This is a genomic window from Imhoffiella purpurea, from assembly GCF_000585215.1.
In the GTDB taxonomy this organism is placed as follows: domain Bacteria; phylum Pseudomonadota; class Gammaproteobacteria; order Chromatiales; family Chromatiaceae; genus Imhoffiella; species Imhoffiella purpurea.
Map to the genome: position 1 here is coordinate 1 of NZ_AONC01000056.1, position 44,528 is coordinate 44,528.

The window sequence follows — 44,528 nt, forward strand, 5'->3', positions numbered from 1 at the left end:
AACGAATTGTTAAAGAGCTTTTCGAATCAGGCAGTTTGCGCTGCCAAGACCGACAATTCTACGCTTCCGTTCCGGTTTGTCAACCCCCTTTTTTCGGGGCCGCCCCGCTTTCGCAGAGCCCTCACTAAATTCCTAATCAGTGAGCCGCTTATCTTAGCACATCTCCAAGCCAGCACGTCAACCCCAGCTCAGAGCTCCTTGCCTCAGCCAACCGTGGCCATCAAACAGCACCCTCCAGGTGCCTAGCCCCAACCCTGGAGCCAGTCAACGCCTCTTCCTTAAAGCTTAGCAGAAAGAACATCAAAAACAGCGCTTTAGCACCGCTTTTCCGTCCCGTCCACCACGCCAATCCCTCAGCAGAGCCGCGCATTCTAGCGACTTTAACAAGACTGTCAACAAAAAATTTTGCGCCGCCCAATCATTCCAAGCGTACGCGCGCGAATCGACGTTTACCGACCTGGAATACATGCTCGGATCCAGCCGAACAAGAGAGGTGAGCATCCTCGACACGCTCGCCATCGACCCGCACGGCACCCTGGCCAACCATGCGGATCGCTTCTGACGTGCTTTTCACGAGCCCAGCGTCCTTGAGTAGATTGGCGATCGGCAGATGACCGGCCTCGGCGCACTGGAGCACCACCTCGGGGATGTCGTCCGGCAGAGCTCCCTTCTGGAAACGCGCGATGAAGGCATCGCGAGCCTGTTTGGCCGCGTCCGCGCTGTGGAACCGGGATACCAGCTCCATACCCAGTTCGAACTTGATGTCGCGCGGATTCGCCCCTTCGGCGACCGCCGCGCGCCAGGCATCGATCTCGGACATGCTTCTGAAGCTCAGAAGCTCGAAATAGCGCCACATCAGATCGTCGGAAACCGACATGACCTTCCCGAACATCTCATCGGGCGCATCCGTGATGCCGATATAGTTGCCGAGCGATTTCGACATCTTCTGGACGCCATCCAGCCCCTCGAGGATCGGCAGCGTGATGACGACCTGAGGATCCTGGCCATAGGCCTCCTGCAACTGACGGCCGACCAGCAGATTGAACTTCTGATCCGTGCCGCCGAGCTCGACGTCGGCCTTCAGCGCCACCGAGTCGTAGCCCTGGATGAGCGGATAGAGAAACTCGTGGACCGCGATGGGCTGCCCGGATTTGTAGCGCTTGGAGAAATCGTCGCGTTCCAGCATGCGTGCCACCGTATGCTGCGCGGCCAGCTGTATCAGCCCGGCCGCCCCCAGATCCTCGAGCCACGACGAGTTGAAGACGACCCGGGTCTTCTCGGGATCCAGGATCCGGAACACCTGATCCTGATAGGTGACGGCATTCTGCTGAACCTGCTCAGGGGTCAGAGGCTTGCGGGTCGCGCTCTTGCCGGTGGGATCACCGATCATGCCGGTGAAATCGCCGATCAGAAACAGGACCTCGTGCCCGAGATCCTGGAACTGCCTCAGCTTGTTGATCAGAACCGTATGCCCCAGATGCAGATCCGGAGCCGTGGGGTCGAACCCCGCCTTGACGCGCAAAGGACGCCCTTGCGCAAGCTTCTTGCGCAATGCATCTTCGACCAGAATTTCTTGGGTTCCGCGCTTGATGAGCGCGAGCGCCTGCTCGAGTGGCTCCACGTTCGGGTGACTCCATCTTGATTCGACCGCATCCGGATCGATCGCCCAGATCGATCGGGCCATGCCGGAACGACAAAAGCCGCCGAGCCTACGACGCCACCCGAGAAGACACAAGCGATTCGGACACCGAAGACGTACACCCTACGCTCCTTGTTACGACGCAGGGTTTGCGACTACACTAGCCTGAATCAGAAAAATCTCGTTTTTTCCTGAGATTGCGATTCTTCGATGATGCGAGACTATAAATTCAAACAGACTGAATGGCCGATTCGCAGGAAATCGGGTGGCCTTCAGAGGAAACTAGCCCGAGTATTGCTGCTGCTCGCTATCGTTGCGGCCGGCTATACCCTCTATCAGTGGATTCCATCGTCCGGGATGCTTCCCGCGCCAGAAGAGGTCGCAACCGACCCCAACGTCATCCCCTTGAAGCTTCCACCAAAACCATCCGAGACCACTGCGAGCCTTCCCGGCGAGGCGCAGTCGAATCCTTGATCCCACCCCACCAGCCGCCGATCCATACCCCCGGAGAATCGAGAGCAAGACGCTCGATCAGGCAGAAAAGGACGAACCACAACCGCAGGTCGTCGTGGCGTTCGGGTTCCTGATCACGAATTGAGCACCGTGAAGACCTTCGGTATAGTCGATTTCGGCGCCCGTCAGATATTGCATGCTCATGGGATCGACCAGCAGAGTCACCCCATCGGTCACGACTTCGGTATCACCGTCCTGGACATCTTCGTCGAAGGTGAAACCGTATTGAAAACCGGAGCATCCGCCTCCCTGAATGTAGACCCGGAGCATCAGGCCCGGATTTCCCTCCTGCTCGATCAGCTCCGCGACCTTCGTGGCCGCGGAAGAGGTGAACAGGATCGGGGCATCAACAACAGCGTCGGCTTGCATGATTCACTCATCCTCATCGATTGGGTTGTATAGGTTCGAGATGCGTCTGATGGTTCGCTCGTTCAAGCCGCAAGCGGCCGATCGCAAACCTCAGCGCGGTCCAACCACCCAGGGGAAGGTCGCCGAGGAGGGGACCAGCTGACCGCCGGCGGGCTCGACATCGATCACGACGGTTTTGGGCTCGAACCCCTCGGGCAGCTCGAATTCGCCAGCAAGATTCTGCAGATGCTCGAAATCCATATCCAGCTTCCGAGGGTCGGCAGCCGGTAGCTCATCGAGCGAGAACGCCGCCGCCTCGCCATTCTCGAGCCCTTCCAGACGCAGCCGAATGCGCCCTTGCGCCTTGGCCAAGCCCGAAACGACCTGCGCGGCCGTGAACGAATACCGAAAGACCCTTTCGACCGAACCGGCCGACACGCGGAAACCGGTCACCTGCACGGCGCCCTTGCCGCCTTCTCGGATCAGCCGTTTGAGATAGGACATCTCTCTGGCGAGAGAGACGCGATCATCCAGTGCCTGCCTCAGCTGCTCCTTGAGGATACGGGTCGATTCGAGATCGATCTGCTGGGAGCGCTCCAGCAAGCGGCGCTGACGCTCGGAGTCTTGCAAGCGGGCCTCGACCTCGTCCAGCTCGCGCTGGAGGTCGAGACGCTGCAGATTCAGATTGAAGATCTGCATACCTGCGGTGGACAGGGTACCGCCACGCCCCAGGTCGTAACCGAGCCAGAACAGAAGCGCGAGCAGCAGTGTCACCATCCCGAACAGCAACAGCCGCCGGGTGAAGCATCGGGAGGAGTCCGGCATGGAGAAGGATCAGGGCAGCAGGGCCACCGACTCCAATCCCATGGATTCCTGCAGGCCGAACATGAGATTCATGTTCTGGACGGCCTGACCGGCCGCGCCCTTGACGAGATTGTCGATCACCGACTGCACCACCACGATATCGCCGGAGCCGGGACGGGCGACGGCGATCCGGCACTGGTTGGCGCCACGCACCGAGCGCGTATCCGGATGCCCACCCGGCATCAGATCGATGAAATGCTCGTCCGCGTATCGATCGGCATAAAGACGATCGAGATCGACGCCCGGATCGGTCAGCCGGGCATAGAGCGTGGCCTCGATCCCTCGAATCATGGGCAGCAGATGGGGGACGAAGGTCAGATTCGCCCGAACCCCGGCGAACTGAGCGAGATTTTGGGTGATTTCGGGCTCATGCCGATGACCCGTCACCGAGTAGGCCTTGAAGCTCTCGCCCACCTCGGCCATCAGCAGACCGGTGGTCGCCTTGCGCCCGGCACCGCTGACACCGGATTTGGCGTCCGCGATCAGCCAGGATGGATCCACGACACCGCCGGCGAGCAATGGCAGAAAACCGAGCGTGACCGCGGTCGGATAGCAGCCGGGATTGGCGATCAGGCGGGCGCCCCGAATCGACTCGCGATTGAGTTCGGGCAGACCATAGACGGCCTCTTCCAAGAGATCCGGACACTGGTGGGGAATGCCGTACCACCGCTCCCAGAGAGCCGGATCCTTGAGCCGGAAATCGGCGGCCAGATCGATCACCCGGACGCCGCGGTCCAGCAGATCTGGAACGGACTGCATCGCGGTACCGTTCGGCGTAGCGAAGAAGACCAGATCGCAATCGCCCAGCACCGCGTTGTCCGGCTCGCTGAAGCACAGATCGACCTGGCCCCGCAGATGCGGAAAGAGATCCGCCACAGGCTGGCCGGCCTCTCCCCGCGAGGTGATGACATTCAGCGACACCCCCGGATGCCGGAGCAGGATGCGCAGGAGTTCCGCACCCGTATATCCCGTACCACCAACGATCCCGACCCTCAGCATTTCGCACCCTCAACCAAGATCACACGCTCGCGGAGCGCATCACGACACCAGCCTTCGAGCCTCGCGGCTCAGATCGGCCTCGCCAAACAATCAGCCTTCGAAAAAGCGAAAAGCGGCCTAAGCCGCTTCACCGTGACCAACCAAATTCAAGCCCGTGCAGCGGACAAGGACCGATCGAGCTACTCCGAGATCGATCGCTGCCAGGCCGGAAACCGGGATCAGGAGCAACCACCACCCGAGGAGGAGGAACCGCAACTGCTGCAGCCCCCACCGATCTGAGGAAGGTTGTTGAACACGAAGGTGGCATTGCCATCCTCGTTGTCGACGAAATCGATCTCGACGCCGCGCAGATATTCCAGCGTCGCATCGTCGACGATCACCTTGAATCCCTCGAAGGACAGAACGCCGTCGTTGTCGTTGATGACATCGGCAAAGGTCATACCGAAGCTGATACCGCTGCATCCACCTGCCGTCGCGAACACGCGAACACCCTGAACGCTGTCATCGACTTGCGTGAACAAGTCCTGCATTTTCGCCTGAGCCGGCGAGGTCAGCGTCAGATCCATCTCATTCAGCACTGCGGACATGTGGAAAACCTCTAAAACAGGGGACTTGCCTTCAAGCCCAACAGGTTAGCAGAAACCCACGAAGCCATTCCAGCGCAAAATGCATGGTTGGAGACCGAGGCGTGCTTATGCGCCCAGGGATGCGAGATGACGCTCCGCGTCGATGAGATGGCGCCCCCAATGACGATCGTAGCCGGCCGACCAGGCTGCGATGGCATGCTCGGGATCCCGATCGAAGAGACCGAGCCCCTGCTTCAGCTCGCAATAGATATCGGTCAGATCGTCGGCAAGGCTGCCGGTCATGGCCTCCGCACCTTCCTGGACGCAATCGAACTCGAGCCAGTAGCTGTCGCGATCCGCCAGAAGACGGCGCAGCCGGGCGAAGAGATCGAACCGGGCATCCAGGTCGACCGGATCGGGCCGCTCCCAATAGACGTCGCCGACACAGCAAGAGGCGATTGCGGCATGCAGACGCGGCAGGAGATCCGCGACCTCCCTCAGCCATGCATCGAGATCGTCGGAAGAGGTATCGATCAGATCGCAATAGCGACGCGCCAGCGCCGCGACGTCACGATGCTCGCGGTGAGCGCTGAAATCGAGTACCTGAGCGGATTGGGTCATTGCGTCCATGCTGAGGAGTGTAGCCGAGAAAGCGCGAATTGGGTGAATGCAGAGCGCCGACTCGGTCACACGCCCGCCTAAACCTCCACCATCTCGAACTCGTCCTTACCGACGCCGCATTCCGGACACTTCCAATCGGCCGGGACATCCTCCCAGCGCGTCCCCGGAGCGATACCGTCCTCCGGCCATCCCTTGGCCTCGTCGTAGATCAAACCGCAAACGATGCATTGATAGGTCTTCATGTCGGCACTGCTCCTTACCGAGGAACGGACATGCGCCACGACGCCGACACCAGCATCGACAAGCGCACGGGCCACGGGTTTAAATTGGACCCAAGGATCGGGGATCGACCGCGACATTTCAACTCAGCGGCCAGGGCCGAGCCCCCCTTTCGGACCGTAGCGTCCGATCTCGACGGGGCACGCCATCGCCATCGCCCGCAGCGGCCATGAAGCCGCCGATCAAGCACCATCCCGGCACGGGTTCGGTTCGAGGCAATCCTTGAGTCCAAGAGGTTTCAGTCGTCAATGAAAGAGAGTCTCGAGCGCCCCGTGGTGCTCTGCATCGGCGGACACGATCCCAGCGGAGGGGCGGGGATCCTCGCGGACGCCGAGGCGATCCAAGCTGCCAAGGCATTCGCGGTGACCGTCGTGACCGCGCTGACGGATCAGGATACCTGCGGACTGCGTCGCATCTGGCCCCAGGCGCCTGAGCGAATCGTAGAACAATGCCGGTATCTGGCGGCCGACAGCGCCCCGCGCGCACTGAAGATCGGGCTGCTCGGCAGTTCGGGCATCGTGCGGGCACTGGTTGCACTGCTCGACGAACTGCCGCATCGGTTCCCGGTCGTTCTCGATCCGGTCTTGGCCAGCGGCACCGGTCAGGCATTGGTGGACGCCGCGCTGCTCAACCAACTCCGTCACCACATGATTCGCCGCTGCAGCCTCATTACCCCCAATTTGCCCGAGGCCCGCACCCTGACCGATGCCCAGGACCCCGACGAATGCGCGACGCGTCTCAAGGCCGACGGCGCGCGGTGGATCCTGATCACGGGCACCCACGACGAAACCGACGAGGTCACCAACCGTCTCTATGGCCCCGACGGTTTCCGGCGCGACTGGACATGGCCCCGTCTTCCCGCCAGCTATCACGGTTCGGGATGCACCCTGGCGAGCGCGATCGCCGCGCGCCTCGCCTGGGGCATGGAGATGGAGGAGGCGGTCGCGGCAGGACAGTTCTACACCTGGAAAAGCCTGCAGCACGCCTTCCGCTCCGGCCGCTGCCAGCTGACCCCAAACCGTTTCCATGAACTCCACCCCTCGGAAAGGGTCCGATGACCGCAATGCTCTACGGCCTCTACGCCATCACCCTGGACTCGCCTCTCGCCCCCCCGATTCTGACCGAACAGGTCGCGCAGGCGATCGCGGGCGGGGCCGGAGTCGTCCAATACCGAGACAAGCATTCCGATCGCGCCGAGCGGTATGCCCGCGCGAGCGCCCTCCTGAAGCTGTGCCGCGACGCCGGCGTTCCCCTCGTCATCAACGACGACCTGCAGCTCGCCCGCGACCTGGGCGCGGACGGCGTCCATCTCGGCCGCGACGACCCGGATCCGCGCGAGGCGCGCTCAGGTCTCGGAGAGCGGGCGATCGTCGGCGTCTCCTGCTACGACGATTTCAGCCGAGCCGAGGCGGCGGCCGAGGCCGGTGCCAGCTATGTCGCCTTCGGCAGCTTCTTTCCGTCCACGACCAAGCCGAACGCCGTTGCGGCCGACCCGCGACTCCTCGCCCTGGCCCGCGAGCGCCTGTCGATACCAGCAGTTGCGATCGGCGGAATCACGCCACAAAATGGCGGGCTATTGATCGCGGCGGGCGCCCGAATGCTCGCGGTCGTCAGCGGCGTCTTCGCGCAGCCCGACATCGCCTCCGCCGCTCGTGACTACAGCCGACTGTTTCCGAAGGAGACCCCCCTGATGAGCCGATCCCACGACCTCTTCGAAGCCGCCCAGCGTCATATCCCCGGCGGCGTCAATTCGCCAGTGCGCGCATTTCGCGGGGTCGGGGGCGACCCGGTCTTCTTCGAGAGCGCATCCGGCCCCTATGCCTTCGATGCCGACGGCAAGCGCTATATCGACTACGTCGGCTCCTGGGGCCCGATGATCCTGGGCCACGCCCACCCCGAGGTCCTGGCCGCGGTACGCGAGCGCATGGACAAGGGGCTCTCGTTCGGTGCCCCGACCGAGATCGAGACCACCATCGCCGACAAGGTCTGCGAGCTGCTGCCGAGCGTGGACATGGTGCGCATGGTCAGCTCCGGCACCGAGGCGACCATGAGCGCACTGCGTCTGGCGCGCGGCTACACCGGGCGCGACAAGATCGTGAAGTTCGAGGGCTGCTACCACGGCCATGCCGACTCCCTGCTGGTCAAGGCCGGCTCGGGTGCGCTCACCTTCGGCGAGCCCAACTCCCCCGGCGTCCCCGCGGCACTGGCCGAGCTCACCATCACGCTGCGCTACAACGACATCGAGCAGGTGCGCGAGACCTTCGCCAAGATCGGCTCCGAGATCGCCTGCATCATCGTCGAGCCGGTCGCCGGCAACATGAACTGCATCCCGCCGGTTCCGGGCTTCCTCGAGGGACTGCGCGAGGTCTGCGACCAGTACGGCTCGGTCCTCATCTTCGACGAGGTCATGACCGGCTTCCGCGTCGGCCTGGGCTGCGCCCAGGGCACGTTCGGCATCACGCCCGACCTGACCGCACTGGGCAAGGTCATCGGCGGCGGCATGCCGGTCGGCGCCTTCGGCGGCAAGAAGGAGATCATGTCTCACCTGTCGCCGATCGGCCCCGTCTATCAGGCCGGCACCCTCTCCGGCAATCCGATCGCCATGGCCGCCGGCCTCAAGACCCTGGAACTGATCTCCGAGCCCGGTTTCTACGAGCGTCTCTCGGCCAAGGTCGAGACCCTGCTGGCAGGTCTCCAGGAGCGCGCGGACGCCGCCGGGATCCCCTTCAGCACCAACCAGGCCGGAGGCATGTTCGGGCTCTTCTTCACCGCCGACAAGGTGACCAACTACGAGCAGGCCACCCAGTGCAATCAGGATCACTTCAAGGCATTCTTCCACGGCATGCTGGAGCGCGGCGTCTACCTGGCCCCGTCGGCGTTCGAGGCCGGATTCGTCTCCATCATGCACGCAGACCAGGACATCCAGGCGACCCTGGACGCGGCCGCCGACACCTTCAAGGCCATTGCCGGCTGACGCGAACCATTCAACCGGTTTGTACGACACAGCCCAATGAACCCTGAGGCCCAGTGCCGGGTCGCCCTTGTGTCGAACCACGGCCCGACTCGCCACGGGAAGGGCCGGGCATGCCGACACGGCATCGCTCGGCCGCTTCCGCCCTGGCCTTGCCGCTCGGGCTGACAGCATGAAGCGGCCGCTCCCCGCTCTGGACCTGATTTCGTAGAGAAACGGGCCGATCGCCACTGCATCGAGGGATCATTCCCGCAGCGGCGACCGGCCCGTTTTTCGTTGTACCACTCGCACGATCACAAGGCCGCCCGACCACCGGGTGATGCCACAAAAACCTTCGGACAGACCGAAGGGCAGAGTCCAATCGCTGGAGGAAATTGCATGGGCTACCAAACCGTCTACGATCGTTCGATGAGCGATCCAGCCGCCTTCTGGGCAGACGCGGCACGACTGATCGACTGGGATACCCCCTGGGACCAGGTGCTCGACAGCAGCAATCCGCCTTTTTATCGCTGGTTCAGCGGGGCCACGCTCAACACCTGCTACAACGCCGTGGACCGGCACGTGATCGCCGGCCGCGGAGACCAGGCGGCCATCATCCACGACAGCCCGGTCACCGACACCAAGACGGTCATCACCTACGCCCAGCTCCAGGATCAGGTCGCGCGCTGCGCGGGGATACTGAAATCCCTCGGCGTCACCAAGGGCGACCGGGTCATCATCTACATGCCCATGGTGCCCGAGGCCCTCGTCGCCATGCTGGGCTGCGCCCGCATCGGCGCCATCCACTCGGTCGTCTTCGGCGGATTCTCCTCGCGCGAGCTCGCGACCCGCATCGACGACGCCAAGCCCAAGGTCATGATCGCCGGATCCTGCGGCATCGAGCCCAATCGGGTCGTCCACTACAAGCCGCTGCTGGACGCGGCGATCGACCTCGCCGCACACAAGCCAGCCAACTGCGTCATCCTGCAGCGCCCGCAGGAACCGGGCACCCTGACCCCGGGACGCGATCTGAGCTGGGCCGAGGCGATGGAGACGGCGGAGCCGGCCGACTGCGTTCCCGTCGCCGCGACCGATCCGCTCTACATCCTCTATACCTCGGGCACCACCGGACAACCCAAGGGCGTGGTCCGGGACAACGGCGGACATGCCGTCGCCATGGCCTGGAGCATGAAGCACGTCTACGACGTCGCCCCGGGCGAGGTCTTCTGGGCCGCGTCGGACGTCGGCTGGGTGGTCGGACACTCCTATATCGTCTATGCCCCGCTGCTGCTCGGCTGCACCAGCATCGTCTACGAGGGCAAGCCGGTCGGCACGCCGGACGCCGGCGCCTTCTGGCGCGTCATCCAGGAGCACCGGGTCTCGGTTCTCTTCACCGCACCGACCGCCTTCCGCGCCATCAAGCGCGACGACCCCAGTGCCGAGCACCTCGCGCGCTACGACCTGACCGGATTACGCGCGCTCTTCCTGGCCGGCGAGCGCTGCGATCCGGACACCCTGAACTGGGCCCAGAAGATCCTCGGCGTCCCGGTCATCGACCACTGGTGGCAGACCGAGACCGGCTGGGCGATCGCCGCCAACTGCCTGGGCATCGAACAGCTCCCGATCAAACCGGGGTCGCCCACCCGCGCCGTCCCCGGTTACGACGTCCAGGTGCTGGACGACGAGGGCGAACCGGTCAAGCAGGGAGACATCGGCCGCATCATGATCAAGCTGCCGATGCCGCCCGGCTGTCTCGCGACCCTGTGGGGCAACGACGAGCGCTTCGTCCAGTCCTACATGTCGATCCAGCCCGGCTACTACCTCACGGGCGACGCCGGCTATATGGACGAGGACGGCTACATCTATGTCATGAGCCGGATCGACGACATCATCAATGTCGCGGGACACCGCCTCTCCACTGGGGGCATGGAGGCGGTGCTGGCCTCGCACCCGGACGTCGCCGAATGCGCGGTGATCGGCGCGGCCGACCAGCTCAAGGGCGAGCTCCCGGTCGGACTCGTGGTGTTCAAGTCCGGCGTGAACCGCGACAAGACCCTCATCCTCAAGGAACTCGTCGACCTGGTGCGCGACCAGATCGGGCCGGTCGCCGCCTTCAAGACGGTGGTCGTCGTCGATCGTCTGCCCAAGACGCGCTCGGGCAAGATCTTGCGCGGAACCATGAAGGCGATCGCCGACGGTAAGGACTACCGGCTTCCCGCCACGATCGACGATCCTGCCATCCTGGACGAGATCACGGCCGCGCTGAGCGCGATCGGCTACGCCAAGCACGACTGATCGTGGCAAATAGCGGCGATCTGGCTCACGCTACGAGCACGGCCTGTCGCCGCCCGCCACTGAAACGCACCTAAAACGCGACACTCCAACCGAAATAGCCACATAAATGTGACACTTGACCAACCCGATCCCGATACATATGGATCCCGCTTCAGCTACCTCGACATCGAGCAACACGGAACGCCCCTCTTCATACCACGCATCTCGCCCAAGCGATCAGAGCTGGCCTTATATTTGCATATTTCACTTTGAAATATCAGATCGTTCCCGACGCCGAATCCCGGCCAGGAAACATTCCATTTCAAGACTCAGATTCTGGATCCTAATTAGGGGGGGACAAGAATGACATCCACGAGCCCAACCAAGCTCCGCTCAGGAATACACAGGCTCGCTCAACTTGCATTGTGTGGCGTGTTTTTAAGCGCGTTTTCCAGCTTCGCCGAGGCGGCGACGGTGGACATCAGCATAGGCGATTTCACCAATATCGGCACAGGCACATGGGAGCTGAACACTACCGAGACTGGAGTTATCGGTTTAGACATGTCAGGGGCAACCAGCGGCCAGCACTACGGACCTAACGAAAGTGGTGGTGATTTTAAGTATGCTCCTAATAGCTATATAGAAATCGGCAAAAATGATTCCATTATATTCACGGTTGATAGTAGCAAGGTAGCATCGATAACATTTACGGTGTGGGACTTAGATAAGAACTCCGATGCTACTGAAACTATAATCTTCGACGGCGCAACGACTCAAACGCTTACGGGAGTAGCACACAAAATCGACAATGATGATGCTCATAACCTAGGTATCTTGAGCGCCGCCATCGCACCCAACTCCAGCAATCAGATCGTGATAACTGCAGGGAGTCAAAATGGCGGCAGAGCCATCGGTGGGATGACCGTGATGACAACAGTTCCCCTGCCCTCCGCGTTCTGGCTGTTCGGCTCGGCTCTGGTCGGCTTGATCGGTATCATGAGAGCGGGAAGCACACCTACTAGATCGTTCAATCCGGCTCGATCCTGAGTATGGCCTGGACGCTGATTGGGCAACGCGGTGTGTGACAGTCGGCGAAATACTCGCTCTCGCGGATTTCGCCGCACTTCTCCGAGGAAAGCAGACATGCCCTCCCTGAAGCCGTCCGCGACGGCTTCTTGGGCAAAGTCCGATCGGATCCCAATACCCGCCATGAACACCTGAAGCGTACGATAGGTTACAGTAGACCCTATTTATCCCCTGATTGGATCGGGCATTTCAGCCACCCCCCCGAAATCGTCCTTATCCATCCTTCTCTTTAGTGTTCCTGACGAATCTGCGCAAGAACAGCATCGAACAAGATGCTGAACGGCTTCTTCACCAGCGCCAAGAGCCGTCGCACAGACTCCAGCGGTCCTCCGTCGGCCTCGTCAACGCCTCTCGGCAGCCGTCTTCCCGACCCTGAACCGAACCGCCAAGCCATCGCAGCCTTCCGGGCCGACTGCCCCCCCTTGCGGCAAGGCTTTCGACGCCTCTGTCCGCGGACGAATGTTCGCCCGTCATTCCCCTGATGATTTCAGGTCCGCGGCACCGGAAGATCTGCCTCCACGGTCTAAAACCTGAGCATCCCTGCCTGCACGAGACCGGCGAGAACCAGATAGATCCCGACGACATAATTGAGAATCGCCGGCTTGATGAGGATGAGCGCCCCCGCAGCTACCGAAATCACCGCCATAGGACGAATCGGCTGACCGTGGAAATAGTGCATGAGGCCGAGCGCGCCGATGAGTAGCAGGTAAGCGGCGACCGTATAGTTGAGGACACGCGGTACCAGCAGGATCACGACCCCGGCGACGATCGCGACCACCGCCTCCATCGGCCATTGTTGCAGCATGACTGGAATATCCATCCTGAAGTCTCTCTGAAGAGGTTGATCCGAATCCTCGGAGGGCGCAGCACGGACACCTCTCCCGGACCGGCGAAGTATAGGCCCCAAACACCTGCGCCATTGAGCGCCTCGCACGAGAGACTCCCCCCGAACATTCCGCCTCCAGTCATCGATCAAGACAACATTGTCGACAATATATTCTTGACATGCGCACAATAAGCGCTAATTTATGCAGATCAGGATAGCAATTGTCGACAGATTGAATGTCTATTCCAGCCGAAGACTTCACGGACGCCAACGGAACCATCGCCGACCGGATCTTCGATCGGCTGCGGCACGCCATCGTGGTCGGCGAGATCGCGCCGGGCAGCAAGATCAGCGAACCTGTCCTCGCCGCACGCTACGGCATCAGTCGAGGCCCGCTGCGGGAAGCGATCCGCCGGCTGGAATCCAGCAGCCTGGTCGACCGCAAGCCGAACGTCGGCGCCCGCGTCATCACGCTGACTAGCGAACAGCTGCTGGAGATCTATGCCATCCGCGAGGCGCTCGAAGGAATGGCGGCCCGTCTGGCGGCCGAGAAGATGCCGGATGCCGGCATCGCCGACCTCAGGCGCCTGCTCGACCAGCATCGCAACGAGGTCGCCCAAGAGGCCTGGCAGGCCTACTTCCAGGAGGAAGGCGACCTGGACTTCCACTTCCGCATCGTTCAAGGCAGTGGAAACCGTCGGCTCGCCAACATCCTCTGCAACGATCTCTACCACCTGGCGCGCATGTACCGCTGCCAGTTCGGGATGCGGAGCGACCGCGCACGGGACGCCCTCAAGGAGCACGAACTCATCGTGGATGCCATCTCGGACCGCGACGGCGAACTCGCCGAATGGCTGATGCGCCGCCACATCCGCATCTCGCGCCGCGCGACCGAGCGACGATTGGCGGAGATGCAGAGGAATTCTTGAACCGCAAAGGCGCGAAGGATGCCAAGGGATTGGATACATCGTCCTGGCCAGCCTCTGCAGTTCCGATCACGCAACATCGAACCACTCAGCCGGAGAGACACACCATGTCTGAGACCATGACCCCGGGCGCCAAGCTGCGTCTCGCCGTCCAGGAAGAACGCCCCCTGCAGATGGTCGGCGCCATCAACGCCTATCACGCCCGCATGGCCGAACGCACCGGATACCGCGCGCTCTATCTCTCTGGCGGCGGCGTCGCAGCCGGCTCCTACGGCATCCCGGATCTGGGCATGACCAGCCTGGACAACGTGCTGGAAGACGTCAGCCGCATCACCTACGCCTCGGACCTGCCGCTGCTGGTCGATGCCGACACCGGCTGGGGCAGCGCCTTCAACATCTCACGCACCGTCAGGCAGCTCATCCGCAACGGCGCGGCCGGCTGCCACATCGAGGACCAGGTCGCCGCCAAGCGCTGCGGACACCGTCCGGGCAAGGCCATCGTCTCCAAGTCCGAGATGGTCGACCGCATCAAGGCCGCCGTGGACGCACGCACCGACGATTTCGTCATCATGGCCCGGACCGACGCACTCGCCGTCGAGGGCATGGAGTCCGCCATCGAGCGCGCCATCGCCTGCGTCGAGGCCGGGGCCGACATGATCTTCCCCGAGGCCATGACCGAGCTGGCCCAGTACCAGCAGTTCACCGCCGCGGTGAAGGTCCCCGTGCTCGCCAACATCACCGAGTTCGGGGCCACGCCGCTGTTCAAGACCGACGAACTGGCCGACGTCGGGGTCTCGCTGGTGCTCTATCCGCTGTCGGCCTTCCGCGCCATGAACCAAGCCGCGCTCAACGTCTATCAGGCCATCCGTCGCGACGGCACCCAGGCCAATGTCGTCGACAGCATGCAGACCCGCATGGAGCTCTACGACTATCTGGACTACCACAGCTTCGAGCAGAAGCTCGACGCGCTCTTCGCCCAAGAAAAGTCGGAAGACTGAGGGTCGCGCTCCGCGATCGGGTCCAACCCGGCCGTCCAGTGCCGGACACCAGCATCCAAAACGAGGAGAAACGAGTCATGGCCGAAAACCAAGAGAGCCATCTGCCCAAGCCGAAGAAATCGGTCGCCCTATCCGGAACCGCCGCGGGCAACACCGCCATCTGCACCGTCGGACGCACCGGCAACGATCTGCACTACCGCGGCTACGACATTCTGGACTTCGCCGACCATGCCGAATTCGAGGAGATCGCGCACCTGCTCATCCACGAGCGGCTGCCGACCCACAGCGAACTGGTCGCCTACAAGCGCAAGCTGAAAGCGCTGCGCGGCCTGCCATCGGCAGTCAAGACCGCGCTCGAACAGCTGCCCGCCTCGGCCCACCCCATGGACGTGATGCGCACCGGCTGCTCCATGCTCGGCACCCTGGAACCCGAAAAAGACAGCAAGCCGATCGCCGCCGCGCGGGCCATCGGCGACCGCCTGATCGCCAGCTTCGGTTCCATGCTCCTCTACTGGTACCACTACGCCCACAACGGCCGCCGCATCGAGGTCGAAACCGACGACGACACCATCGGCGGACACTTCCTGCATCTGCTGCACGGTGAAAAGCCGCGCGCCGAGTGGGTGCGTGCGATGCACACCTCGCTCATTCTCTATGCCGAGCACGAGTTCAACGCCTCCACCTTCACCGCGCGCGTGATCGCGGGCACCAACTCCGACATGTACTCGGCAGTCACCGGCGCCATCGGCGCGCTGCGCGGCCCCAAGCACGGTGGCGCCAACGAGGTCGCCTGCGAGATCCAAGAGCGCTACGCCAACGCCGAGGAGGCGGAGGCCGACATCACCGAACGCGTCGGACGCAAGGAGATCATCATCGGCTTCGGCCACCCGGTCTACACCGTCTCCGATCCGCGCAACGAGGTGATCAAGTCGGTGGCTCGACGCCTGTCCGAGGCCAACGAGAACTCCACCATGTTCGAGGTCGCCGAGCGGCTCGAAAGCGTCATGTGGAACCTCAAGAAGATGTTCCCGAACCTCGACTGGTTCTCGGCCGTGTCCTACGCCCAGATGGGCGTGCCCACCGCCCTCTTCACGCCCATCTTCGTCATCTCGCGCACCACCGGCTGGGTCGCCCACGTCATCGAGCAGCGCAAGGACGGCAAGATCATCCGCCCGAGCGCCAACTACGTCGGCGAGGAAAACCGCAAGTGGGTGCCGATCGATCGGCGCTGATTCAGCCGCCAACGACCAGCGGCCAGCCTCCGGCTCTTTGGCGAAGTGCTTTTCGCTGGAGGCGGGAGGCTTTCTTAATCCACCAAACGAGATTCAATCCATGAGCGCACACATCGCCGACGCCAACCTGCGTCCCGATCCGGACCAGGAACTGGTCGCCATCGCGGACTATGTCTGCGACCACGAGATCGCCTCCGAGGAGGCCATCACCACCGCCCGTCACTGCCTGATGGACTCGCTGGGCTGCGCTATGCTGGCCCTGCAGTACCCGGAATGCGCGAAGCACCTCGGCCCCATCGTTCCAGGCACCCTGGTCCCGAACGGCACCCGCGTGCCCGGCACCCAGCACAGCCTCGATCCGGTCAAGGCCGCCTGGGACATCGGCGCCATGGTGCGCTGGCTCGACTTCAACGACACCTGGCTGGCCGCCGAATGGGGCCATCCCTCGGACAACCTGGGCGCCATCCTGGGTCTGGGCGACTATCTCTCGCGCAAGGCCGTGGCCGACGGCGCCGCGCCCCTGACCGTGGGCGACGTGCTCCACTACATGGTCAAGGCGCATGAGATCCAGGGCGTGCTGGCGCTGGAGAACAGCTTCAACCGGGTCGGTCTCGACCACGTGCTGCTGGTCAAGGTCGCCTCGGCCGGCGTCTCCGCCCTCATGCTTGGCGCCGACAAGGATCAGGTCATCGACACCCTGTCCCAGGCTTGGGTCGACGGGCAGTCCCTGCGCACCTACCGCCACGCCCCCAACACGGGCTCGCGCAAGTCCTGGGCGGCGGGCGACGCCAGTTCGCGCGCCGTGCGTCTGGCGATGATGGTCCAGAAGGGCGAGATGGGCCTGCCCTCGGTGCTGAGCGCGCCGCGCTGGGGCTTCTACGACGTGCTCTTCAAGGGCGAGAAGTTCGCCTTCCAGCGCGACTACGGCAGCTACGTGATGGAGAACATTCTGTTCAAAATCAGCTTCCCGGCCGAGTTCCACGCCCAGACCGCCGCCGAGTGCGCCATGACCCTGCACGCCCAGGTCAAGGACCGCATCGACGAGATCGACCGCATCGAGCTGACCACCCAGGAATCGGCCGTGCGCATCATCAGCAAGGACGGCCCGCTCCACAACCCGGCCGACCGCGATCACTGTCTGCAGTACATGGTCGCCGTGCCGCTCATCTTCGGCCGTCTCACCGCCGACGACTACGAGGACAAGGTCGCCCGGGATCCGCGCATCGACGCCCTGCGCGAGAAGATGACCGTCACCGAGGATCCGCGCTACACCCGGGAATATCTGGATCCGGACAAGCGCTCCATCGCCAACGCGGTGCAGGTGTTCTTCAAGGACGGTTCCAAGACCGAGAAGGTCGAGGTCGAGTATCCGATCGGCCATCGCCGCCGCCGCGCCGAGGGCATCCCGATGCTCGAGGCCAAATTCCTCGATGCGCTCAAGACCCGCTTCCCCAAGGGCCAGGCACAGCGCATCTACGACCTCTGTCAGGACGAGCAGAAACTGATGGCGACCCCGGTCAATCAATTCATGGATCTCTTCACGATCTGATCCTGCCCTCAGCCGCGCGAACAGGGTCACAGCCCACACCCAAGACCCTGATCGCGCGGGCCAATTTCTGTCGGCGCACACGCGAATCGACGGCGGCGGAACCGCATTGTTGTATGCTGTCCTCAGTCGTCACGACCGGCAGCAGATCTCAGGATCCTGCCAACCCGATCAGAGAGCGCCACCCGATGGACCACCCATCAGATTCCTACGCCAGACTCGTCGCGACCAATGCGGCTCTGCAGAAGCGGATCAACGAGCTGGAAGATTTCGTCGCACACCGCATTCCCCTGATCGACCCCGTCCAGGGACAGTCTCGACGTACCGGAATCCTGCTCGACAACCTCCCCGGAATGGTCTATCGCTGCCGCAACGACCCGCACTGGACCATGGAATACGTCAGCACGGGCGTAGAAAAGCTCACCGGCTATACGGCAGAAGAGATTCGGCGCAATGGGATGAACTATTCGGAGGTCATCCTCGCCGAGGATCGCGAGCGCGTCTGGGAGGCGGTCCAGTCGGCACTGGACCAGGATCGCCATTTCGAGCTCGTCTACCGCATCCGTACCCGGGAAGGAGACCTCAAATGGGTCTGGGAACGCGGTTGGGGAATCTGGTCGGAATCCGACGAACTGCTGATGCTCGAAGGATTCATCACCGACATCTCGGCACTCAAGACCACCGAGCAGGCTCTGCGCGAGAGCGAGCAGAGATACAAGCACATCGTCGAAAGCAGTCACGAGGGCATCTGGATGATCGATGCCGGCTGCCACACGACCTTCGTCAACTCGCGCATGGCCGCGATGCTGGGTTACGAGGTCGAGGACATGCTCGGCCGATGTCTGTACGACTTCATGCCGGAGGAATGCCGCGAGTCCATCCAGCGCAAGCTGGAGAAGAATGCGAGCAAGGTCGCGGAGCAGCACGACATTCGTTTCCTGCGCAAGGATGGCGCCGGAATCTGGGCTCTGCTCTCCATCAAGCCCATGACCGACGGCAATGGCGACCCTGGCGGATTGCTGGCAATGGCCGTCGACATCACCGATCGCAAGCGCATGGAGGCGACGCTGCACCGTCTGGCGACATCGGATCCGCTCACCGGGCTCTTCAACCGACGCCACTTCTATCATCTGGCGCAACAGGAGCTGGAGCGATTCAGGCGTTATCGGTATCCGCTCACCGCCATCATGGCCGACCTGGATCACTTCAAGCGGACCAACGACACCTTCGGCCACCTTGCCGGCGACCTGGTGCTGCAGAAAGCGGCCGAACTCATGCGGGAGCAGTTGCGGACATCGGACATCCTCTGTCGCTATGGCGGTGAAGAGTTCGCCATGCTGCTACCCGAAACCGACCTGAAGACGGCCGTGATCACGGCCGAGCGCCTGAGGGCCACGATCGCCGCGAAGCCCGTGGAAACCGATCAGGGATCGATCGCCATGACTGTCAGCCTGGGTGTCGCCGAACTCCCCCCCGGCAGCATGCGCACGGTGGAGACGCTGCTCGACTATGCCGACCGCATGCTCTATATCGCCAAGGAACGTGGACGTAATCAGGTCGCGGTCCGGGACGAAGCCACACCGTCCGCGTCCTCCGCCGCCGCACCGGACGGACACGACGACGAAGGACGAACGGCACCGAAATCCGGTCAATGATCGGACTTGCCGGCCGAGGAGCTCACGAAGTTGACGAAGCGCGACTGAATTGCCTTGGCCCAAACGGGCTGCGGCCAGTTCCAACCGATGATGACTCCGACGATGATTCCAAGCAGCAATGCGAGCATGCTCGTTCCTCCAGTTGGAGTGAATGACACAGGTGGCCGGCGACCTTCCTCGCGAGAAGGACACCGAGGCCATTATCCTAGAAACGGGAGCCCAAGGGCATTGGATCGGCCGCTCACTCGGGATGTTCCTCGATATGGAACCCGAACAGCTCCAGCAGAATCCCCGTCACCACACCGCCGAGCAGACCGCCGAGCAGACCGGGGGGTATATAATTCACCACATGGTGGATGGTGTCTCGCGCATTCGCGTCCGTCAGGGCGGACGTGGTTCCTCCGAGGATCCAGATGCTCGCGCCCACGACGGAGGCGATGAGCCCAGCCACCACAGGCGCCGAGAGTGCGCCGGGAAGCCATCCCGCACTCACCGTCACCAGCCAGCGCTCGGAGATCTGGAAGAAGGTCCCGACCAGCGCCACCACGCCCGCGGCCAAGGCGAACATGCCGATCTGGCTTCCGGTCAGCGAGAAGGCCAGGGCGAGCGACCCGCCGGCCAGCAGACCGGCGATCAGGCCGGTCAGGGTCTCGGCCAGCGGCCGGCCTCCGCCCTTGACGACCCAGGCATAGAAACCGCCCGCGATGATCCCGACCGCACCCGCAACCGTCACGATGGCGGTCAGCTCGACTTCTTGACCCGTGGCAATCAAATAGCCGATCGACGCCAGCACCCCGGCCATGGCGCCTACCAGGGCAACCGGCATCGCGCTATAAAACGCCGAGGTCGTCATGGCCGCAGCCGCCGCGGCAATGACCAATGGGTGCCATCCGGACAACCCGAGCAAGCCGAGCACCTGATAGAGGGCGGCGAACAGGGCGCCGAACAGCGCCCCGGCGAATCCCCATACGAAGATGGTCATCACGATCGTAGCGAACTGGTCCTTGGTGAGCATGCTCTAATGTCCGAAGGCTCGGTGATCAGTGGCTATAGTCTAGCCCTTGCGGGATTTCTGCAGGCCGATCGCCGTCGGATTCGATGAACCCTGACCCCGTCTGGCGAGACCGACCGCTCGCTTCATTCAACCTCCACAGCGGACGTCGATGTAACCTTATGCATCAACCTCCAAGCAACGGCGCCATACGCTGCATCGATGGCATCACCAGCATTCATTACGATGGCTATTGGATCAAGTACTACGAGCCGCCCAAGGATTCTTTCGAGGTGCGGCGCGAGCTGATACAGGCCCTGACGATCCGGCTGTTCAACCATGTCGAGCATGGGATCAATATCCCGGGATCGCGGCTCAAGGAGGCGCGCGCCGCCTATGCCGCCGAGACGGATACCGAGCGCAAGCGGGTCAACGGCGCCATGCTGGCCGGCGCCCTCTTCAACCGCGCCTCGGATATTTTCAGGTCGCTGGTGGATCTGCAGCATGCCGGCATGGAGATCACCCCCGAGCATCCGCTCATGCGCGATTGCGGCCATTGTCTGATGGAGGCGCTCGAACTCGGCAAGATGGTGCGTCATCGCGGCGGAGACGAGGGGATCGACGAGCTCTGGGGAGAGCCATTCAAGGCGTTCTCGATTCCGATCGAGGATTTCTATGCCAGCCGCTACCTGAAGATCGCCATGACCATGCGTGACATCGACCGGGTCGGAACGGCATTGAAGGTCACCTTCGCCGACAGCAAGCAGATACTCGGCCTAGACTCCCGGGTCGACGAACTCATCGCAACCGCCAAGCGTAAATGCGAGATCCTGCGCACCGATCCGGAGGTGTTCGAGGTCTGGCCGGCCTATGTCGTCGCCAGCGAGCGGCTGTGCAATCTGGAACCCATCCTGCCGGGCAACCACGATGCGGCGGGCATTCGCGAGGCGGTCGACGGAACGCGCCTGCTGCGCGAGGGCACCGATCTGGTGAGCTTCATCGTGCGCGCCCGAGTTCCAATGCCTAAAAGCACCCGCGAATTCATCGACCGCTGCGATCAGTTCCGCCGTACCTTTTTCACCGAGCGAGCGACGCGTCCGAGCGGGGATTCGTAGCGAGCGAACCGAGGCACTTCAGCATGCTCATCTATCTTCACGGTCTCGACAGCTCGAGCCAATCCGCCAAGGCGAAACTGCTCAGGGAGCGGCTCGCACCATTCGAGGTCAGGGCGATCGACTATCGCCCCCACCGCCCGGACGAGGCCGTCGCTCGACTGTCGAGGTTCTTCGCGGATCTGGGGGACTGCCGTCCAGCCGTGATCGGGAGTTCCATGGGGGGCTTCTACGGACAGTATCTGGCGCGCCGCTTCGATTTTTCGCATCTGTTCATGATCAACCCGGCGCTCACGCCCTGGATCTTCGTCGAGGAGCGCATCGGCAGCGTGCAAACGGCCGCCGATGGCGAGGAGTACCCCATCACCGCCGAGTTGGTCGAACGGCTCCGAGCCTATGGGATAGCACAACCCTGCGACGGGACGCCCACGACCCTCTTCCTGGACCGCGGCGACACGCTGCTCGACTACCGTATCGCCGAGGATCTATACAGGGACTGCGCGCGGCTCATGATCTGGGACGGCGGAGATCACGCCTTCCAGCACATGGAGGAGGCGATCGAGATCGTCCGCGAGCATCTCGCCCAGCCCGAACACCGGCGTTAGGTTGGGCCGACCGGTGGAAGGCATCTAAGTGATTGTCCATCAAATGTTTCCCGATTTGCAGACGACGGATGGGCAAGAATCGGGAACTTTTTGGTGGACAGTTCCTAAGCCGAATTCAACAACTGCCCGACGACATGAAAGCCGGCGACATAGGTTCCGATCGCGGCGCCCAGTGTGCTCAGCAGAAAGACCAGGAAAACGCGCGAGATCCGGTTGCGCCACCAGCCGCTCCAGGTCGCCACGTCCGCGCGCAGACGGCTGAAATCGCCGACGCTCGGCTTGCGCAGATAGAGCTCCACCGCGCCCGTGACCATCCCGGCTCCCAGGGTCGGGTTCAGCGTGGTCAAGGGCGCGGCGAGGAAGGCCGAGACGATGGTCAGCGGATGTCCCGCCGCCAGCAGCGTCCCGAGCGCGGACAGCCCGCCCGTGATCAAGGCCCAGGAGGTCAGCAGCTCCAGGCCGAAGCTGGGACCGATGACGAAACCGTAGGCGAAACCGGCCAGAATGAGTATGAGTAGCCCCCAGGCCAACGCCTGGGGCCAGCGGCTCGACGGCGGGATCTCCTCCAACCGCTCTAGAACCGCAGCCGGATCCGAGCGCTCGGCCTCCAGATATCGCCCGACCCCCTTCAGGTGCCCGACCCCGACGACGGCGAGCACGCGGCGCGCGCCCGTCCGGGCCGCTTCGCGTCTCAGCTTCGCCGCCATGTAGCGATCGCGCTCTTCGATCAAGGGTTCATAGAGATCGCGACGATCGGCCGCGAACTCGGCAAACGTGGTCTCCAGCACATCGCCGTCCTTGAGACGCTCGACCTCCTCCTCCGTCACCTCCTCTGAGGTCAGCATGGCGCCGACCAGACCGGCGAACAGGGAATAGCGCTTCCACCATCCGAGGCTGGCGGAGATACGCTTGAGCGTGATACCGATCTCGCGATCGATCAGCATGACCGGCAGATCGCGCTCCTTGGCCAGTCGCAGCGCCATGCGCTGCTCCGAGCCGGGCTCGATGCCGAATTGATCCGCGAGCCGCTGCTGATAGGCCGAGAGCGCCAGGTTCGCGACCACCATATAGACCCGGTTCTGGCGGATGACGGAGAAGAGATCCATCTGAGAAAGCGATTTGGGATCCATCAGCGCATTGAATCGGCTGCGGCAGAGCTCGACGGCGATGGCGTCGAAGTCTCCTGTCTGGATCAGCTTGCCGACCTCATCGGCGCTGGCGCGCGACACGTGGGCAGTGCCAAGAATGGTCAGATGAAGGTCGTCGAGGACGATTTCACGCCGTGGTTCGATTGGCTCAGCCATGGAAATCCTGTCGATTGGGATGCCTTGCTCCAGGGATAGAAGCACGAAGGGCGGCATGATATACCGATCCCATGTGAATTTTCGGCTTTTCCCGGCCGAAGGGGACGTCCGAGCAGAACCGGCCCAAGCGCCCCCAGAATCTCGAGACGGAGGCGCGCATTGGTGGCCCGCCCGCGATGCCGTATCATCCCCCGGCAACGCTCTCTGCCGCCATGGACATCCTCATGAGATTTTCGCTGAATGGACCGACGGGCCGGAAGCGGCCATTATGGATCGGAATCGGCCTCGCCATCGCGATTCTGGCAACCACCGGCGGATGCGGCGCCATCAAGAAGGACAAGATGGCGGTCACGCTGCAGGCCGCCACCCATGGATACCAATCGGCACTGCGCTGGGGCTATTACGAGAGCGCCTACGCCTTCGTGGATCCCAAGCAACGAGAAGACAAACCCATGCCGCCCGATCTGACGGGGCTGCATCTGACCGGCTACGACGTGGTCCAGCCCCCGAGCATCAAGAAGGACGAGGATACAGCGACCCAGATCGTAAGGATCGAGTATCTCTACGAGAGCAAGCAGGTGGTCAAATCGCTGACCGATCGTCAGCTGTGGCAGTGGGACGCGGACAAGAAGACCTGGTGGCTCATATCCGGATTGCCCAAGTTCAAATAGTGCCGACGGCCCGCAGCCGCTCATTCGGCCGGTGGGGGCTCGCCGATCTCCTTCTCGGCCGAGATCATAGCCGCGATGCGGTCCAATTCGGCGCGACGTCCGGGAGGCAGCGCATCGCGGCGCCGCATCAGATCGTTCAGCATCGTCTCGGCACGATCGAGACGATCGGCGGCGATGGCATCCTTGACGGCTCGGATGGCGAGACTCACCTCGCCGCTCGGCAAGGAGTCCGCGACGGATACCGGCGACGAGCGCCGATCCGCGGAGACCTGCGTCGGCGTCCGATCGCACCCAGAAAGCATGGCAAGAGCGGCGAAGAGCAGCCAATGCGCCCCTGGCCTGCCTATTCGAGACCTCCGCGCCCGCCGCTCGCCGAACACTCCCACCGGAACAGCCTGCAACCTCATGGATAACCTTCTCGCGATTCTTCTGGTGGTTCTGATCGGCTGGTTCTGGCTGGACAGCCTGCGCGCGCGCGAGATCGCGGTCGGCATCTGTCAGGCGGCCTGCAGACGACAGGAGGTACAGCTCCTGGATCAAGCCATCGCGTTGAGGCGCCTGGGTCTCTCATGGCGCGCGGAGGGATTGAAACTGCGCCGCGTCTATCGCTTCGACTTCAGCGAGGAGGGAACGGGACGGCGCAGCGGCTATCTCGTCATGCGCGGCATGGCGCTCGAGGATCTGAGCTTCGGTCTACCGACCCGAATCGAGGATGCCTGAGGCATCGGGGATAAAAACCGAACGGATCGAGCGCACTATTTGACCAGCTTGAGCGTCGGCCCGCCCCTGCCCTTACCCTTGCCGCCCGAATCATCGCCAGATTCACCCTTGGGCGCACTACCCCCGGAATCCTCGACCGGCTTCAATGCCGGACCGTCGGACGGGGCTTGGGCGTCCGTCTCATCGCTCGGGTAATGCGGGTCAGGGAACACCATGCCCTGGCCGTTCTCGCGGGTGAAGATCCCGATCACCGCCTCGCTCGGGGCCATGATCTCGCGAGCGACACCGTTGAAGCGCGCGCCGAACTGGATCCAGTCGTTCCCGATGACGAGTCCTCGAACCGCACCCGGTGAGATATTGAGCACGATGCGCCCACCGTCCACGAATTCCTGCGGAACGCTGGCATCCGGATAGTTCGCATCCACCACCAGATGAGGGGTCATCCGATTGTCCAGGATCCACTCGTAGATCGCTCGGATCAGATAGGGCTTGCTGGACGTCATGTCGTCGGCCTCGTCGATCATCGGACGGCGCTCGCGACCATCTCCTTTTCCGCCTCGGTGAGACTCTCGCGGAAGGCATCCCAGGAAAAGATCCGATTCATATAGACCCGCAACGCCTCGGCCTGGCTCGGCAGCTCGATCCCGAGCACCGGGAGCCTCCACAGCAGGGGGGCGACACAGCAATCGACGAGGGAGAATTCCTCGCTCATGAAGAAGGGATGCGCCCCGAACACAGGGGAGGTCACGGTCAGACTCTCGGTCAGCTCCTTGCGGGCCTGGGCGACCTCGTCTCCAGCGCCCTTCATGATACGCCCCATCAGCGAATACCAGTCGCGGTCGATGCGATACATGAAGAGTCGCGCATTGGCTCGCGACACCGGATCGACCGGAAGCAGAGGCGGATGGGGAAAGCGCTCGTCCAGATACTCCATGATGATCCGAGACTCGTAGAGACGCAGATCCCGATCCACGAACGTAGGTACCGTACCATAGGGATTGAAATCCATGACCTCGTCCGGCAAGGCATGCGCATCGACATCGACGACGTCGACGGCGATTCCTTTCTCGGCGAGCACCATTCTGACCCGATGGCAATATGGACAAACGGGATCGGAGAATAACGTCATCACAGCTCGTCTGCTTGCAGCCACTGCCATATCTTCCCTTTTCCAGCACTGAGGCTGAGCCCGGCAGGGCTCGATTGGGTTTCTTGATGCCGATCTCGATCCCTGACGGCCGTCGTACGACTCGCCGCTCCGAAGTGGCGGTCGAGGCCCCGTCCCGAAGGCCGAGCGAACTCATTCCCAGGTGACGGTCAAATGCCAGAATCGGGAGAATATACCCTCCGAGACGGCGACGCATGGAGAATTTACCGAGCGACCCGCCCGGATGACCGGCCCAGAGCACGTCGACATGGACGGCCCCGGCCGATCGCAATCCATTGCGGACGAGACGAGCGAAGGACGGCAGCGATCGAAACCGGCGCCGTCCCAAGCGCTCGCCCGATCAGTGGATGTCCTTCCAATACTCCTTCTTCAGGAGGTAGGCGAACACGAAGAGCACGCCGAGGAACAGGAGAACGTACATGCCCAGACGCTGACGCAGGAGCTGGACGGGCTCTCCGGCATAGGTCAGGAAGGCGGTGATGTCCCGCACCATGGCATCGTACTCCGCCGGCGACAGGGAACCCTGCTCCACCAGCTTCACGCCCTCGACGATCGGTTCGCCGCCCGGCTCGTGCGCGGGCTCCAGAACGGCCTCCTGCTTGCCCTGCAGATCGCCCAGCACATGAGGCATGCCGACCAGCGGGAAGAGGATGTTGTTCACGCCATACGGACGGGTATCGTCCATGTAGAAGCTCTTCAGATAGGTATAGACCCAATCCGGAGAGCGCCAGCGGGTGACCAGGGTCAGATCCGGCGGAACCACGCCGAACCATTTGAGCGCATCCTCGTCGCGCATGGACTTGGTCATGAGGTCGCCCGGCTTGGCGTCGCCGAAGATCAGCGTTTCGCGCAGGGTGACCATGTCGATCCCGAGATCCTTGGCCAGACGGTTGTAGCGCATGTACTGCAGCGAGTGGCAGCCCTGGCAGTAGTTGACGTAATACTTGGCCCCACGCTGCAGGGACGCCTGGTCGCGCAGATCGATGTCGGCATCCTCGAGGTGAGCGGTCTCGGAAGCCAGCAACAAGCCCGGAGCCAGAAGCAGCAGGGCGGCGATGATCACTTTTCTCATGAGGTCACCCTCTCTGGAACGGGCTTGGTCTTATCGATCGAGCTGTAGATCGGCATCAGGATGAAGAAGGCGAAATACAACCCGGTGAAGATCTGCGACAGCAGGGTATAGAGGTCGGAAGCCGGCTGAATGCCCAGCCAGGCCAGCGCCACGAAGGACACGGCGAAGATGGCGAGCGCACCCTTGAACAGCGGACCCTTGTAACGCATGGACTTCACCGGACTGCGATCGAGCCAGGGCAGCGCGAACATGATGAGGATGGCCGCGAACATCACCACAACGCCCGGGAACTGCGAGCCCCACATGGGCGGAATCGCGCGCAACATGGCATAGAAGGGCGTGAAGTACCAGACCGGCGCAATGTGGGGCGGGGTCTGCATCGGGTTGGCCGGCTGGAAGTTCGGCGCCTCGAGGAAGAGACCGCCGAAGGTCGGCATGAAGAACAGCACCAGGGCGAACAGCGCCAGGAAGACCACGACGCCCATCAGATCCTTGACGGTGTAGTAGGGATGGAAGGGGATGCCGTCGGCGGGAGCCTTGTCGCTCCAGCGGTTGCCCTTGGGGCCTTCCTTGATCTCGATGCCATCGGGGTTGTTGGAGCCGACGTGATGCAGCGCCACGATATGCAGGAACACCAGGCCGACCAGTACGAAGGGCAGCAGGAAGTGGAAGGCGAAGAAGCGATTCAGGGTCGCATCGGAGATGACGTAGTCGCCACGCACCCAGACGGACAGGTCGTCGCCCACCACGGGAACCGCGGCGAAGAGGTTGACGATGACCTGCGCGCCCCAATAGGACATCTGTCCCCAGGGCAGCAGATAGCCGAAGAAGGCGGTCGCCATCATCGCCAGGTAGATGACCACGCCGATCATCCACAGCAGCTCGCGCGGCTTGCGGTAGGAGCCCCACAGCAAGGCACGGAACATATGCAGATAGATGACGATGAAGAAGGCCGATGCACCCGTGGAGTGCATGTAGCGGATCAGCCAGCCCCAGTCGACATCACGCATGATGTATTCGACGGATCCGAAGGCGAGGGTCGCATCCGGCTTGTAGTTCATCGCCAGCCAGATACCGGTGACGATCTGGATGACCAGGGTCAGGATGGCCAGCGAACCGAAGAAGGACCAGAAGTTGAGGTTCTTCGGGGCGAAGTATTCGGAGAGGTGGGCTCGCCAGGTCTCCGTCAGAGGGAATCGCTTGTCGATCCAACTGAGGTTTTCGGTCTTTTCAGCACTCATCAGGCCGTTCCTCGATCTTCACCAATCAGGATGGTGGTGTCGTTGAGATAGACGTGCTTCGGGATCCAGAGATTGGTCGGCGCCGGCACGTTCTTGAACACGCGGGCCGCCAGATCGAAGCGCGAGCCGTGACAGGGGCAGTGGAAACCGCCCTTCCAGTCGGGACCCAGATCCTCAGGCGCGAACTCGGGCCGATAGGTCGGCGAGCAGCCCAGATGGGTGCAGATGCCGATGGCCACCAGGTATTCCGGCTTGATCGAGCGCGTGGGATTCTTGCAGTAGGAGGGCTGATGCTCGACTTCCGAAGTCGGATCGACCAGCTTGGGATCGTTGCTCGACAGAGCCTCGAGCATCTGTGGCGTGCGTCGCACCACCCAGACAGGCTTGCCGCGCCATTTGACGCGCAGAAGGGCGCCCGGCTCCAACTTGCTGATGTCCGCCTCGACCGGCGCACCGGCAGCCCGAGCACGGGCACTCGGATTCATGGATGCGACGAACGGGACGAGAGCGAAACCGGCACCCACGGCACCGGCCACGCTGGTCGCGGCGACGAGCACTCGTCGCCTATCTGTATTCACGCCTTGCGCGCTCATAGGCCAATATCCCCCGGCTGATGCAAGCACCGCCCAAGGCATCCCAGGCGAGCACCCACGCAGCTTGGATGAAACGTTCAGGTGGAAAAATTTAAGAATATGACGATTGACTACAAAATCGACCGCGCATTCTCTTCGATTCCAGCAGGATAGGTCAAGGCGAAACCCGAAAGACATTAGGTCTTTAGGTGCGCGGACAAGACGAATCAGGCTGGATTGTCGATCTCGACATACAGATGTTGCAGGCCGAAATGCTCGGCCAAATGTGTACCGAGCGCCTGAACACCGTAGCGCTCCGTCGCATGATGACCGGCACCGAGGTAGCAGATTTCCGATTCGCGCGCCTGGTGGGTGGTCTGTTCCGAGAGCTCGCCGCTCAGGAAGACGTCGATACCCAGCTCGGCGGCCTGCTCCAGATAGCCCTGCCCCCCACCCGTACACCATGCGATACGCTCGAGCGGTCCCGAGCGCCGACCGACCATCATGGGCTCGCGCCCGAGCCGCCGCGCCACATGACGCGCGAGCGATTCCGGCTCCATCGGGGCGGAGAGTCGACCGACCCACACTAGACCCTTGGCGACCTGGGTTGGTTCCGCATCCCGCACATCCAACTCGTCGGCAAGCCTAGCATTGTTGCCGAGTTCTGGATGGGCATCCAGCGGCAGATGATAGGCGAGCAGACTGATTCCAGCCTCCAGGATCCTCCGCGCCCGGCGCCCCTTGGGTCCGACCAGACAGGGATTCTCGTTCTTCCAAAACCACCCATGGTGTACGAGGATGGCATCGGCCCGCGCCTCGATCGCCGCCTCGATGAGCGCGGCACTCGCCGTCACCCCGGTCACCAGACGCTCCACCGGACGACTCCCCTCGACCTGCAATCCGTTGGGGGCATAATCGGAAAAGCGGCCGGCATCCAGAAGTTGATCGCAATAGGCGACCAGGTCGCGAGACTCGATCATCGTCGGCACCTCGGGCGAATCGAAGACAAAAAAAAGCCCGGCGGGGAGCCGGGCTGGAAACGTCTCATGATGAGAGAGACGAGGAGGACTCGAAAAAACCTGTCTTGGCGGCTGGAAGGACGCGTCCCACCAACCGGCCGAAATACATCAGTGCATGAAGAGGCCGCCGTTGACGGGCAGGTTGGCCCCCGTCATGTAGCTGCTTTCATCGCTGGCCAGGAACGCGATCGCCGCCGCGATCTCACCCGGCTGGGCCATCCGGCGCATCGGGATACCGCCGATGATGCTGTTGCGCACGCCGTCGTCCATCGCCAGGGTCATGGCCGTCTCGACATAACCGGGCGAGATGGTGTTGACGGTGACGCCCTTGGACGCGCCTTCCTGGGCCAACGCCATGGTGAAGCCGTGCATGCCGGCCTTGGCCGCGGAGTAGTTGGCCTGGCCGAACTGACCGCGCTGACCATTCACCGAAGAGATGTTGATGATACGCCCAAATCCGCGCTCTAGCATCCCCTCCCAGACCGGGCGTGTGACGTTGAACACACTATTGAGGTTGACGTTGATCACGGCCTGCCACTGCGCCGCCTCCATCTTCTTGAAGGTCTTGTCGCGCGTGATGCCTGCGCAGTTCACCAGGATGTCGATCGGGCCGTGCTGCTCGGCGATCTCCTGCACCATGCGCACGCTGTCGTCGTAGGAGGACACGTCGGCCGCGATGGTCGCGATGGAGAAACCCTCTGCCGCACGCTCCTTCTTCCAGGCTTCGGCGGCCTCGGCCTCCGAGGGATGATGATTCGCCACGACGGTGCAGCCATCCTTTGCGAGACGCGTGCAGATCGCGGTACCGATACCGCCGATTCCACCAGTGACGAGAGCGATGCGAGCCATGCAATTCCTCCGAGAGATTACCGTAATCGATTGGAACGACGACGAGGTCCGTACATTACTACCACCCCGGCAGGGAGGTGAAGCACCTCATCCATTTGCCATGATCCCCATCAATCCGGAATCATGGCGAATGGCAGTCCGTCCCTGGACTGCGGTGTCCGCCGAAGCCCGAATCAGGCGTTCGTGGTCGCGCTCTTGAGGTCGGAACTGATCTCGGACATGTTCTTCTCGAACCAGGCCCGATAATCGTCGCGCGCCTCGTTGGCCAGCTGCATGCTGGTCTTGCCTTCGGCCATGACGCGCTCGCTCAGTTCCTTGGTGGCCTCGACCTGGCCCTTGAAGAAGTCGTTGTAGCCCTTCGACTCGGTAGCCAGCTTCATGACCTGCATGGCGTGATCCATGTACAGACCCATGGCGTCCATCTGACGGGCAGCCATCTTCTCGAAGATGCGCATGTTCAGCTCACCCAAGCTGGTCATGCGCTCGAAGCTCTTGTTGGTCATCTCGTTCACGGTCTTCACAGCGTCGGTCGTGCTCATCGTGATCTCCTAAGTTTGTGCAGTGCAGCAATGTTGCGTTGCACAATATTCTTCTCGACAAGCCACGTCAACAGCGTTTTTGCAATTCTCTCCATTGATTTGGCGCTGGCATGGGCATCATCGCATCGGTCATGAGACATCGCTGTCGAACCTATGAAGACCCACGCAAACCAGAGACCTCCGGCCCCTGTCCCACCAAATGGGCATGCAGCTGACTCTTCGGCATCCGCTGGATACGCGCCAGCAAGGCGTGCGTCACCGAGACGCACTGAAACCGCTCCATCAGCTCCCGTTCCAGGCGGAGCATCAGACGCGAGGCCATTTCCGCATCGGCCAGTGCCCGGTGAGCCGGCTCAGCGGCAGGCAAGCCCAAAGAGGCGACGAGCGCGCCGAGCTTGTAACTCGGCGCCCGGGGCAAGACCCGCCGAGCCACCAGCATGGTACAGACGAACGACTGGCCGCGCTGGCGGCCGAGCCGACTCAGCTCGGCATCCCAGAATCGGCTGTCGAATACCGCATTGTGCGCGACAAGCGGAACCGTACCGACGAAATCGGCCACCTCGGCCATCACATGCTCGACCGGTGGTGCATGGCGCAGCATGGCGGTCGAGATACCGGTTAGACGCTCGATGAAGGGTGGCACCGGAAGTCCCGCGTTCATGAGACTTTGATAGCGGTCGACGATCCGCCCGTCCGCCACCAGAACCGCAGCAATCTCGGTGGGTCGATCGCCCCGCAACGGCGACAGTCCTGTGGTCTCGAAATCGATGACGGCAACAGCATCCACACCCCCTCCCCCCCCAGATCGAACGGATCGGTTTCGCCAGGCGATTATGAGCCCACGCGACCAGCCTCACCATGAGGCGTCGCAACAGCCCTCGCCGGACATCCCGGTCGCCCTGCCGCCGGCCCCAAGACGCCGGCACAAAATGAGACCCTCTTCTCGATTAATCCGCACGCTCGCCCCCCCCCCAACGGGGATCCGCGAATCATGAATGGGTTAACAGATTTATCGATCGCAAGACATAGACTCACGCCGAAACGACAGCGCCGGCCAAGCAACGATCCTAGAGCCCTCAACCCAGCCATCGTAACCGGCTCCCAAGACCGTCCACCGGACCCGAGAAAAAAGCCCAGACGAGGATAAACCATGAGCACCCAAGAGGAGTGCACAGCGCATCCGCTATGCCTGAGCGGCCCACTGACCATCTACGAGGCGGGCGAGATGAAGGAACGCCTGCTGGCCCGACACGGGGCCACGCTCGACCTCTCGGGTGTCACGGAATGCGATGGATCCGGCATACAACTTCTGATGCTCATCCATCGCGATGCCGGCTCCCGCCTGACCGCCGCGAGCGAAACGGTTGCCGAAGCCTTGCGTCTTTGCGGACTGTCCCACCTGATCGAGAAGCAGCCATGACGCTGGACCTGACCGCGGCAATGCAAACCTACGCCGCCGAGAGCCAAGAGCTCCTGGAGGAGATGGAACGCGCCCTGCTGGCGCTCGAGGCGGGAAGGCAGGACCCCGATCTGATCGACGCGATCTTTCGCAGCGCCCATACCATCAAGGGGTCGAGCGGCATGTTCGGTCTGGACGCGGTGGTCGCCTTCGCCCATGAGGTGGAGACCCTGCTCGAATTGGTGCGCTCGGGTCAACGGACGATCGACACCCCGCTCGTGAGCTTGCTGCTCCGCTGCCACGATCATATCGCCGCCCTGGTGAACAGCCCCCCGGGCGAGGATCCCCAAGCCGATCTACTGGTCCAGGGCGACGCCCTGAAAACCGAGCTGCAGGCCTGGCTCGGGGACGCCTCCGACGACGACCGAACCAGCGAGAACGTCTGGCACATCTCGTTACGCTGCGGCCGGGAGCTCTTCCGCGACGGGATGGATCCGCTCTCCATCCTGCGCTACCTCGGCACGCTCGGCGAGCTGATCAACGTCACCACGCTCGACGACGCCCTGCCGCCGATCGAGCGGATGGACCCCACGGCCTGTTACCTGGGGTTCGAGATCGACCTCAGGACCGAAACGGACAAGCAGACGCTCGAGGCCGCTTTCGACTTCGTGCGCGAAAGCAGCCAGGTCCATTTGATCCCCCCAGGCAGCAAGACAGCGCTATGGGCCGAGCTGATCCAGGCGCTGCCCGAGGGAGACGACAAACTCGGAGAGATCCTGGTGCGCACCGGGGTACTGACCCGCCAGGAACTGGCCGCCGCCATGGGGATCCAGGTGATCGATTCACCGGACAAGCAGCTCGGCGAGATCCTGGTCGAACAGGGTCTCGCTCCGCCCGAAGCGGTGAAGGCGGCACTGGGCCGGCAGGCTCAGGCCCGCCGCACCGGCGGTGAACGCTACGTGCGGGTGGAGGCCGACAAGCTGGACCGACTGGTCGACCTGGTGGGCGAGCTGGTGATATCGAGCACAGTGACCACGCTCAGGAGCAGCCACTCCGACGACCGCGCCCTGCAGGAGGCGGTGGCCACCAGCGCCCGCTTCATCGAGGAGGTGCGAGACGCCGCCCTGGGCCTGCGCATGGTACCGATCGGCGGCACCTTCAACCGCTTTCAACGGGTGGTTCACGACCTGTCGCAGGAACTGGGCAAGCAAATCGATCTGGTGATCAGCGGCGGCGAGACGGAGCTCGACAAAACCGTGGTGGACCGTATCGGCGATCCCCTCACCCACCTGGTGCGCAACGCCATCGATCACGCTATCGAGTCGCCGGAGGAACGCCTGGCGGCGGGGAAGGATCCCCGAGGGCGACTGCAGCTCAACGCCCATCACGAGAACGGCAGCATCCTCATCGAACTTTCGGACGACGGGCGCGGATTCGACAGGGAGCGGATCGCGAGCAAGGCGATCGAGCGCGGACTCATCGACAGCACCGAGGGCATCCCGGACCAGGACGTCTTCCAGTTGATCTTCGCGCCCGGATTCTCGACCGCCGAGCAGGTTTCCAACCTCTCAGGACGCGGTGTGGGCATGGACGTGGTCAAGCGCACCATCGAGGACCTGCGCGGAACGGTCGAACTCGAGAACCGGCCCGGGCAGGGCGCGACGGTGCGTCTGCGCATGCCGCTAACCCTGGCCATCATCGACGGCTTCCTGGTGTCGGTGGGCGATGCGCGCTACGTGGTGCCTCTGGACACGGTGGAGGAGTGCATGGAGCTCGGCACGGTGGGTCGGCGGGACTATCTGGATCTGCGGGGCGAGGTGCTGCCGTTCCTCAGGCTGCGGGACCTGCTGCACGACACCACGGAGGCGCCCGCGCGCCAGAGCGTGGTGGTGGTGAGCTACGCGGGCAAGAAGGCCGGTCTGGTGGTCGACAGACTCCTGGGCGAGCTGCAGACCGTGATCAAGCCGTTGGGAGAGGTGTTCTCCGCGCTCAAATGGATCAGCGGCTGCACCGTCCTGGATGTCGGACAGGTCGGATTGATTCTGGACGTCCCCGTCCTGGTCGCCCAGGCGGAACGCAGGGAGGTGACGAGCGGCCATCACGCGGCCGCCTTGAAATGACCGGCCCGGGATGACGCGCGTCGGCGCGCGAACAGGCCGACAGCGAACGCCTGGCCTCGCCCGCAGCGAGAGCGGAGCGAAGTCACGGCTCGACGCCCAAGAACGATTCGATTCAATGTCTTCAGAGGAATGGAAAGACCCATGTTCAAGAACATGACACTGCGCACCAAGCTCGCGATCGGCTTCAGCCTGCTCGTTCTGCTGACCACGGCCATCGGGGGATTCGCCATCTTCCAGATGGGCAAGGTCAACGATGCCTCCACCGAGATCACCGTCAACTGGATGCCCAGCATCCGCCATATCCAGTCGATGAACACCAAGACCTCGGACTTCCGCATCGCCGAACTGATGCACGTGATCTCCGAGGATCCAGCCCAGATCGCAGGCCTCGAGAAGAAGATGGACAGCATCAAGGCGGCGCTGCTCGAGGATCGCGACGCCTATGCCAAGCTCATTTCGTCCGAAGAGGAACGGGCCCTCTACGAGGCGTTCGCGAATCAATTCGACGCCTACATGGAGGCCAACGCGCGCATGATCCCCCTGTCGCGCGCCATGCGGACCGGCGAGGCGATGGCCATCATGAACGGCGAGTCGCAATCCCTGTTCGACAGCTATTCGGCCACCCTGGAAAAGCTGGTGGACCTGAACATCGCCGGAGGCAAGGCCGCCAGCGAGAACGGCGATGTCATGTATGCCCGGGCGACGGGCTGGATCCTGGGGGCCGTCCTGATCGCGGCCCTGCTCGGCGGCATCATCGGCGTGGTCATCGTGCGCAGCCTGATGCGGCAGCTCGGGGCCGATCCGTCGGAGGCCGCGGCAGTCGCCCAGCGCTTCGCGGCAGGCGACCTGTCGGAGGAACTGAAGACGCGGGACGATGACGCCTCCAGCCTGCTGGCAGCGCTCAAGACCGTACAGGGCAGTCTGCGCGCCATGATCGCCGATGCCGGACATCTGACCCGGGCCGTGGCCGAGGGACGGTTGAGAGCACGCGCGGACGCCGAGGTGCATCAGGGCGACTTCCGCGCCATGGTTCAGGGCATCAACGACACCATGGAGTCCTTCGTGGTTCCGATCACGGAGATCCAGCGCGTGCTGGGCGCGATGGCGGAAGGCGATCTGAGCCAAACCATCCGAGCGAGCTATCAAGGCGACTTCGAGCAGCTGAAAATCGCCCTCAACACCACCGTGGACAAGCTGGGCGAGACCATCGGTCAGGTGCGATCCTCGGCCGACGCCCTCAACAGCGCCGCAGAGCAGGTATCCGCAACCTCGCAGACCCTCTCTCAGGGAGCGGCGGAACAGGCCGCCAGCATGGAAGAGACCTCGTCATCGATCGAACAGATGTCGGCCTCGATCGCACAGAACACCGAGAACGCCCAGATCACCAACGGGATCGCGACCCAAGCCGCGCGGGAGGCGGAGGAAGGCGGCACGGCGGTGCGCGAAACCGTACAGGCGATGCGCGAGATCGCGATCAAGATCAAGATCATCGACGACATCGCCTACAAGACCAACCTGCTGGCCTTCAACGCGGCCATCGAGGCGGCCCGCGCGGGCGAACACGGCAAGGGATTCGCCGTGGTCGCGGCGGAGGTGCGCAACCTGGCCGAACGCTCCCAAAGCGCCGCCCAGGAGATCGGGGATCTGGCCGGCAGCAGCGTTGACCGCGCCGAGCGGGCCGGGAAGCTCTTGGAGGAAATGGTCCCCTCGATCGTCAAGACCGCCGACCTGGTGCAGGAAATCGCGGCGGCCAGCAGCGAACAGACGACTGGAGTAACCCAAATCAACAGCGCGGTGAATCAGGTCAATCAGGCGACCCAGGGCACGGCCTCCGGGAGCGAGGAACTGGCCGCCACGGCCGAAGAGATGACCAGCCAAGCCCAGCAATTGCAGGAGCTGATGGCCTTCTTCCGGGTCGCAGGCGCAGGCGCGATGGCAGAGCATCCGGTCGCGGGGAAAATCTTGTCCTCGCCCGCCCCCCAGCCACGCATCGTCGGAGCGGAAAAGCACGGGCCGGGCAAGGATCAATTCATCCCCTTCTGAGAGAGGTGTTCATGACACGCGATACCACACTCGAGAGCGGGCAGGAAAAGGCCCAGTACCTGATCTTCAATCTTCGCGGAGAACCGTTCGCCATACCCCTCCTTGGGGTCAAGGAGATCATCGAATACGGTAGCGTCACCCACATCCCGAACATGCCAGTCTTCATCCGTGGGGTGATCAACCTGCGTGGACGCGTGGTACCGGTCATCGATCTGGCCGCGCGCTTCGGCGAGCCGCCGACGACCGTCGGCGAACGAACCTGCGTGGTCATCGTCGAACTGCAGGATGAAGCCGGGATCAACGACATGGGCATCGTGGTCGATGGGGTCAACGCCGTCAGCGACATCCCGGCGAGCGAAATAGAACCCCCACCGAGGTTCGGAGCCAAGATCCGGGTCGATTTCATCCAGGGCATGTGGAAGTCTCAGGACCGCTTCGTGATCGTGCTCGACCAAGCGCGCGTTCTCTCGATTCAGGAGATCAACCAGCTCGCCGAGATGATGGAGGACGGGCCCGCTCGATGAAGAAAGGCCGGGCGCATCGCCCCGGCTACCGAAATGCGATCGATCGAGCGGCGGGGGCCTGGAGGACCGGGATCAGGAAGGATCCTCGTCCTTCTTCTTGCGGTCGCCCGGAAGCGAGAATCCGGCGGCACGCATCAGATCGTCCTGGAGTTCGGTCCAGAGCTCGACATTCTTCTGCGTCAGGCGGGTCATGGCATCGAAGGGATTGTCGCCCCAGGCCCCCTTGACCTCCTGCTGCTGCTTGGCGAACAGATTGAGGGCCGTTTCCAGATAGCGCGTGAAGAGTCCCTGCAATGTGCCGCCGTAGAAGCGGATGATCTGCGCCAGCATGGGGGCGCTGAACAGCGGCTCGCCGCCGGATTCCTCCTCCAGCATGATCTGCAGCAGAATCGAGCGGGTGATGTCGGTGTCGTTGGCGGTGTCGACGACCTTGAAACTGACGCCGCCCATCACGAGCGCGCGGACATCGGAGAGGGTGATGTAACGACTGACCTCGGTGTCGTAGAGGCGGCGGTTCGGGTACTTCTTGATGATGCGCTCGCTGTTCATAGGCACCTGGGCTGCATGGGCATGAATTTCCGCAAGTGTACCCCAGTCGCGACCACGCCTCGCCGGCGGGCACCGACGAGGCACGATTCGAATACGGATAGAGAATGGAGCGAGCGGGAAACCGCGACCTAGAGTCGAGAGCCGACCGAACGCCCGATAGGCATTCGGTCGACCGCTGACCTCTAGATGCGCTCGACGGCGAGCGCGACGCCCTGACCACCACCGATGCAAAGCGTGGCGAGGCCCTTCTTGGCATCGCGACGCTGCATCTCGTAGAGCAGGGTGACCAGCACGCGGGCGCCCGAGGCGCCGATCGGATGACCGAGCGAGATGGCACCACCGTTGACGTTGACCTTGCTGAGATCCCAGCCCATCTCCTTGTTCACCGACATGGCCTGGGCGGCGAAGGCCTCGTTGGCCTCGATCAGGTCCAGATCGGCCGGGGTCCAGCCCGCCTTTTCCAGACACTGGGTGGAGGCCGGGATAGGGCCGGTGCCCATGATGGCCGGATCCACGCCTGCACTGGAGAAGGCGACCAGACGCGCCATCGGCTTGAGGCCCAGTTCCTTGGCCTTGGACTCCTTCATGACCATGACCATGGCCGCACCGTCGTTGATGCCGGAGGCGTTGCCCGCGGTGACGGTCCCTTCCTTGTCGAAGGCGGGACGCAGCTTGCCGAGCTTCTCCGCCGTGGTCCCCGCGCGCGGGAACTCGTCGGTGTCGAACACCAGCGGATCGCCCTTGCGCTGCGGGATGCTGACCGGAACGATCTCGTCCTTGAAGCGGCCGGCCTTGATCGCCGCCTCGGCCTTCTGCTGCGACTCGGCGGCGAAGGCGTCCTGCTGCTCGCGGGTGAAGCAGAACTGCTTGGCGATGTTCTCGGCGGTCACGCCCATGTGGTATTGATTGAAGGCGTCCCAGAGACCGTCGACGATCATGGTGTCGACCATCTTCCAGTCGCCCATGCGCTGACCGTCGCGCGAGCGGGGCAGGACGTGGCTCGACTGGCTCATGCTCTCCTGGCCGCCGGCGATCACGATGTCGGCGTCCCCGCAGGCGACCGCCTGCATGGCCAGGTGCACGGCCTTGAGACCGCTGCCGCAGACCTTGTTGATGGTCATGGCCGGAACCGAATGCGGCAGGCCCGCCTTGAGGGTGGTCTGACGGGCGGGATTCTGACCGACGCCCGCGGCCAGCACCTGACCCAGGATGACCTCGTCGACCTGGTCGCCCGCGATCCCGGTACGCTCCAGCAGGGCCTTCAGCACGGCGGTGCCCAGCTCGGTCGCGGGCAGGGACGACAGGCCGCCGCCGAAGGTCCCGATCGCGGTACGTCCAGCATCGACGATGACGATGTTCTCGCTCATATCAAGCATGTCCTCTAAAGCATTCAGGGTGAAATGGTCGATTATAGGTCAGTGACTCTCGGCGCCGGATTCTACGCACCTTTGTTGCAGTGCACAAATCCACATGCTAACTTTCGCCCAATAGCAACCCGAGGAGGGCAACCGCATGAGCAACGACAGCTTTTTCAACGACGACTGGCTGGAGCTCCAGCGCAAGTACTGGGACAACTGGGCCGACATGAGCCGCAAGGCGATGGGGCTCGAGGGCGAGACCAAGATGACCGCCCCCTGGGAGGGCGCGCTCGATCATTGGTGGAAGGCCTTCTCGCCGGCCGCCCCAGACCTCTCGAAGGCCTTCATGGAGAAGATGATGGACCAGGGCAAGTCCTTCTTCCGCATGGCCGAGACCTTCGCCAACCGCTCGGACGACGGATCCGCGACCGACGGCCTGAGCTACTGGACCAAGGCGCTCGAGGACATGCAGAAGCGTTTCTCGGGCAACCTGGACGACGGCGGCAGCGCCATGCAGCGCATGATGTCCTTCTGGGAGATGCCGCTCGACAACTGGCAGCGCATGATGTCCTCGCTCTCGCCGATGCCCGGCGACTTCCTGCGCAACATGCCGCACGAGCACTTCAAGGGCAATCTCGACCGCGCGCTCTCCGCGCCCGGACTCGGCTACTCACGCGAGGAACAGAGCCAGTACCAGGAGCTGATGCGCAGCTCCATGGAGTACCAATCCGCATTGCAGGAATACACCGGCTTCTACTCCAAGCTCGGCATGAAGTCGGTCGAGCGCATGGGCAGCTACATCCAGGGCGTCATCGACAGCGGCAAGACGATCGACTCGGCCCGCGCGCTCTACGACAACTGGGTAAGCTGCTGCGAGGCCGTCTATGCCGATCAGGTCGCGACCCCCGAATACGCCAAGATCCACGGCCGCCTGGTCAACGCCCAGATGGCCCTCAAGAAGCGCCTCTCGGTCATCGTCGACGAGAACCTGGGCGCCATGAACATGCCCACCCGCACCGAGGTGCGCACCCTGGAAAACCGTCTCCAGGAAACGCGCCGCGAGAACAAGCGGATGCTCCAGAGCTTGCGCGCGCTGGAGAAGCAGGTCGAGGCGCTCGGCGGCAAGACGCCGGCCAAGCCGGCGACCGCGCTCAAGTCCTCGGCCCCCGCGGCCAAGACGACCACGCGCCGCAAGACGACCGCCAAGCCGGCGGCCAAGCCGACCCCGAGCGAATGAGCCGTCCGACGATATCCGGGCACCGCCACAGCGCCGCACACTGAGAGGACCCTAGACCATGTTTCCAATCGATATCCGACCGGACAAGCTCGCTCAGGAGATGTTCGACTACAACCGCAAGCTCGGGCAGGGCATGGAGAACCTGCTCAACGCCGACGAGATCGACACCGGCGTCAGCCCCAAGCAGGCGGTCTACAGCGAGGACAAGCTGGTCCTCTACCGCTATGACAGACCCGAGGGCGTCGAGACCCAGAAGATCCCGCTGCTGATCGTCTACGCCCTGGTGAACCGGCCCTACATGACCGACATCCAGGAGAACCGCTCGACCATCAAGGGTCTGCTCGCCACCGGTCAGGACGTCTATCTGATCGACTGGGGCTATCCCGACCAGGCCGACCGCTCGCTGACCCTGGACGACTACATCAACGGCTATATCGACCGCTGCGTCGACCATCTCCGCGAGACGCACGATGTCGACAAGATCAACATCCTCGGCATCTGCCAGGGCGGCGCCTTCAGCCTCATGTATACCTCCATGCATCCGGACAAGGTGCAGAACCTGGTGACCATGGTCACCCCTGTCGACTTCAAGACCCCGGACAACCTGCTGTCCGCCTGGGTGCAGAACATCGACGTCGACCTGGCCGTCGACACCATGGGCAACGTCCCGGGCGAGCTGCTGAACTGGACCTTCCTGTCGCTCAAGCCCTTCAGCCTGACCGGCCAGAAATACGTCAACATGGTCGATCTGCTGGACGACCCGGACAAGGTCAAGAACTTCCTGCGCATGGAAAAATGGATCTTCGACAGCCCGGACCAGGCCGGCGAGACCTTCCGCCAGTTCATCAAGGACTTCTACCAGAACAACGGCTTCATCGAGGGCGGCGTCGTGCTGGGCGACCAGGAGATCAGCCTCAAGAACGTCAGCTGCCCGGTGCTCAACATCTACGCCCTCCAGGACCACCTGGTTCCGCCGGACGCCTCCAAGCCGCTCAAGTATCTGGTCGGCAGCGAGGACTACACCGAACTCGCCTTCCCCGGCGGACACATCGGCATCTACGTCAGCGGCAAGGCCCAGAAGGAGGTCACCCCGGCCATCGGCAAGTGGCTGAACGAACGGGGTTGATCTAACCCAGCGTAGGGCGCAATAGCGCTAGCGTATTGCGCCGTATGGCCGGCAACGGTCAGTCATCGACCGCAGCCGAATCACATACGGCGCAATACGGCCGCCCCAAAAATCGTTCGACGCCGGTTCATGCAAGGCTCTTGCGGGGGCAAAGATTTGCAGCCGCCAATGAGATGCGGCCTATTGCGCCCTACTCCTGCACGTAGAAATGACGCCATCCCGTCCCGCTGGCGCGGGTCAGGACGTCGATCAGCGTATGCGTCGGCGTCGCCTCTCCGGGGAAGATCTCCTCGACCTGGACGAAGAACCGCCCGAACCCACCCTGCTGCTTCCAGTCCCACAGCCACGGAGGTCGCGTCTCGCGACAGTTGGGGCAGGTCACGCCCGCATGCGGATGCGTCGCCCAGTGCCCCAGCCGTTCGCGCCAATCCACCAGCCGATGGCGACACTCCCGGCAGCGAGGCGCGCGGGTATTGCGGCCGTGAAGCAGATGGGGATGGCGGAAGGACGAAGAGACACGCACGTGACAGAAGGCGCCCCGGCCGTCCGGATTGCTGCGGATCTGCACGGCGCAACCGGTGAAGGCCACCAGACTCAGGAACATGGGCCCGGTGCGAAAGGCGTCGCCACCCGCGTCGCTCAGCCGCTCGCCGATGAAGCCGACCTCGGCGAGCGCCTCGATCAGCAGAGGCACGTGCGGACTGACGTGCGGATCCGAGGCCGTGAGAATCAGACGCCCGGTATGGCTGGATGAAACGACGTCCGGTCTGTCGAAATGCATGGCCATGTCCATGGAATCGAAACACCCCTTCGGCCGTCAGGATCCGCCGGCCGTGCGTTTGAAGTCGAAACTCAGCTGCTCGCCCGGAGGCTCGATATAGTCGCCTTGGATGAAATCCGGACGACAGCTCCAGACCTGCGCGAGCCTCTCCTTGTCATCGATTCCGGTCGCGATCACGGCGATTCCACGCTCCTGCAGTCCCTGGACGATTCCCATCAACTCGACCTGCTCGACCTGGGTCAAGATCTGCATCGACAGCTTGACATATCTGACACCGAGCTTGGACAGCAGCGTCAGGTCGTCGCGCGAGCCCACGACATTGGCGACGCAGCACTGGATCCCGTAGGTCTTCAGACGGTCCATGAGCGGCTTCGCCTCCAGCCGGTTCTGACGGACATCGGCAAGCTGGAACTGAAGCACCGGATACAGACGGATCAGATTACGCTGCACGATCTGCTCGCGAAACCAGGGAAACCACTCGGGAGCCGCCAGGGTACCGACCGTCTGATGGACCAGGAAGCGCATATGCGGATGGCTCGTGCGGTGCCGGTCCATCACCTCCAGGGCATGACCCAGGACCCAGCGATCGATCCTGACCATCAGTCCGCCCCGCTCCGCGGAGGCGAGAAAATCCGTCGGCGAGATCTGTTCGCCGTCCAGCGTGTTCAGACGCAGCAGAGCCTCGTAGAGCTCCTCACCCTGCCTGGCGACAGGGGCCACAGGCTGGAACAGCAGCACCAGACCGTCGTGGTTGAGAGCAGCATTGACCAGACGCCGGATCATACCATGACCGATGGCGACCTCTGCCCGCTCCACCACCGACTGGGTCCATAGACGCGCCTGATTGCCTCCGGCCTCCCTGGCCCAGGTCAATGCCTGATTGGCGCGGGACAGCAGTGTCGAGGCGTCCTCGAGCGGCGGTGTCGGCACCCCGATACCGATACTGACGGTCAACCCGATCTGCTTGCTTCCATCTGGGGTCCCCAGCCCCTCGGACAGTCGCGCACAGAGTCCAGCGGCCAATGACTGGAGCCCGGAGACCCGCTCACGTGAGGCGAGCAGGGCATAGCGGCATTCGTCCAAGCGGGTGGCGGCCTCCTCCGGGCTCATCAGACCCGAGATCTGGGCCTCCATCAAACCCAGCAGTCGCTCATATCCCCCGATACCCAACCGCTCCAAGGCTCGCGCATGCTGATCCAGCTCCAGGACGAGGAGACCCAGTCCATCTCGCCCCAGCTCCCGAGCATCCAGAAACCGGTCCAGATAGGCCATGAAAACCGCGCGCGGCAGGAAGCCGCGCGCACTTTCGCGCCGATTCTCCAGGGTGCGTCGGTTCCTGAACCAGCGCGACTCGCGAACGCGCTGCTCGATGGCGGCGATCAGCTGATGACGCTGCACGGGCTTGAGGACGAAGCCGTCGCCGCCCGCCTTCAGCGCCTCCAGTTGGCCGACCGGATCCGGATCCGAGGACAGGAAGAGGATGGGCAGGCCGAAGAAGTCGTCATGGTCGCGAATGACGGCGGCCAGCTCGCTGGCCCCGACCCGAGGGATATCCTGACTGATAAGCACCAGATTGGGGCGAAACGCCTGCAGCCGATCAAGGAGCTTCATGGGGTCCTCGACCACCAGCACCTCCATCCCGGCGCTGGCGATGGTTATGGCGATCTTCTTCGACTGATCCGGCTGCGGCTCGACGACCAGAACGCGGTAGCGGCGACTTTCGAGATGGCCGCTCAGGCGCAGGATGCGCTCGGCCAGGCGGCGCTGCGTGACCGGCATCACCTGATAGCTGTCGACGCCCGCGCGAAGGGCCGCCAATCGCCACGCCAGGGTCCCCTCCCCCCGTTCGCGACTGGCCAGACAGAGAACGGCCGCAGGGACGTCGGCATCCGGGCTCAGACGCGCCACCAGTTCGGCAAGCGAGTCGAGGCCGCCGACGGCCGCCAGATCGAGCACCAGAACCGAGGGGCGAGTCCTGCCGAGTGCCGTCACATGGTCCAGATCCTCCAAGACCCTCAAGACCAATCCTTTCGGCTCCAGCAATGGCGTCAGGTCCTTCACCAACCGAGGATCGATGCCCAGGAAATAGACAGACGCGTTTTGCTGTGATTGAACCGGGAGTTTCATGTCCTTGATCGACCTGTGTCAGATTGGGGAAACGCCGATGTATTGCGTTTACCGTCCGGACCAAGGACGGCCCGGCGAG

44 protein-coding genes and 1 pseudogene are annotated in these 44,528 nt (G+C 63.0%); 20 read left to right on the forward strand and 25 right to left on the reverse strand.

From position 1 onward, the window contains the following. Positions 1–418: 418 nt before the first annotated feature. The 7 genes from tyrS to D779_RS16620 all read right to left on the reverse strand — a co-directional run bounded on the left by tyrS (position 419) and on the right by D779_RS16620 (position 5,792). Positions 419–1,621 (reverse strand): tyrosine--tRNA ligase, encoded by a 1,203-nt coding sequence (tyrS, locus tag D779_RS16590; protein WP_043756269.1) that lies wholly within the window; start codon positions 1,619–1,621, stop codon positions 419–421. A gap of 549 nt (positions 1,622–2,170) precedes the next feature. Then, positions 2,171–2,521, reverse strand: coding sequence for an iron-sulfur cluster insertion protein ErpA (gene erpA / locus D779_RS16595; RefSeq protein ID WP_043756201.1), 351 nt, complete (start codon positions 2,519–2,521; stop codon positions 2,171–2,173). A gap of 90 nt (positions 2,522–2,611) precedes the next feature. Next, positions 2,612–3,325: a DUF6776 family protein gene (locus D779_RS16600; RefSeq protein ID WP_043756203.1), complete on the reverse strand. Its 714-nt coding sequence runs from the start codon at positions 3,323–3,325 to the stop codon at positions 2,612–2,614. A 9-nt stretch (positions 3,326–3,334) separates the two neighbouring features. Further along, positions 3,335–4,363, reverse strand: coding sequence for an N-acetyl-gamma-glutamyl-phosphate reductase (gene argC / locus D779_RS16605; protein WP_043756205.1), 1,029 nt, complete (start codon positions 4,361–4,363; stop codon positions 3,335–3,337). A gap of 218 nt (positions 4,364–4,581) precedes the next feature. After that, the gene (locus D779_RS16610; protein WP_043756208.1) at positions 4,582–4,950 is read right to left on the reverse strand and encodes a HesB/IscA family protein; all 369 of its coding nucleotides are present in this window, start codon (positions 4,948–4,950) and stop codon (positions 4,582–4,584) included. Between the two features lie 105 nt (positions 4,951–5,055). Continuing rightward, positions 5,056–5,550, reverse strand: a complete 495-nt coding sequence (locus tag D779_RS16615) for a DUF5063 domain-containing protein (protein WP_052348214.1) — start codon at positions 5,548–5,550, stop codon at positions 5,056–5,058. Positions 5,551–5,627: 77 nt separating this feature from the next. Beyond that, on the reverse strand, positions 5,628–5,792 hold the full coding sequence (locus D779_RS16620; protein ID WP_043756209.1) for a rubredoxin: 165 nt from the start codon (positions 5,790–5,792) through the stop codon (positions 5,628–5,630). Between the two features lie 285 nt (positions 5,793–6,077). On the opposite strand from D779_RS16620, the gene thiD reads away from it, so the two are divergent. The 5 genes and pseudogenes from thiD (at position 6,078) to D779_RS22365 (ending at position 12,100) form a co-directional block, all read left to right on the forward strand. Beyond that, entirely contained in the window at positions 6,078–6,887 is an 810-nt protein-coding gene (gene thiD, locus D779_RS16625) for a bifunctional hydroxymethylpyrimidine kinase/phosphomethylpyrimidine kinase (protein ID WP_043756212.1), read from the forward strand. Beyond that, positions 6,884–7,513 (forward strand): annotated as a pseudogene (gene thiE, locus D779_RS22690) (thiamine phosphate synthase); the annotation flags it as partial. The gene thiD and the pseudogene thiE, both read left to right, overlap by 4 nt. Before the next feature lie 6 nt (positions 7,514–7,519). After that, positions 7,520–8,803, forward strand: a complete 1,284-nt coding sequence (hemL, locus tag D779_RS16630; RefSeq protein ID WP_043756273.1) for a glutamate-1-semialdehyde 2,1-aminomutase — start codon at positions 7,520–7,522, stop codon at positions 8,801–8,803. Between the two features lie 375 nt (positions 8,804–9,178). After that, the gene (locus D779_RS16635) at positions 9,179–11,074 is read left to right on the forward strand and encodes a propionyl-CoA synthetase (protein WP_043756214.1); all 1,896 of its coding nucleotides are present in this window, start codon (positions 9,179–9,181) and stop codon (positions 11,072–11,074) included. 411 nt (positions 11,075–11,485) lie between these two features. Then, positions 11,486–12,100: a hypothetical protein gene (locus tag D779_RS22365; protein WP_157726438.1), complete on the forward strand. Its 615-nt coding sequence runs from the start codon at positions 11,486–11,488 to the stop codon at positions 12,098–12,100. Between the two features lie 562 nt (positions 12,101–12,662). On the opposite strand, the gene D779_RS16640 is transcribed toward D779_RS22365, so the two are convergent. Beyond that, positions 12,663–12,944 (reverse strand): DUF3096 domain-containing protein, encoded by a 282-nt coding sequence (locus tag D779_RS16640; RefSeq protein WP_232424224.1) that lies wholly within the window; start codon positions 12,942–12,944, stop codon positions 12,663–12,665. 257 nt (positions 12,945–13,201) lie between these two features. Between D779_RS16640 and D779_RS16645 the strand changes: the two genes are divergently transcribed. From D779_RS16645 to D779_RS16665, 5 genes are all read left to right on the forward strand, one after another. After that, on the forward strand, positions 13,202–13,894 hold the full coding sequence (locus tag D779_RS16645; protein ID WP_043756217.1) for a GntR family transcriptional regulator: 693 nt from the start codon (positions 13,202–13,204) through the stop codon (positions 13,892–13,894). 104 nt (positions 13,895–13,998) lie between these two features. Beyond that, positions 13,999–14,889 carry a methylisocitrate lyase gene (gene prpB, locus D779_RS16650; protein WP_043756219.1) on the forward strand — a complete coding sequence of 297 codons (891 nt, stop codon included), beginning with the start codon at positions 13,999–14,001 and terminating at the stop codon, positions 14,887–14,889. A 77-nt stretch (positions 14,890–14,966) separates the two neighbouring features. Further along, a complete protein-coding gene (gene prpC, locus D779_RS16655; protein ID WP_043756221.1) occupies positions 14,967–16,121 on the forward strand; it encodes a bifunctional 2-methylcitrate synthase/citrate synthase in 1,155 nt (384 codons plus the stop codon). A gap of 100 nt (positions 16,122–16,221) precedes the next feature. Further along, positions 16,222–17,670 (forward strand): bifunctional 2-methylcitrate dehydratase/aconitate hydratase, encoded by a 1,449-nt coding sequence (locus tag D779_RS16660; RefSeq protein ID WP_043756223.1) that lies wholly within the window; start codon positions 16,222–16,224, stop codon positions 17,668–17,670. 185 nt (positions 17,671–17,855) lie between these two features. Continuing rightward, the gene (locus D779_RS16665; protein WP_198295743.1) at positions 17,856–19,322 is read left to right on the forward strand and encodes a sensor domain-containing diguanylate cyclase; all 1,467 of its coding nucleotides are present in this window, start codon (positions 17,856–17,858) and stop codon (positions 19,320–19,322) included. Here D779_RS16665 and D779_RS23170 read toward each other — a convergent pair. Continuing rightward, positions 19,316–19,450, reverse strand: coding sequence for a hypothetical protein (locus tag D779_RS23170; RefSeq protein WP_269747399.1), 135 nt, complete (start codon positions 19,448–19,450; stop codon positions 19,316–19,318). The two genes, D779_RS16665 and D779_RS23170, sit on opposite strands and share 7 nt — an antisense overlap. A 113-nt stretch (positions 19,451–19,563) precedes the next feature. Further along, positions 19,564–20,337 (reverse strand): hypothetical protein, encoded by a 774-nt coding sequence (locus tag D779_RS16670; RefSeq protein ID WP_043756226.1) that lies wholly within the window; start codon positions 20,335–20,337, stop codon positions 19,564–19,566. Between the two features lie 158 nt (positions 20,338–20,495). Here D779_RS16670 and D779_RS16675 point away from each other — a divergent pair, with 158 nt between their 5' ends. Both D779_RS16675 and D779_RS16680 read left to right on the forward strand, forming a co-directional pair. Continuing rightward, positions 20,496–21,428 (forward strand): hypothetical protein, encoded by a 933-nt coding sequence (locus D779_RS16675; RefSeq protein WP_043756228.1) that lies wholly within the window; start codon positions 20,496–20,498, stop codon positions 21,426–21,428. A gap of 23 nt (positions 21,429–21,451) precedes the next feature. Next, the gene (locus D779_RS16680; RefSeq protein ID WP_043756230.1) at positions 21,452–22,030 is read left to right on the forward strand and encodes a YqiA/YcfP family alpha/beta fold hydrolase; all 579 of its coding nucleotides are present in this window, start codon (positions 21,452–21,454) and stop codon (positions 22,028–22,030) included. A 104-nt stretch (positions 22,031–22,134) separates the two neighbouring features. Here D779_RS16680 and D779_RS16685 read toward each other — a convergent pair whose 3' ends face one another. Continuing rightward, positions 22,135–23,334 carry a TraB/GumN family protein gene (locus tag D779_RS16685; RefSeq protein WP_043756231.1) on the reverse strand — a complete coding sequence of 400 codons (1,200 nt, stop codon included), beginning with the start codon at positions 23,332–23,334 and terminating at the stop codon, positions 22,135–22,137. A gap of 224 nt (positions 23,335–23,558) precedes the next feature. On the opposite strand from D779_RS16685, the gene D779_RS16690 reads away from it, so the two are divergent. After that, complete coding sequence (locus D779_RS16690; protein ID WP_043756275.1) at positions 23,559–24,005, forward strand: hypothetical protein; 447 nt, start codon at positions 23,559–23,561, stop codon at positions 24,003–24,005. Between the two features lie 20 nt (positions 24,006–24,025). Here the strand turns inward: D779_RS16690 and D779_RS16695 are convergent, their stop codons facing one another. After that, positions 24,026–24,214, reverse strand: coding sequence for a hypothetical protein (locus D779_RS16695; protein ID WP_157726439.1), 189 nt, complete (start codon positions 24,212–24,214; stop codon positions 24,026–24,028). Positions 24,215–24,410: 196 nt separating this feature from the next. On the opposite strand from D779_RS16695, the gene D779_RS16700 reads away from it, so the two are divergent. Continuing rightward, the gene (locus D779_RS16700) at positions 24,411–24,725 is read left to right on the forward strand and encodes a DUF3301 domain-containing protein (RefSeq protein ID WP_043756235.1); all 315 of its coding nucleotides are present in this window, start codon (positions 24,411–24,413) and stop codon (positions 24,723–24,725) included. Positions 24,726–24,760: 35 nt separating this feature from the next. On the opposite strand, the gene D779_RS16705 is transcribed toward D779_RS16700, so the two are convergent. The 9 genes from D779_RS16705 to D779_RS16745 form a co-directional block, all read right to left on the reverse strand. Then, the gene (locus D779_RS16705; protein WP_232424225.1) at positions 24,761–25,228 is read right to left on the reverse strand and encodes a ClpXP protease specificity-enhancing factor; all 468 of its coding nucleotides are present in this window, start codon (positions 25,226–25,228) and stop codon (positions 24,761–24,763) included. A gap of 17 nt (positions 25,229–25,245) precedes the next feature. Then, positions 25,246–25,884, reverse strand: a complete 639-nt coding sequence (gene sspA, locus D779_RS16710) for a stringent starvation protein SspA (protein ID WP_043756239.1) — start codon at positions 25,882–25,884, stop codon at positions 25,246–25,248. Positions 25,885–26,233: 349 nt separating this feature from the next. Beyond that, complete coding sequence (locus tag D779_RS16715; RefSeq protein ID WP_043756240.1) at positions 26,234–26,965, reverse strand: cytochrome c1; 732 nt, start codon at positions 26,963–26,965, stop codon at positions 26,234–26,236. Further along, the gene (locus D779_RS16720; RefSeq protein WP_043756242.1) at positions 26,962–28,206 is read right to left on the reverse strand and encodes a cytochrome b; all 1,245 of its coding nucleotides are present in this window, start codon (positions 28,204–28,206) and stop codon (positions 26,962–26,964) included. Before D779_RS16720 ends, D779_RS16715 begins: the two co-directional genes overlap by 4 nt. Then, on the reverse strand, positions 28,206–28,799 hold the full coding sequence (gene petA, locus D779_RS16725) for a ubiquinol-cytochrome c reductase iron-sulfur subunit (RefSeq protein WP_043756244.1): 594 nt from the start codon (positions 28,797–28,799) through the stop codon (positions 28,206–28,208). The genes D779_RS16720 and petA overlap by 1 nt, the downstream gene beginning before the upstream one ends. A gap of 206 nt (positions 28,800–29,005) precedes the next feature. Continuing rightward, positions 29,006–29,758 carry a Nif3-like dinuclear metal center hexameric protein gene (locus D779_RS16730; RefSeq protein ID WP_043756246.1) on the reverse strand — a complete coding sequence of 251 codons (753 nt, stop codon included), beginning with the start codon at positions 29,756–29,758 and terminating at the stop codon, positions 29,006–29,008. A gap of 147 nt (positions 29,759–29,905) precedes the next feature. Further along, positions 29,906–30,646 carry an acetoacetyl-CoA reductase gene (phbB, locus tag D779_RS16735; protein WP_043756248.1) on the reverse strand — a complete coding sequence of 247 codons (741 nt, stop codon included), beginning with the start codon at positions 30,644–30,646 and terminating at the stop codon, positions 29,906–29,908. Positions 30,647–30,819: 173 nt separating this feature from the next. Next, complete coding sequence (locus D779_RS16740; protein ID WP_043756249.1) at positions 30,820–31,185, reverse strand: phasin family protein; 366 nt, start codon at positions 31,183–31,185, stop codon at positions 30,820–30,822. A 151-nt stretch (positions 31,186–31,336) separates the two neighbouring features. Continuing rightward, complete coding sequence (locus tag D779_RS16745; protein WP_043756251.1) at positions 31,337–31,972, reverse strand: 3'-5' exonuclease; 636 nt, start codon at positions 31,970–31,972, stop codon at positions 31,337–31,339. A 363-nt stretch (positions 31,973–32,335) separates the two neighbouring features. On the opposite strand from D779_RS16745, the gene D779_RS16750 reads away from it, so the two are divergent. The 4 genes from D779_RS16750 to D779_RS16765 all read left to right on the forward strand — a co-directional run bounded on the left by D779_RS16750 (position 32,336) and on the right by D779_RS16765 (position 37,271). Then, positions 32,336–32,605 carry an STAS domain-containing protein gene (locus tag D779_RS16750; RefSeq protein ID WP_043756253.1) on the forward strand — a complete coding sequence of 90 codons (270 nt, stop codon included), beginning with the start codon at positions 32,336–32,338 and terminating at the stop codon, positions 32,603–32,605. After that, the gene (locus D779_RS16755; protein ID WP_043756254.1) at positions 32,602–34,704 is read left to right on the forward strand and encodes a chemotaxis protein CheA; all 2,103 of its coding nucleotides are present in this window, start codon (positions 32,602–32,604) and stop codon (positions 34,702–34,704) included. The genes D779_RS16750 and D779_RS16755 overlap by 4 nt, the downstream gene beginning before the upstream one ends. 141 nt (positions 34,705–34,845) lie before the next feature. Beyond that, entirely contained in the window at positions 34,846–36,747 is a 1,902-nt protein-coding gene (locus tag D779_RS16760) for a methyl-accepting chemotaxis protein (protein ID WP_043756256.1), read from the forward strand. 11 nt (positions 36,748–36,758) lie between these two features. Beyond that, entirely contained in the window at positions 36,759–37,271 is a 513-nt protein-coding gene (locus D779_RS16765) for a chemotaxis protein CheW (protein WP_043756277.1), read from the forward strand. Positions 37,272–37,343: 72 nt separating this feature from the next. On the opposite strand, the gene phaR is transcribed toward D779_RS16765, so the two are convergent. Together phaR and D779_RS16775 are read right to left on the reverse strand one after the other, a co-directional pair. Beyond that, on the reverse strand, positions 37,344–37,820 hold the full coding sequence (gene phaR, locus D779_RS16770) for a polyhydroxyalkanoate synthesis repressor PhaR (protein ID WP_043756258.1): 477 nt from the start codon (positions 37,818–37,820) through the stop codon (positions 37,344–37,346). 182 nt (positions 37,821–38,002) lie between these two features. Then, positions 38,003–39,187, reverse strand: a complete 1,185-nt coding sequence (locus D779_RS16775; RefSeq protein WP_043756278.1) for an acetyl-CoA C-acetyltransferase — start codon at positions 39,185–39,187, stop codon at positions 38,003–38,005. 145 nt (positions 39,188–39,332) lie between these two features. On the opposite strand from D779_RS16775, the gene phaE reads away from it, so the two are divergent. Continuing rightward, positions 39,333–40,415 (forward strand): class III poly(R)-hydroxyalkanoic acid synthase subunit PhaE, encoded by a 1,083-nt coding sequence (gene phaE, locus D779_RS16780; protein ID WP_043756262.1) that lies wholly within the window; start codon positions 39,333–39,335, stop codon positions 40,413–40,415. A 58-nt stretch (positions 40,416–40,473) separates the two neighbouring features. After that, on the forward strand, positions 40,474–41,541 hold the full coding sequence (locus D779_RS16785; protein WP_043756263.1) for a class III poly(R)-hydroxyalkanoic acid synthase subunit PhaC: 1,068 nt from the start codon (positions 40,474–40,476) through the stop codon (positions 41,539–41,541). A gap of 190 nt (positions 41,542–41,731) precedes the next feature. Here D779_RS16785 and D779_RS16790 read toward each other — a convergent pair whose 3' ends face one another. Continuing rightward, positions 41,732–42,322 (reverse strand): hypothetical protein, encoded by a 591-nt coding sequence (locus tag D779_RS16790; protein ID WP_232424226.1) that lies wholly within the window; start codon positions 42,320–42,322, stop codon positions 41,732–41,734. A gap of 36 nt (positions 42,323–42,358) precedes the next feature. Beyond that, positions 42,359–44,383 carry an EAL domain-containing protein gene (locus D779_RS16795; protein WP_232424227.1) on the reverse strand — a complete coding sequence of 675 codons (2,025 nt, stop codon included), beginning with the start codon at positions 44,381–44,383 and terminating at the stop codon, positions 42,359–42,361. Positions 44,384–44,528: the final 145 nt, after the last annotated feature.

Bases quoted from the DNA above. Each gene is read 5' to 3' on its own strand.
- D779_RS16755 (WP_043756254.1), top strand. From the start codon at position 32,602: ATGACGCTGGACCTGACCGCGGCAATGCAAACCTACGCCGCCGAGAGC.
- D779_RS23170 (WP_269747399.1), bottom strand. From the start codon at position 19,450: ATGCTCGCATTGCTGCTTGGAATCATCGTCGGAGTCATCATCGGTTGG.
- D779_RS16675 (WP_043756228.1), top strand. From the start codon at position 20,496: ATGCATCAACCTCCAAGCAACGGCGCCATACGCTGCATCGATGGCATC.
- phbB (WP_043756248.1), bottom strand. From the start codon at position 30,646: ATGGCTCGCATCGCTCTCGTCACTGGTGGAATCGGCGGTATCGGTACC.
- phaE (WP_043756262.1), top strand. From the start codon at position 39,333: ATGAGCAACGACAGCTTTTTCAACGACGACTGGCTGGAGCTCCAGCGC.
- D779_RS16715 (WP_043756240.1), bottom strand. From the start codon at position 26,965: ATGAGAAAAGTGATCATCGCCGCCCTGCTGCTTCTGGCTCCGGGCTTG.
- D779_RS16730 (WP_043756246.1), bottom strand. From the start codon at position 29,758: ATGATCGAGTCTCGCGACCTGGTCGCCTATTGCGATCAACTTCTGGAT.
- D779_RS16685 (WP_043756231.1), bottom strand. From the start codon at position 23,334: ATGGCTGAGCCAATCGAACCACGGCGTGAAATCGTCCTCGACGACCTT.
- D779_RS16785 (WP_043756263.1), top strand. From the start codon at position 40,474: ATGTTTCCAATCGATATCCGACCGGACAAGCTCGCTCAGGAGATGTTC.
- D779_RS16645 (WP_043756217.1), top strand. From the start codon at position 13,202: ATGTCTATTCCAGCCGAAGACTTCACGGACGCCAACGGAACCATCGCC.
- D779_RS16720 (WP_043756242.1), bottom strand. From the start codon at position 28,206: ATGAGTGCTGAAAAGACCGAAAACCTCAGTTGGATCGACAAGCGATTC.
- petA (WP_043756244.1), bottom strand. From the start codon at position 28,799: ATGAGCGCGCAAGGCGTGAATACAGATAGGCGACGAGTGCTCGTCGCC.
- D779_RS16670 (WP_043756226.1), bottom strand. From the start codon at position 20,337: ATGCTCACCAAGGACCAGTTCGCTACGATCGTGATGACCATCTTCGTA.
- thiD (WP_043756212.1), top strand. From the start codon at position 6,078: ATGAAAGAGAGTCTCGAGCGCCCCGTGGTGCTCTGCATCGGCGGACAC.
- D779_RS16705 (WP_232424225.1), bottom strand. From the start codon at position 25,228: ATGACGTCCAGCAAGCCCTATCTGATCCGAGCGATCTACGAGTGGATC.
- D779_RS16660 (WP_043756223.1), top strand. From the start codon at position 16,222: ATGAGCGCACACATCGCCGACGCCAACCTGCGTCCCGATCCGGACCAG.
- D779_RS16790 (WP_232424226.1), bottom strand. From the start codon at position 42,322: ATGCATTTCGACAGACCGGACGTCGTTTCATCCAGCCATACCGGGCGT.
- D779_RS16640 (WP_232424224.1), bottom strand. From the start codon at position 12,944: ATGCTGCAACAATGGCCGATGGAGGCGGTGGTCGCGATCGTCGCCGGG.
- D779_RS16775 (WP_043756278.1), bottom strand. From the start codon at position 39,187: ATGAGCGAGAACATCGTCATCGTCGATGCTGGACGTACCGCGATCGGG.
- D779_RS16665 (WP_198295743.1), top strand. From the start codon at position 17,856: ATGGACCACCCATCAGATTCCTACGCCAGACTCGTCGCGACCAATGCG.
- D779_RS16620 (WP_043756209.1), bottom strand. From the start codon at position 5,792: ATGAAGACCTATCAATGCATCGTTTGCGGTTTGATCTACGACGAGGCC.
- D779_RS16600 (WP_043756203.1), bottom strand. From the start codon at position 3,325: ATGCCGGACTCCTCCCGATGCTTCACCCGGCGGCTGTTGCTGTTCGGG.
- prpB (WP_043756219.1), top strand. From the start codon at position 13,999: ATGTCTGAGACCATGACCCCGGGCGCCAAGCTGCGTCTCGCCGTCCAG.
- D779_RS16690 (WP_043756275.1), top strand. From the start codon at position 23,559: ATGAGATTTTCGCTGAATGGACCGACGGGCCGGAAGCGGCCATTATGG.
- D779_RS16750 (WP_043756253.1), top strand. From the start codon at position 32,336: ATGAGCACCCAAGAGGAGTGCACAGCGCATCCGCTATGCCTGAGCGGC.
- argC (WP_043756205.1), bottom strand. From the start codon at position 4,363: ATGCTGAGGGTCGGGATCGTTGGTGGTACGGGATATACGGGTGCGGAA.
- phaR (WP_043756258.1), bottom strand. From the start codon at position 37,820: ATGAACAGCGAGCGCATCATCAAGAAGTACCCGAACCGCCGCCTCTAC.
- D779_RS16760 (WP_043756256.1), top strand. From the start codon at position 34,846: ATGTTCAAGAACATGACACTGCGCACCAAGCTCGCGATCGGCTTCAGC.
- D779_RS16740 (WP_043756249.1), bottom strand. From the start codon at position 31,185: ATGAGCACGACCGACGCTGTGAAGACCGTGAACGAGATGACCAACAAG.
- D779_RS16635 (WP_043756214.1), top strand. From the start codon at position 9,179: ATGGGCTACCAAACCGTCTACGATCGTTCGATGAGCGATCCAGCCGCC.
- D779_RS16610 (WP_043756208.1), bottom strand. From the start codon at position 4,950: ATGTCCGCAGTGCTGAATGAGATGGATCTGACGCTGACCTCGCCGGCT.
- D779_RS16680 (WP_043756230.1), top strand. From the start codon at position 21,452: ATGCTCATCTATCTTCACGGTCTCGACAGCTCGAGCCAATCCGCCAAG.
- D779_RS16700 (WP_043756235.1), top strand. From the start codon at position 24,411: ATGGATAACCTTCTCGCGATTCTTCTGGTGGTTCTGATCGGCTGGTTC.
- prpC (WP_043756221.1), top strand. From the start codon at position 14,967: ATGGCCGAAAACCAAGAGAGCCATCTGCCCAAGCCGAAGAAATCGGTC.
- sspA (WP_043756239.1), bottom strand. From the start codon at position 25,884: ATGGCAGTGGCTGCAAGCAGACGAGCTGTGATGACGTTATTCTCCGAT.
- D779_RS16765 (WP_043756277.1), top strand. From the start codon at position 36,759: ATGACACGCGATACCACACTCGAGAGCGGGCAGGAAAAGGCCCAGTAC.
- erpA (WP_043756201.1), bottom strand. From the start codon at position 2,521: ATGCAAGCCGACGCTGTTGTTGATGCCCCGATCCTGTTCACCTCTTCC.
- hemL (WP_043756273.1), top strand. From the start codon at position 7,520: ATGAGCCGATCCCACGACCTCTTCGAAGCCGCCCAGCGTCATATCCCC.
- D779_RS16615 (WP_052348214.1), bottom strand. From the start codon at position 5,550: ATGACCCAATCCGCTCAGGTACTCGATTTCAGCGCTCACCGCGAGCAT.